The sequence below is a fragment of the Photobacterium rosenbergii genome (genome assembly GCF_003026455.1).
Classification (GTDB): domain Bacteria; phylum Pseudomonadota; class Gammaproteobacteria; order Enterobacterales; family Vibrionaceae; genus Photobacterium; species Photobacterium rosenbergii.
This window is the reverse complement of sequence record NZ_PYMB01000010.1, coordinates 57,672-115,342: the sequence shown is the minus strand read 5'-3', so window position 1 is coordinate 115,342 and position 57,671 is coordinate 57,672. Positions and strand designations below refer to the sequence as shown.

The following is a 57,671-nucleotide window of genomic DNA, read 5'->3' as shown; positions in this document are numbered from 1 at the left end:
ATAGAGAAACAGCAAGCACCCTTATACGGTGCTTGCTGAGTAGTATTGCCTATCGGCAGGATTACTTCAGGTAACCTGCTTCTTTGTAGTATTTCACTGCACCTGGATGTAGTGGGATAGACAGACCGTCTTTGACCATGTCCTCAGGCTTGAGGTTGGCAAAGGCTGGGTGCAGGCGTTTGAATGTATCGAAGTTTTCAAATACGGATTTCACGACAGCGTAGACAACGTCATCAGAGACATCGGTAGAAGAGACCAGCGTCGCCGCCACACCGAAACTGTTTACGTCGCTGTCAGTTCCTTTGTACATGCCGCCTGGCACGGTACTCTTGGCGTAGTAAGGGTTGTCAGCGACGATTTGGTCAATCTTAGGACCTGTTGCCGGGATCAGTTTGGCATCACAAGAGGTCGTTGCTTCTTTGATCGATCCGTTTGGATGGCCAACCACGTATACAAAGGCATCAATCTTGTTGTCACAAAGGGCTTGCGAACGCTCTGAGCCTTTTAGCTCGGAAGCCAGTTTGAAATCTTTGTTGGTCCAACCCATAGCGTCCATTACCACGCCCATTGTCGCGCGGTCACCCGAGCCAGGGTTACCGATGTTCACTCGTTTACCTTTTAGATCTTCAACACCGTTGATGCCGGCATCGGTGCGGGCAATGATGTTGAACGGTTCAGTGTGTAGCGAGAAAACAGCACGTAACTTCTTGTATGGACCTTGCTCTTCGAATTTGCTGGTACCGTTATAGCCATGGTACTGCCAGTCAGACTGCACGATACCGAAGTCCAACTCACCTGCACGCATGGTATTAACGTTGTAGATAGAACCGCCGGTAGATTCTACCGAGCAGCGAACATTGTGTTCTTTGCGATCTTTGTTGACGAGCTTACAAATAGCACCACCTGTCGGGTAGTAAACACCGGTTACAGAACCGGTACCGATGGTGATAAAGTTCTGGGCATTGGCCATGCCAGTTGTCATAACTGCGGCAGCAAGTGCACTGACCTTGACGATTTGCTTAAATGCCATGTTTGTCCCTTCCTAGTTGTTGTTATTTCCAGAGAAAAGCCTTTTCCATCTGTGGTAAGGCGTACCTACCTGAGGGCAATTCATTGCTGAATCTGCCCAATGATATCAAAACAAATCAATAACTTTAAAACTATGTTAATGAAAATAAGGCAATTACAGGGTGGAAATAGTTACTGACACTAATGGTGGGAAGAATAATTATTTAAAGCAATCAATGGCTTGCAGGAGGCGTGATAGATTGGTGAAAGTTTGTCTTATTGTGATCTAACTCTCACAATACCAGGCAGTAAGAGGGATGATTTGCTGCCTGGTATCGAGATGGTAATAAGCAATTACTTGCTGTAGTCAAACAGCTCGCAAACAGAGTCGAAGAGCTCTTCTGTAGAAATTGAGTTGGTTGGTGTGATGAAGATAGTATCGTCACCTGCGACCACACCTAAGATCCCTTCAGCCTTGCCAAGGGAGTCTAGCAAGCGGGCAATAACTTGTGCTGCACCAGGGCCTGTGTGGATAACGACCAAAGCACTGTTATAACCGATTTCCATCACTAACTCTTTGAGTGGGCTGCTGGTTGTCGGTACGCCAAGTTCTACAGGCAGGCAGTAGACCATTTCCATTTTCGCGTTGCGGGTACGTACCGCACCGAATTTGGTCAGCATGCGAGAGACTTTGGATTGGTTGATATTGTCGAACCCCTGAGCCTTCAATGCGTCGACGATTTCACCTTGAGAGCTGAATTTCTCTTCTTTTAGAATTGCCTTGAACGCTTTGACTAGGCGTTCTTGTTTATCTGAATTTCGCATAAGTAAATTTCATGTGCAGGGACGAGGTGCTGTATTCTGGCACAACATTTCGACTCCTAGCAAACAGTGTTCAAGTAAACTGGTGCATGTATCACCATTATAGAGGTAAAAAGTGAATATATATTAAGGTGTATGCAAGCTTTACGCGTTAATGTCGTCAAGCTCTGACCGGGAAATGTTATAGGGATGTAGCACATTTTATTCTGGCTTATGCGCGATATCGCAAAGCTGGTGGCATCTGATTGTATTTCTTGGTTGGTTACTATAACGTCAGTTCTGTCTTTGATATGAAATCAGTGTTTTAAATCAACTGTGATTTCATATGATTAGGTCTGAAAATTATATACTTCTATCGTAAAGGAGAACGAACATGAAAGTTGCTGTAATTGGTGCGGCCGGTGGTATCGGCCAGGCTCTTGCCCTGTTGCTTAAGAATCGTCTGCCAGCAGGTTCGGATCTGGCGCTGTATGATATTGCCCCTGTAACACCAGGTGTTGCGGCTGATCTGAGCCATATCCCAACGCCTGTCTCTATTAAGGGATACGCGGGTGAAGATCCTACTCCGGCACTGGAAGGTGCTGATGTTGTTCTTATTTCAGCAGGTGTTGCCCGTAAACCAGGGATGGATCGTGCCGATCTATTTAATGTGAATGCTGGCATTGTTAAGTCACTGGCTGAAAAAATTGCGGTTGTTTGTCCGAAAGCTTGTGTGGGTATTATCACTAACCCAGTTAACACAACAGTGGCGATTGCTGCTGATGTATTGAAAAAAGCAGGTGTTTACGACAAGCGTAAGCTATTTGGTGTAACTACTCTGGATGTTATCCGTTCTGAGACGTTTGTAGCAGAGCTGAAGAATGTTGACCCAGGTGAAGTGCGTGTGCCTGTGATCGGTGGCCACTCTGGTGTCACTATCCTACCGCTTCTATCTCAGGTTGAAGGTGTTGAGTTCACTGAAGAAGAAATCAAAGCCCTGACACCACGTATCCAGAACGCGGGTACGGAAGTAGTAGAAGCGAAAGCGGGTGGCGGTTCTGCAACCTTGTCTATGGGTCAGGCTGCTTGTCGTTTCGGTCTATCACTGGTTCGAGCACTACAGGGTGAAACTGGCCAGGTTGAGTGTGCTTATGTTGAAGGTGATGGTAAACATGCACGCTTCTTCGCACAGCCAATCCTATTAGGTAAAGAAGGTGTCGAAGAGGTGATGGATTACGGTGCGCTAAGTGCTTTCGAGCAAGAAGCACTGGAAGGCATGCTGGAGACGCTTCACGGCGATATCGCTAAAGGCGAAGAGTTCGCTGCCAAGTAATGCTACCAACCTATACTAAGGAAAGAAGCGGCCCACTGGCCGCTTCTTTTTTATGTATGGGATTGTCAAACGTGGTGGGTGGTCAATAGTAGTTATCACACCCGGTATGGAGCTGGGGTTGGTCAACAAGATCATTGCAGTTGATGTTGATCCGGCGGTGATCATTCATGTTCTCGATGATCACTGTGTTGTGCTCTTGATCCACATCGATAACTTCAGCGACACCTTGTTGGTATTCAACCCACATTCCAGGCTTGAGCTCTTTTGCTTGCATAATGGCCTCCTGTCATGATCTCGATGATCCAGCCTTTATTGATATAACTATAGATTATTGTGAAATCACTGAATGGTTACGGATATAGGGAGGGCGAGGATCAAAAAAGCCCGCCGAATGGCAGGCTTATTTCTAGGAAGCGGGTGAATTACTTGTTGCGGTGTACGGCTAGGTGAGCCAGTGCAACCAAAGCTTCTTTGTATTCACTGTCAGCTATCGGAGCCAGGCTGGCAATCGCCTTCTCGGCTTCTTCTTCTGCACGTTGTTGGGTGTACTCCAGTGAGCCCACTTGCTTCATACAGGCGAGGATTGGCTCAAGCTTATCGAGGCCATTGCCTTTCTCGATAGCTTCACGGATCATCGCTGCTTGCTCAGCATTACCATGCTGCATTGCGTGCAGCAGGGGTAGGGTTGGTTTGCCCTCGGCCAAGTCATCACCAACGTTCTTGCCCATCTCTGCGCCATCGGCGTTATAGTCCAAGACATCGTCGATTAGCTGGAATGCTGTGCCAAGATAGCGACCGTAGTCCTGCAGGGCCTGCTCAACCTCTTCCGGTGCGTCGACAAGAATCGCCGAAATTTGGGTGGCTGCTTCAAATAGACGGGCAGTCTTGGAGTAGATCACCTGCATGTAGCTTTGTTCGGTCGTGTCGGGATCGTTGCAGTTCATCAATTGCTGCACTTCACCTTCGGCGATCACATTGGTCGCTTCGCTCATGACATCAAGGATCCGCAAGGATCGTAGGCTCGTCATCATCTGGAACGAACGGGTATAAATGTAATCACCGACCAGGACGCTGGCGGCGTTGCCGAACATCGCATTGGCGGTTTCTTTACCGCGACGCATATCCGACTCATCGACCACATCGTCGTGTAGTAGGGTGGCAGTATGAATAAACTCCACGAATGCCGCTGCGGTCGTGTGTTGTTCACCTTGGTAGCCAAGGGCGCGGGCTGCCAGTACAGCAAGCATTGGGCGTATGCGCTTGCCGCCGCCGCTGACAATGTAAAAACCTAGTTGATTAATGAGGGCTACATCTGAGTTCAGTTGAGCCAGTATCTTCGCGTCGACCTGTGCCATATCATCGGCAGTAAGCGCTTGGATAGCTTTGAAATCCATTGTACATCCAGCAAAATAATGTGCCGCACCCGGCGGATTGTTATGCGTGTCGGTTGCTAAGCTTAACTGAACTGACCCAAGCACGAAAAGCTCTCCCCCAGAGATGGGAAGTGGCTCACAGCAGGGCTCTACAAGCTTGCATAGTTAAGATTTGTTAATCAACCGAGATAAATTAATTATCGAATATTACACTAAAAGACAGCAATCTTCATAACCTCGATTGCGTTTAAATCGATGACTTTTATTACTGAGCAGCTTTTCGCCAATTTTCTTTGCACAATCGCTTGCCAGTAGCCCTAATTTCGCGTAACATTCGCGCCCTATTGATGACAAGATTAAGCGCATACCCATTGCCCAAAATATACGTGGCAAATGGCCTATGCGGACAAGCGGAGTAAGACATGTACGCTGTTTTCCAAAGTGGTGGTAAACAACACCGTGTAAGCGAAGGCCAGACCCTACGCTTAGAAAAACTAGACGCTGAAACTGGCGCTAGCATTGAATTTGACTCAGTACTTCTAGTAGCTAACGGCGAAGAAGTAACTGTAGGCGCACCTTTCGTAGCTGGCGGTAAAGTAACTGCTGAAGTAGTTACTCACGGTCGTGGCGATAAAGTAAAAATCGTTAAGTTCCGTCGTCGTAAGCACTCTCGTAAGCAAGCGGGCCACCGTCAGTGGTTCACTGAAGTCAAAATTACTGGCATCAGCGCTTAATAACAGGAGAATTTAAAGATGGCACACAAAAAAGCTGGCGGTTCTACTCGTAACGGCCGTGATTCAGAAAGTAAACGTCTTGGTGTTAAGCGTTTCGGTGGCGAATCTGTACTAGCAGGTAACATCATCGTACGTCAGCGTGGTACTAAGTTCCACGCAGGTAACAACGTAGGCCTAGGTAAAGACCACACTCTATTCGCTCTATCTGACGGTAAAGTGAAGTTCGAAGTTAAAGGTCCTAAGAACCGTAAATTCGTTTCTATCGAAGCTGAATAATTTCAGTCTCGACACGAATGATAAAGCCCTGCCTACTGGCGGGGCTTTTTGTTTATGGGGGGCTTTATGCCACAGCAAAATCCCATGATTGGGATGTCCCTGGCGTTATTGACCGCCGTGTTCTGGGGAGCGCTGCCCATTGCAATGAAGCAGGCTGTCGAAGTCATGGATCCTTTTACCATCGTTTGGTACCGGTTCATAACGGCTTCGATTGGCTTGGGCCTCTGGCTGGGCTACCGGCGGAAACTGCCTAGCCTCGGTGGACTCGGTGTGAAAGGAAGTAGCTTGATGCTACTGGCAAGCTTGGGGCTTGCAGGTAACTTCGTGCTGTTTAACAGCTCGCTGTCTTACCTCAATCCTGCGGTGGTCCAGGTGATCATGCAGTTGGCACCGATGATGCTGCTGCTGTCTAGTGTCTGGTTATTTAAAGAGACATTGGGTAAACACCAGGTTGTGGGTGTGATAGCGCTGCTGTCTGGCTTGCTGCTGTTCTTCAATGAACGTCTGGCTGAGCTGTTTACCAGTATGAGCGCATACACCACCGGGGTATTGCTGGCTGTCGCTGCTGCAATGGTATGGGTTGTTTACGCATTGGCGCAAAAGCGGATGCTGAGACAGTTTTCGTCCCCGCAGATCTTGCTAATGATCTATGTGATCTGTGCCTTGATCTTAATGCCGTTAGCGACACCAAGCCAGATCCAGTTGATGGATCAACGCCAACTGGGCATGTTGATTTTTTGCTGCCTCAACACATTGGTGGGCTACGGTGCCTTCGCCGAAGCGATGGCTCGCTGGCAGGCATCACAAGTCAGTGCGGTGATCACCCTGGCACCCCTGTTCACGATCTTGTTTGTTGATCTTGCCAGTTTGGTCTGGCCTGACTACGTCGCACCTGCTGCCTTGAACCAATGGGGTTATGTCGGTGCGTTGGTGGTCGTTGGTGGTGCGATGTTCAGTGCTATCGGTCACCGCCTGCTTAAAAGAAAATGATGAAGGGCGCTTGTATTGCCCGTGATAGTACACCACAAAAGGTCGGATAAGCACGACGTTTGGTTGTACAATAGGTTAATAGCAACTTGGACAGAGCGCTCCAGGTTGAAGAATTTTAACGCCACTGCGCGGAGAAAGAGATGAAGTTTGTAGATGAAGCGGTGATTCGAGCCGATGCTGGTGACGGTGGTAATGGTACCGTTAGTTTCCGTACTGAAAAGTATGTACCGAAAGGCGGCCCTGACGGTGGTGACGGTGGTGACGGCGGTGACGTTTACCTACTGGCTGATGAAAACCTCAATACACTGATCGACTACCGCTTTGTAAAATTCTATGCCGCTGAGCGTGGCGAAAATGGCCGTGGTGGTAACTGTACCGGTAAACGCGGTGCCGATAAGGTATTGAGCGTGCCTGTGGGTACACGTGCTGTCGATGAAGAGACCGGTGAGGTGATCGCCGATTTAACCCAGCATGGTATGAAGATCATGGTAGCTAAAGGCGGCTTTCATGGCTTGGGCAACACCCGTTTCAAATCTTCCGTAAACCGTGCACCACGACAGAAAACCATGGGTACCAAAGGTGAGGTACGTCACCTGCGATTAGAGCTTTTGCTGTTGGCTGACGTGGGTATGCTAGGTTTGCCGAATGCGGGTAAATCGACCTTTATCCGCTCTGTATCGGCAGCAAAGCCGAAAGTGGCGGATTATCCGTTTACGACACTTGTGCCAAGCCTTGGTGTGGTTCGTGTCGATAGTGATCGCAGTTTTGTTGTTGCCGATATTCCGGGTCTGATTGAAGGGGCTGCTGACGGTGCTGGCCTGGGTATTCGCTTCTTGAAGCACCTTGAGCGCTGCCGCGTGCTGTTGCACATGATTGACCTGCTACCGGCAGACGGTTCAGATCCGATCGATAATGCCTTTACCATCATCAATGAGCTTAACCAATACAGTGAAAAGCTAACTAACAAGCCACGTTGGTTGGTCTTTAACAAAGTTGATTTGATGCCTGAAGAAGAAGCACAAGAGAAGATTGAAGCGATCTTGGATGCTCTGGCATGGGATGAAGATTATTACTGTATCTCGGCCCTCAACCGTATGGGTACCAAAGAACTTACCTACGATCTAATGCGCCAGATCGAATCGATGCCTGCTGTCGACTTCGAAGACGATGAAGAAGAGTCTGAAGAGAAGAAAGTAGAGTTCAAGTGGGATGATTATCACGAACAGCAAATTAAAAACGCTGACAAGAGTGATGACGATGATGATGACTGGGATGATTGGAATGAAGATGATTACGACGTAGAAATCATCTACAAGCCATAACGGGTCATCTCCGCTACATTGAAAAAAACCGCCTGCAAGGGCGGTTTTTTTGTGCCTAATCAAGCTGATTTTTGTAAGTTTGTATGATAATTCATCATTCAGATCACAATTTCAGGCAGGGGAGAGAGATGGAGGAGCCTAACGGGGCGCTGGCCGAGCCAGTGCAGCGGGAGATTTCACGGCTAGCGGTATTGGCCGGGCAAAGGTTGTTGCAACACGGAGCGGAGAGTACCTTGGTGATGGATGTCGCCAGGCGGTTGGGATTAGCGCTGGGGGTAGACAGTGTCGAGGTGTCCCTTTCAGCCAGTTCCATGGTATTGACGACCTTGAGTGACGGCCGCTGTATTACGACCACCAGACGGTGTCAGGATCGTGGGATCAACATGCAGGTGGTGACCGAGATCCAGCGGGTATGCATCATGGCCGAGCGGGGCGTGTTGGATGTCGACGGGGTGCATCAGCGTCTTGAGCAGATCAAGCCGATGCGCTACAACCGTTATTTGGTCATCATGATGATAGGCCTGTCATGTGCCTCGTTCAGCCGACTGGCTGGTGGCGATTGGCCGGTATTTGCGCTGACTTTTTTTGCCTCGGCGGTGGGGATGTTCGTCCGTCAGGAGATCGCCCATTGCCACTTCAATCCACTGCTCAACTTCGGGGTGACCGCTTTTGTAACCACTTTGATTTCCGGGTTTGGGCAGGTGTACCAAATCGGTGAAGCGCCATTTTTGGCGATGGCATCCTCGGTTTTGATGTTGGTACCGGGCTTCCCGCTGATCAATGCTATCTCGGATATGGTCAAAGGGTATTCCAACATGGGGATAGCTCGTTGGACCATGGCTAGTTTGCTGACGCTCTCGACCAGTATGGGGATTGTTGCGGCCATGAATGTGTTAGGTGTATGGGGGTGGCTGTCATGATCTCGACCGATTTTTTACTTGCGCTACTCAATGATATGTTTTTTGCGTCTATCCCTGCGGTTGGCTTTGCCTTGGTGTTCAATGTGCCGCCGAAGGCGCTGAAGTACTGTGCGATTGGTGGGGCGCTAGGCCATGGCTGTCGTTTTGCTCTTATGCATTGGGGGTTGTCGATTGAGTGGGCTACACTGTGTGCCGCAACTTTGGTTGGTATGATTGGTGTTCATTGGTCCCACCGCTTTCTCGCCCACCCCAAGGTATTTACTGTTGCGGCGATGATCCCTATGGTCCCTGGTGTGTTTGCTTTTAAGGCGATGATTGCCCTGGTGGAAATCAACCACCGCGGTTTTACGCCTGAGTTGTGGGGTTTGTTGGTGGAAAACATGCTCAAGGCGGTCTTTATCGTCGCATCGCTAGCAATTGGCCTCGCAATGCCCGGCTTGCTGTTTTATCGTCGTCGTCCTGTGGTATAACTCTGCCAACAGGAATGAAGGAGACAGTATGAAGATCAGTATGGTTGCCGCAATGGCCAAGGCACGGATCATCGGCAAAGACAACGCTATGCCATGGCATTTACCGGCCGATTTTGCTTGGTTCAAGAAAGTGACAATGGGCAAACCGGTCGTGATGGGGCGCAAGACGTTTGAGTCCATCGGCCGTCCATTGCCAGGCCGGCACAATATAGTGATCAGCCGAAATGCCGCCTACCAAGCTGAGGGGATCACCGTCGTCAGCGATTTTGAGTCAGCCAAGCAAGCGGCTGGTAATGTCGAGGAGCTAATGGTGATTGGCGGCGGCAGTATCTACACAGCTTGCTTAGAGAATGCAGACCGCCTGTACCTGACCTTCATTGAGCTAGAGGTCGAAGGTGATACCCAGTTCCCGGACTGGGGCAAAGGTTGGCAGGAAGTGCATAGCGAATCCTATACCGCTGATGAGAAAAATGCCCACGACATGCGTTTTGTGATCCTTGAGCGCTAATGTTGGTGGTCGCCTAGATAAAGAAGAGGCTTGCCGTTTGGCAAGCCTCTTTTGTTATCAACGCCATCTATCAGGCATGGACCGGGCACGCTTGCTCGAAACGGGCACCGTCTTCCCAGCGAAGTAGTGTCATGCTATTGCCCCATACACAGCCTGTATCGAGTCCTATGGCGTGGTCATCCTCGTAACCCATTAGAGCTGCCCAGTGACCGAAAATCATTCTCTTGTTCATCTCAGGGCGTTTGAGGGTAAACCAAGGAACCAATTGGTTGTCGGATGTATTTTCAGGGGACAGTTTGCACGCCATGTCGAGCCTGCCGTCCGGATAACAGAAGCGCATTCGGGTAAAGGCATTGATGGTAAAGCGGTAGCGTTCGATACCTTGCAGGTCTGCCGACCAGGCATCGGGGCCGTTGCCATACATATTCTCTAACAGCCAAAGATAGTCCTCACCCTGGAGTACGTTCTCAACCTCCCTGGCTTGTTCCCTGGCTTGCTGTAGGTTCCAACAGGCGGGCACCCCTGCATGGGTCATGACAAACGGAAATTCGGGATGCTCGGCAAGCAGGGGCTGCTGGCGCAACCAGTTGAGGAGTTCGTCCCGGTCCGGTGCATCGAGGATCGGCTGCAGTTTGTCCTTGGGCTTATTTTTGGCTATGCCTTGGGCAACGGCGAGCAGGTGGAGGTCGTGGTTGCCCAGTACCGTTGTTGCTTGTTTGCCCAGACCTTTGATAAAGCGCAGGGTTTCGAGCGAGAGAGGCCCGCGGGCGACAAGGTCACCGGTAAGCCAAAGTTGATCATGCTGCGGGTCGAAACTAGCGGTATCAAGCAGTTGGCGCAAGTCATCGAGGCAGCCCTGGATATCGCCAACAAGGTAGGTCGACATAGTGATCCTTTAGTGCAGTATGTTGGGCACTGACAAGCGGAAGGGGGAGATCTCGGCGACAAACTCGTCACCGTTTTCATTGACCATGACGTAATGCCCCTGCATCACCCCTAGTGGTGTTTCAATGATAGTACCGCTGGTGTAAGTGTATTCTTCATTGGCCGGAATAGTCGGTTGCTCACCGACAACCCCCTCACCTTCAATGACCAACTTTTTGCCGTTGGCATCGGTGATCAGCCAGCGCCTGCTGAGTAACTGGGCTTGGCCTGCTCCCAAATTGGCGATGGTGATGGTGTAGGAAAAGACATAGCGCTGGTTATCAGGCTCGGATTGGTCTTCGATGTAGTGGGTGACGACCCGGCATTTGATGGTCGGCGTTACGGTCATTGTCATTGTTATGCTTCCTTTCCTTGGCAACCTACCGGCCCGGTGTACCGGGTCGGTAGTTTTATCAATGTCACTGGCGAACGCAAGCTTACTTGGTGTGGTTTGCATCCAGCCAGTTTGCCATGCCGACAAACTGTTCTAGCGTCAGGTTTTCCGGACGCATACTTGGGTTGATCCCAAGGGCTTCCAGTTGTTCGCCTGTCAGCAGTGCCTTGTAGCAGTTGCGGATGGTCTTGCGGCGCTGGTTGAAGCCTTCACGGCAAACACGATCCAACCATTTAAGGTTAGTACATGGATGTGGCAAGGTTTCATATGGCGTTAGGCGTACAACGGCTGAGTCAACCTTTGGTGCTGGCTTGAATGACTCTGGCGGCACTTCCAAAACAGGCATGACGCGGCAGTAGTATTGGGTCATCACGGTCAAACGGCCGTAAGCCTTACTACCTGGGCCCGCTGCTAGGCGGTTAACAACTTCCTTCTGTAGCATGAAGTGCATGTCTTCAACGTGCTCGTGGAATGACAGCAAGTGGAAGATCAGCGGTGTAGAGATGTTGTACGGTAGGTTACCGAAAATACGCAGCTTGTTGTTTTCTTTAAGTAGCTGCGTGAAGTCGAAACGCATCGCATCACCTTCGTGGATAGTCAGCTTTTCAGCAAGATCCGGGTGGTTACGAAGACGCTCGGCTAGGTCACGGTCAAGCTCGATAACCGTGAATTTGTCGACCATTTTGCCAACCGGCTCGGTGATTGCACCAAGGCCAGGGCCGATTTCAACCAGGTTTTGGCCAGGTCGAGGGTTGATGGCAGATACAATGCCATCAATGATGTATGGGTCATTCAAAAAGTTCTGGCCAAAGCGCTTACGGGCGCGGTGACCTAGGTGGACTTGATCGCTGCTCATGCTTGTTTTTCTACCAATTCGAGGGCGTGTGATAGCGCTGTCCAAAGGCTACCCGTGTCCGCCTGTCCAGTACCGGCGAGTTCCAGTGCGGTACCATGATCTACTGAAGTTCTGATGAAGGGCAGGCCTAACGTAATGTTGACGGATTTACCAAAGCCTTTGAATTTCAGCACAGGTAGCCCTTGATCGTGATACATAGCCAGTACCGTGTCGGCATCGGCCAGATATTTTTCTTGGAAGATAGTATCTGCTGGCAGTGGGCCAATCAGATCCATGCCTTCCTGTTGGCGGAGTTGTTCCAGGGCCGGGCTGATCACATCGATCTCCTCGGTGCCCAGGCAACCATCTTCGCCAGCGTGTGGGTTCAAACCACAGACATAAATTTTAGGTTCAGCGATGCCGAACTTGCTGACAAGATCAGCATGCAGGATACGAATAACCTGCTGTAGCCGCTCTTCGGTGACGGCCTTTGACACATATGACAAAGGGATATGGGTTGTCACCAAAGCCACCCGCAACCCTTCGGTAGCCAGCATCATAACGACCTGGGCTGTATTGGATTGCTGGGCAAAAAACTCGGTATGCCCGCTGAATGATACCCCAGCTCGGTTGATAACCCCTTTATGGACCGGGCCGGTAACGACGGCTGCAAATTCACCGTTCATACACCCTTCAGCTGCCCGTTCCAGAGTATGGAGTACATAGTGGCCGTTTTGCTCGTTGAGCGTGCCGGCCTCCACTGTGGCTGCCAGAGGGAGATCGGCAATGACCAAGGTGCCAGCCTGGTGAGGCTCGGCAACCCGGCTAGGGTCATAGGCTTTGACAGCCAACGGCAACCCGAGTTGGGCTGCACGTTCTACCATAAGCTGGGCGTTAGCACAAATAACAAGTTGGTGCGGCCAGTCCTGTTGGGCAAGGGCAAGCACCAAATCCGGACCAATACCAGCAGGCTCGCCCGGGGTGATAGCAATACGTTTAACCTTGGTCATCGGCACGTTCCGGTTGTTCGATAAAGGCTTCAGCACGCAGTTCCTGCAACCAGGCCTGAGCTTCTTCGTTGAATTTACGGCTGAACAGGATGCGGTAGGCACGGTTCTTCACGGCGGCATCGGTACGGTCGACATCGCGGCGGTCGAGAACTTCAACAATATGCCAGCCATGTACCGTCTTGAATGGTTCGCTGATCATACCTTCTGGCAGTGTCTCTACTTTTTCTTTGAACTCAGGAACATACAGGTCTGGTGTCTGCCAGCCCAGTTCACCGCCATTAGCTGCTGAACCCGGATCGGCACTTAGTGCCTGTGCGGCATCTGCAAAGCTGCGTTCGCCGGCCAAAATCGAACGGCGGGCCTGTTCTAGCTGCTCCCTAGCACCGTCATCGCTAAGGATAACGGAAGTTTTCACCAAAATATGACGGGCGTTAACTTCAGTAACCGATACCGTTTCTAGGCCATCAACCTGGTTGATTTTCAGGATGTGGTAGCCCACACCACTGCGGAAAGGCCCGACAATAGCACCGGTGCCCTGAGATTGGATTTGATCGGCAAAGATGGTTGGCATTTCTTCTTTGCGCATCCAGCCCCATTCACCACCTTGTAACGCTTTTGGTCCTTTCGAGTAGCTGTATGCCAGGTTGGCAAAGTCAGCACCATCTTTTAGCTCATTGACCAGTTGCTGGGCTTCCTTGGCGACTTCGTCACGCTCGACAGAGCTTGCTCCTTCTTCAACACGCAGTTGGATGTGGCTGATGTTGTAGCGAACGCCTTGCTGCTCTTGCTGGCTGAGTTGGTCTGCAAGAGTGTCCACTTCCTGCGGCAGGATGTTGATCCGGCGGCGTACCTGGATAGTACGGGCTTCGCTCGCTGTCATATCGCGGCGCATTTGTTCACGGAAAATCGAGTAGCTGATGCCATTGGCCGCCAGCATCTGCTGCAGCTGGCCGACAGTCATCTGTTGCTCGGCAGCCATCTGGTTGATCGCCTGATCAAGGCGGTTGTCGTCAATACGAATCCCGAACTGTGCAGCTTGCTGGAGTTGAAGGGTCTCCATGATCAGTTGGTCCATAATCTGGCTGATCAGCACATCATCCGGCGGTAGGGGCTGGTTTTGCCCAGCAGCATTCATGCGGACCGTTTTTAGCATGGCATCGACGTCGCTTTGTAGGATAACGCTGTCGTTGACGATCGTAACAATACGATTGAGCTCTTGGGGGGCGGCAACGGTGCCGGCAGAAAGGCCCAGTAGTGCAATACCGAGCAAGCTAGACTTCCAATTTTTCATAATTTGTTTCCATCTGGCGCAAAGCGCGTTAAATCTTGGCTGGAAGGGATGCCCCTTCCATCTATTAATTATTGAGGTAGAAAGGACGACCGTAGCTAATGGCATTACCATCACTGGTTGAGCCAATAGCCGGAACACCCGCTAAGCCGAGCAAGCTAAATGAGATACTGAAGTTTTGTTCATATTCAGCAGGGCTAGTTGTTACATCCGCCCTTGTTTTCAGGTACTCGTTGTAGCCTAGGCTGATCATCCAGCAAGCCGTACGGAAGTTAAGGCTGATTTGCCCTTCCATCATCTGGTTTTCGGTTAGGTCGTGGTAATAGTCACCACGCAGTGTCACCCCATCGTAAATAGGGAAGCCCGTTGAAAAACCGAGCTGGGAAATACCGTCTTCGGTGTAGCTGTTAAGGCTGCCTGGGTCCTGAATATTTTCCAATAGGTACTCTTTGGAAATATAGCGGTAGTTAAGTTGGCTATAGGTACCGCCTTCACGGTATTCAATCGCCCCATTGGCAAACTGGAGATCTTTCTTGCTAGCGTCATATTGCAAACCGCCGTGGAAGAACAGCCAGTCATCATAATTGAAGTCTGACTCCAAGGCTGTGGCTGAGTAGTTAGGGCTGGCTTCGTTATTTGTATCTAGGTTGCGTCCTGAATCATTGATATAGAAAATCTGGCCGACAGACAAATTGAAGCGCTCAACAAAGTTGCTGTCAAAGTAACGGGTCGAGGCTCCGACAGTAAACTGGTTAGCTGCGGCAATACGGTCAACACTGGAATAGCGTTTGTCACGAAACAAGCCGTAGTAATCAGTTTGCATCAAAGTGGTATCGTAAGACGCGAAGATATCGTCTTGTTCAACGTCTTTGACATACAGGTACTGAATCTGAGGCTCTAAACTCTGAGTATAGCTATCGCCCCACAGCAAGGTATCTCGCTCGAGGTATAGGCCACTGTGGATACGGATACTTGGTACTGTGCGAGAGGCCGTTTCTGATAGCTCAGGGTTTGTGCCTGGGTCAAAGTCCTGATTGTAATAGGTATACATCAGCTTGGCTTCACTGGTCACAGACCACCATGGGGTAGCATATGGCAAAGTCAGGGTCGGCTCAAAGTGTACCCTATCTGCTTCAGGCTTTGAGGAATCATCATTTTCAAAGCGGCTGACATGGCTGTTAAGGTGGAAGTCTAGTCCGTAGGGTATGTCATCCCGGTAGTAGTTGACTTCGACCTGTGGCATCAAGCGATAGTTTGAGGACAGTCCGGTTGTCGTCAGTGGCTGGAAGTTCCTGACGCGCAGTGTTGAATCCCAATAGTTATCTCGGTAGGACACAGAACCGGTTTGCAGCAGGTTACTGTCTTCACGGTTACCGATACTGGAATCGATATCCTCAAAGTAAGTAGGGTCGCTGACCTTACTGTAGTCTACTTCGAACAACCAGTGCTGGTTATAGCGGCCGGTATGGGACCAGTTAAAGCCCCAGCGGGTGTCCCTATCACCGGCAGATGCTTCTTTGTCGTTGCCAAGATACTCCCCTTCCAATTGGCCCGTGCCGAGCTCGGTCAAATAGCGGAACTTGGAGTTGAGCTGCAAACCCCGGTTGCTCATGTACTTCGGCGTAATGGTCATGTCGTAGTTGGGCGCGATGTTCCAGTAGAAAGGGGTTTCAAGCTCAAAACCATCACGGGAACCGTAGCTGACAGAGGGGTATAGGAAACCTGTCAGGCGCTCATCACCAACGGGTACACGAAGGTACGGCATATAGAATACGGGCACATCGGCCACTTCGAAACGGGCATTGTAGAGGTCGGCAAAGGGGGAGTCTGCTTCACGCTCGATACTGGTCGCCGAGAATTGCCAGCTTTTGTCTCCTGGTGGACACGTCGTATAGGTACCGTTTTTCAAGCGGTAGTAAGAAATCCCGTTTTTGGTCACACGCTCTGCTTCACCACGACCAGCTTCACAGGTCATGTTATAGACCGCATTGTCCATCTGCGAATCTTCGGTATCCAAATTACTCTGGATACGATCGGAGTAAACCTCAATGGTACCGTCATGGAAGTAGACGTTACCTTCGGCCGTCACATCATTTGATGGCTGCTCAAGGGTCGCAACATCAGCGACAACGGTTCGGTTTCCCTGACGGACAATGACATCGCCTGTATAGGTAACACTCTGGTTATTCAGAGCTTCAGCTTGGTCGGCGGTGACTTTAATTGGTTCGTTATTCGGATCAGCCGGCATTTGCTCTGGAGCAATACACGTACCACGCACCATGGCCAGTTCGTCAGTTTCATCACTGACCGCAGAGTCGCCATTGGCTCTCTCTGGGGCGGCTTGGTTTGCGTAAGCCACCGTCGGGCCGAAAAGTGCCAGGCTGATCATGGTCGCCAGTAAGCTGCGGGAAGTAGATGACATCTAACTAAACGTTCCTGTAATAAAGTTTTTAGCGCATTTGTTATTGTTGACTGGGTTTTGACAAGCTTTCCCAGTAAATGCCAGCTATGATAATGCAAATTCTATCCGACGGCATCTTTTGGCTCATTTTTTGGCTTTTGCTATCGGGTGTAATGCATGGGAAATATTTCTAAATTTAGCAAATTACCAGAGAGTAGCGAATGCAGGTTTGGGGCAAAATACTTGGGGCATTTTTTGGCTTCCTCCTTGGCGGGCCGTTTGGTTTGTTGTTAGGTCTCTTTTTGGGCCATAAGTTCGATAAAGCACGTGCAAAAATTTATTACGGTGGAGGATTTGGCGGTTTTTCCGGTGGGCAGAGCTCAGCAGAGAACCAGGCCGCCTTTTTCTATGCTGCGTTTGCCGTGATGGGCCACGTAGCAAAAGCCAAGGGACGGGTCACAGAAGAAGAGATCCGTGTTGCCAGTGTGTATATGGATCGAATGGGCTTACAGGGCGAGTCTCGCCGTCAAGCCCAAGAAGCGTTCCGAGAAGGTAAGGAAGAGCATTTTCCGCTTGAAGAGACCCTAATGCGGGTTCGTCAGGGAAGTGCAGGTAGGGCAGACCTATTGCAGTTCTTCCTCGAATTGCAAATTCAGGCGGCGTTTGCAGATGGCTCGTTGCATCCGAGTGAGCGAAAATTACTGCACGTGATCGCGCGGATTCTGGGTTTTTCTGCCCAGCAACTGGAGCAGCGGTTGCATATGCAAGAAGCCGCGTTTCGTTTTCAGCAAGGTGGTTTCCACCAGCAGTACCAGCAGCAGGGTGGCGGTTTCCGACAAGCACCGACTAAAGACCAGTTGGCTGATGCGTTTGAGTTGATTGGGGTGCCGGAAACAGCTTCTGCACAAGAGCTCAAACGCGCTTACCGCAAGCAGATGAACGAGCACCACCCGGACAAACTGGCTGCCAAAGGTTTGCCGCCAGAAATGATGGAGTTGGCCAAACAGAAGACACAGGAGCTTCAGGCTGCTTATGATCTGATCCGCAAGGAGAAGGGGTTTAAGTAGGGACTTGGTCCTGGGAAAAGCAGGCCTTAGGCTCGAGGAAAAGCAAAACCCACACAGTTGACTGTGTGGGTTTTTTGTTACTCGGCTCCCAGAGCCCCTAAACTACATTTTTCGGCTCACCTGCCGTAAACGCATTGATATTGTCGATGAGTTGGTTGGCGAGGGTTTGGATAGCACTGTCCGAACCCCAGGCTACATGCGGGGTGAGTAGCAGGTTAGGCAAGTCGCTGTTGGCAATTAGCGGGTTGTCATCGCCGGCAGGCTCTTCAGTAAATACGTCGCACCCGGCGCCGGCGATGTCGCCGTTTCGCAGGGCATCAACCAGGGCCTGTTCGTCGACCAAGCCCCCGCGGCCGGTGTTTATCACTATTGCGCTATCTTTCATTTGTGTCAGTTCGCCACTGCCAATCAGGTTGTGTGTCTCGCTTGTCAGTGGGCAGTGCAGGCTTAGCACATCGGCCTGTGCCAGTACTTCATGGAATGGCAGGTAGCCCTCACGGCACGTCTCTGCACTCTTTCGCTCTGCAAATATGACTTTCATTCCCAGCGCGCGGCCGAGCGTTGCCATTGCTTGCCCCAAGCCACCGCTGCCAATAAGCCCTAGTGTTGCCCCGCGGATATCATTGATTGGGTGGGTGAAAAAACAAAACTGCTTCTTCTCTTGCCATACGCCTTGCTGGATATCCTGATGGTAGCCTAGCAGGTTGCGCCGCAGGGCGAACATCATCGCGACGGCATGCTCGGGTACCGAATCTACTGCATAACCACGGATATTGCTCACTGTGATGCCATGCTCACGGCAGTAGGTAAGATCGACATTGTTGGTACCGGTGGCGGCAACAGCAACCATCTTTAGCTTGGGTAATTTTGCCAATATGTCTGCATCGAGGACGACTTTATTGGTGATGGCAATCGTCGCATTTTCTAGCCGTTCGATAACTTGCTCGTGGCTGGAGGACGGATACTGTCTCCACTGGTGTTCAAAACTAGGGGAAGGAATGGTGATATGGGCCGGTATCGTGTCGCGGTCGAGAAAAACAATCTGTTCCATGGCTCGCTAATTTAGGTTCGAGGATAGTGGGGCAGTACACACTATCCACGATAGCCAACTCAAGCCCTATGGTTTGGAATAGTGATCCGGTAGGGTCTTTTGTGGTGCGCTGGTAAAGAACTCACACGGCGCAAACAGGTGCATCGGCTCATCACTGCGCGGATGGAAGAAACTCAGCTCTGCGGCATGGAGTTGCAGGCGCGGTGCCATCGCCTTGGCCTCTGGGTGGGCATAGAAGCCATCACCGAGAATTGGATGGCCCAGAGCGAGCAGGTGAACCCGCAACTGGTGTGAGCGGCCTGTGATGGGACGTAGGCGCACTAAGCTGGTGTTTTCACTTCTCTCAAGCACCTGATAATGGGTGACCGAAGGCTTGCCATCGTCGTAACAGACCTTTTGCTTTGGCCGGTTCGGCCAATCGCAGATCAGCGGTAGGTCGACAGTACCGTTATCCAAGGCTATTTCCCCAAATGCCCGGGCGTAATAAACCTTTTCGGTTCGGCGCTCCTGAAACTGGATTTTGAGGTTGCGCTCAGCCTGCTTGTTGAGGGCGAGGATAATGAGTCCAGAGGTTGCCATATCAAGGCGGTGGATCAGGTGCGAATCGGGATAATCGGCCCGGACTCGTGACCAGATGCTGTCATAAAAGGCTGGGTCACGGCCAGGGTTAGAGAGCATGCCCGATGGCTTGTTCACCGCAATAATGTCTTCGTCCTGATAAAGGATATCCAGCCAAGGATCCTTGGCTGGGTTATAGTCTATTTCTGGCAGTGTGCTCATAGCTTTGATCTGTGAAAAGGTCCGTGAAACGGGAAGGCGGCGATAATATCAACAATTGCCAATAAGGCAATATCCTTGATAGTAAATCTGTGGGTGTAAAAAAGCCGCCCGAAAAGGCGGCTTGGTTGGCAGTGACGGTAAGGTTAGTTTAGCCGTGGCTAACGACAATCAAACGCAGTGAGTCCAGTTGGATTTGCGCTTTGGCGATGTAGCCTGTCAGCTCTTCGATTTGGTTTTCGATTAGCTCTAGTTCGTCATCACGGATATTTGGGTTCACCGCTTTCAGTGCCTGTAGGCGATCAAGCTCAGCACGCAGTGTTGCTTCCATTTCGGCTTGGGCTGCATCACGGATAGTCACCAGCTCACTGGATACCACTTGCTCAGCGCTTTCGATCAAGGTGTGAATGTCTTTCTGCACCGAGTTAACCAGTTTGCTGCCAAGGTGGCGGTTGACCGGGCTCAATTGGCGGTTGAAGCCTTCGAATTCTACTTTGGCCGACAGGTTGTTGCCTTTGGCATCAAGTAGGATACGAATTGGTGTTTTTGGCAGGAAGCGGCCGATACCCGACTGCTTTGGTGCCTGCGCATCCACTACATAAACGAGTTCCAGCAGCAGGGTACCGGCTGGTAGCGCCTTGTTCTTCAGCAGTGATACCGCTGTGGTACCTACGCCTTCGGACAGTAGCAGGTCAATACCACCCTGGATCATCGGGTGTTCCCAACTGATGAAGTGCAGATCTTCACGTGACAGTGCGGTGTCACGGTCGAATGTGATGGTACAACCGTCGTAAGGTAGGCCAGGGTAGCTCGCGACCATCATGTGCTCCGATGGTGTCACCACGATGGCGTTTTCACCTTTGTCGTCCTGGTTAAGGCCAATAGTGTCAAACAGGCCAAGGGCAAAGGTTACCAGGTTGGTATCGCCATCTTTACCGCTGATCTCTTCAACCAACTGCTGCGCATCAGCGCCGCCGTTGGAATGGATTTCCAGCAGGCGGTCACGGCCTTGCTCCAACTTGCCCTTGAGCTCATTGTGCATCGCTGCACTTTGTTCGATGAGCTCATCGAGTTGCTCGCCATCAGGTTTGTCACTGGCCAGTAGTTCCAGCAAATTGCTGCTGAAGGCATCGTACACAGCACGGCCGGTCGGGCAGGTTTCTTCAAAGGCGTTAAGGCCTTCGTTGTACCAGCGAGCCAGCAGGGCTTGCGAGGTGCCCTGAAGGTGCGGGACATGAATTTCGATATCACGCTTCTGGCCGATACGGTCAAGGCGGCCAATACGTTGTTCCAGCAGATCCGGGTTGTTCGGCAGGTCGAACATCACCAACTGGTTGGCAAACTGGAAGTTGCGGCCTTCAGAGCCAATTTCTGAACACAGCAGTACCTGGGCACCGTCCTCTTCCTGGGCGAAGTAAGCTGCCGCCTTGTCACGCTCTATGATCGACATGCCTTCATGGAACACGGTGGCACGGATCCCCTCACGCTCGCGCAGGGCTTGTTCAAGGATAAGCGCGGTTTGGGCGCGAGAGCAGATCACCAACACTTTTTCCTGGCGGTTGGCTTTTAGCATATCCAGCAACCAGTTGACGCGTGGGTCGAACTGCCACCAAGTCGCAGAGTCGCCTTCGAACTCCTGGTAGATATCTTCCGGGTACAGCAGTTTGAAGGCTTTTTGCTCCACGCTCATCTTGCCGCCCATCATACCGGCAACACGCATTGCGGTTTGGTACTGAGTTGGCAGTGCCAGCGGGTACATGTTGAGGTGACGCTGCGGGAAGCCCTTGATCGCTGCACGGGTGTTACGGAACAGCACGCGGCCGGTACCGTGGCGGTCCATCAGGTTGTCGATTAGCTCGTGGCGAACGGTTTGCTGTTGCTCTGGGTCGATGTCACCGGCTTCGATAATACGTAGCATCGGCTCGATATCCTGCTCTGGCAGTAGCTCAACCAAGGTGTTCTTGGCATCGTCATCCAGTTTTTCGCCAGAGAGTAGGCGCGAGACCGCATCGGCAACCGGAGCGTATTGACGCTCTTCTTCGACAAAGGCTTCGTAATCGTAGAAGCGATCCGGGTCAAGCAGGCGCAGGCGGGCAAAGTGGCTTTCATGGCCCAATTGCTCTGGGGTTGCGGTAAGTAGCAATACGCCCGGCGCTTTTTCTGCTAGCTCTTCCACCACTTGGTACTGGCGGCTTGGTTTGTCTTCGCTCCACTCAAGATGGTGGGCTTCGTCGACAACCAACAGGTCCCAATCGGCATCCAGTGCCTGTTCGAAACGGCGGCGGCTCTTGCGCAGGAAGTCCAGTGAACACAATACGTATTGGGCGGTGTCGAACGGGTTGGCAGAATCTGCAAATGCTTCGACACAACGCTCTTCGTCGAAAATCGAGAAGTGTAGATTGAAACGGCGCATCATCTCGACCAGCCACTGGTGCTGCAGGGTCTCAGGTACCAAGATCAGGATACGCTCGGCACGGCCAGACAGTACCTGCTGGTGGATGATCATACCGGCTTCGATAGTCTTACCGAGGCCAACTTCATCGGCAAGCAAAACGCGCGGTGCGTAACGGCGACCAACTTCATGGGCGATATAAAGCTGGTGCGGGATCAAGCCGGCACGCATACCGCATAGACCACGGAGCGGACTCTTGTGCTGCTCGTACTGGTTTTTCAGGGCACGGTAGCGCAACGCAAAGCGGTCCATACGGTCAATCTGACCGGCAAACATCTTGTCTTGTGGCTTGTTGAAGCGGATTTGGTTGCTAAGGAAAATTTCGCGCAGTGCGACATGTTCCTCGCCGGTATCGGTACGGGTACCGATATAGGTAAAGACGCCGCCGGTTTCATCGACCTGCTCGACCTTGAGCGACCAGCCGTCATGGCTTTCAACCACATCACCGACATTGAACATTACACGGGTCACTGGAGCGTCGTTGCGAGCATAAAGGCGGTTCTCTTCACTGGCAGAGAACATTAGAGTCACGGTCCTGGCATCGACAGCCACGACCGTACCTAGACCCAGATCACTTTCAGTATCACTGATCCAACGTTGACCCAAAGCAAATGGCATAGTGGTTAAAACCTTCTAATTATTTGAAATCAAGGAAAATGCGAAGCCGATGCGCCTGCATTTTTGAACTACACTCAAAGTAATACCGTACTAGATGGTATCCATCACCTGCCGTTGGCAGCGCGTATTGGTATATAAGTGTAGCCAGTAATCGCACCGGTAAAAAAGGGGAGTAATGTTACTGCATGCCGTGAGCAAGGTCACGGTCAATATGACAAGAAAGTACCAAACTGTAACTGTCACATTTATTTAATTATCTCCGGTCTTTAATAGTAACTACCCCGTTAATTCGGGCACAGGAAATACTCAGGTGGGACAACCACCGTTTTGTTACCAAGGAGGTACCTATGGATGAAGTTGGTAGGAAAGTTTTCGTTCTCGACACCAATATACTACTTCATGAACCCCTCGCTGTTTATTCTTTCAAAGAGCATGATGTCGTCATCCCGATGACGGTGCTTGAAGAGCTCGATCGTATCAAGGACAGCAAACGTGATGTGTCACGTGATGCCCGTATTGCTATCCGAGCCTTGGAAGATATTTTCCGCGATGCCACCCCTGAGCAAATTGCCGAGGGGATCCCGCTAAGCCCACAAGGAGGTGAGTTAGGAAAGGTTTCTATTTTTGCTGATTATGAGGTGACTGAAACGGTCCACGCTTTTGCTGACAAGGCAGGAGACAACCGTATCCTCAATGGCGTGTTATTTCTCCAGTCCCATTATGCGCCGCGTGACGTGGTGCTGATCACTAAAGACATCAATATGCGGCTGCGCGCCAAAGGGGCCGGTGTTTATTATGTCGATGATTACCGTTCCGATCAGTTGATTGACGATGTCAAAATGCTGACCAAAGGGTTCTACCAATTCAGTGGAAACTTCTGGGAACGTGTCGGTGAGTGTTATTCGGAGAAAAAAGGTCGCTCGACTGTCCATACCCTGCCTTCAGAATTGTTTGAGGCACCGTTTATTAACCAGTACTTAATTGATGAGGACAGTGACTTTGCCGGTCGGGTCCAGTCTATTGATGGGGAAACCCTGACCTTGAAAGACATCGGCCATGAACGGTTGCTGAGCAAACAGGCATGGGGGATCCACCCGAAAAATATCTACCAGGGAATGGCTCTCGATGCTCTTATGGATCCGAAGATTGACTTGGTGATCCTAACCGGGCCTGCCGGGTGTGGTAAAACCATCCTAGCCATGGCGGCGGCATTGGAGCAAGTGATCGAAAAAGGCATGTATGACAAGATCATCGTGACCCGAAATACCCCAGAAATCGCAGAGTCTATTGGTTTCCTACCGGGTACCGAGGAAGAGAAGATGATGCCTTGGCTCGCTGCGGTGACCGATACTATGGAGGCATTACACAAAAACGATGTGTGTACCGATGGATCGATGAAGTACATCTTCGACAAGGCCAATATTCAATTTAAATCAATTAACTTTATGCGCGGGCGTTCTATCCAAAATGCATTTGTATTGCTGGATGAGTGCCAGAACCTCACCGCCTCCCAGATCAAAACCATCATCACCCGTTGTGGGGAGGGCACCAAGCTAGTTTGTTCGGGTAATCTGGCCCAGATTGACTCCAGTTACCTTTCTCCTGTGACGTCGGGCTTGACCTATATCGTCGAGCGTTTCAAGAATTTCGAAGGCAGTGCCAACATCTATCTCAATGGCGTTGTCCGCAGCCGTCTGGCTGAGTTTGCCGAGGAAAACCTATAGCCATATAGGTTCTGTATCTTTCCCTATTTGCAAAAGCGAGCCAGTTGGCTCGCTTTTTCCATTATTACTGGGGTATTACTCGCCAAGATAGCGCTTAAGGGCGGGATCGCTTGGTGAGGTTAATACGTCTTGGCAAGGCCCGAAGACCTTCACTGTGCCTTGATAAATAAAGGCACACTTATCGGCGATTTTCAGCGCATCTTCCGGGCTGTGGGTGACCATCAGTACTGTGGTGTTCTGCTCCCTGGCAAGCTTCCTGACCAGTTCTAGCATCTCTTTCCTTAATGCAGGATCAAGTGCAGAGAAGGGTTCGTCGAGCAGCAGCAATGGGCGCTGGCGGATCAGGCAGCGTGCTAAGGCTACCCGTTGGCGCTGGCCGCCGGATAGTTGCTCCGGCAACCGCTCCAGGTAGCTTTGTAATCCCACTTTTGCCGCTGCAACTACTACGTGCTCTTTTTCTTCGTTGTTCAGTTTCAACGCCGGGCTCAAACCGAGGGCAATGTTTTCATACACACTCAGGTGCGGGAACAAATTGTGCTCCTGGAACAAGATAGAGAGCGGGCGGTTGGCCGGGTGCAGTTGGCAGATTGGCTGACCATTAACTGTGAGCGTGCCACTCTCTGGGGTAAGGAAGCCGGCAACCATGGCAAGCAGGGTGCTTTTTCCGGCCCCGCTTGGGCCGACGAGGGCGACGATATCCCCGGCCTCAACGCTGAGGTCAAAGCAAAGCTGGGTCGATTGGCCGGGTTGCTTCGGATGGTGGAAGCAATGTTGTAATTGCTGCAGATTAAGCATTATGGATTCCGGATGATCAGTTTTTCAACCAAGGAGAATAAGCCTAGGCTAAGAGTGAGCAGGATCAGGGCTGCTACTGCAGCAGCGTCCATTTGGTAGCTGCCGAGCAGTTGGAACAGGTAGAGCGGCAGGGTTTGGAAGTCTTGGCTACCAAACAGTGCTATAGCCCCCAAATCGCCGAGTGACAGTACAAACCCGATAGCCAGAGACTGGGCAAAGGGCTTTTTCAAGGCCCGCCACTCTACCAGCATAAGCCGTGATAGCCCGGTCATGCCGAGGCTCTGGCACAAAGGCTCGTATTGTTGGGCAACGTGGAGCATTGGCTGGCTAAGTGTCTTGAGTACATATGGCAGGGCCATCAGGGCATTGACCGCAACCACCACCCAGAAAGCAGCGGCAAAGGCGTCGGTAAACTGGCGCAGTAATAAGAAGATACCGGTACTTAGGACTAACCCCGGGGTGACCAAGATAATAGTGCCAATCAGGTCCAGCCCATCGGCCTGCCAGCGGCGATGTTGGAGGCGCCATTGCCGGCTAGTGAGCAGTATCGCTACGCCGCCAACTAAGGCCAGCACACAAGCAATACTTGCGATTTGCAATGAATTAAACACGGCCTGCCAGAGGCCGGAGCTGCCCAGTGCTGCCAGAGTTTGGCTATTGAAGCCCGCAAGGCAGACCGCAAGCAGGGGGGGAAGCACCAATAACAGGGCAAGGCCTATCCATACCCAGTCCCAGCAACGGCTGGCGAATGAATCGAACTGGCTCTGGCGCAGGTTGGCGACAGATTGGCTCGAGGTGGCCAGTGGTTTGGCAAAACGTTGGATCAGCAAGACAAGGCTACAGCACAGGAGCATCTGCCACAGGGCAAGGATAGCGCCGCCTGCAAGGTCAAAGTCGTAGCGCAGCGCCTGATAGATAGCCAGTTCAATGGTCGTTGCTTTGGGTCCGCCACCCAGTGCCATGATGACGGCAAAACTGGTAAAGCACAGCATGAAGACGAGCCCTACGACATGGGGGAGCTGCTGGCGTATCCTCGGCCAGGCGACAAAACGAAAGGTGTGCCAGCTCGACATGCCAAGGTGGGTAGCCAGTTGGTGCTGCTCAAATGGGATCCCCTCTAGGCTTTGAACAAACAGCCGCGCTGCCAGTGGCAGGTTGAGGAAAACATGGGCCAACAAGATCCCCTGTAAGCCATAGAGCGAAAAACTACCCTGCCACCCTAGCTTCGCCAGAAAGCTGCTCAGTACACCGTTGTTACCGTAGATAGCCAATAGGCCGAATACCGCGACCAGAACCGGTAATACCAAGGTCATGGCAAAGATCCGCATCAGCAAGGCTTTCCCCGGAAACTGCCGTCGCGACAGTGCGTAGGCGACAGGAATGGCCGGTAAGGTACTCAGCAGGGTCGAGAGCAAGGCCTGGGTAAAGGAAAAACCAGTAATATGGCGCAGGTAGGGATCGTTCCACAGCGAAGCGATATCGAGCGTACTGGCTTCATTGACTAGTGCGGCAAGGGCGCTGATCACCAGGCACAGAATAAGCCCGGCGGTAATGAGGCCGGGCATCAGTTGGGTGTTGCGTGTGTTCAAAAGTGAGTGCCTACTACTTGGTCAATGCCTGTTGCCACTCACGTACCCAGTTACGGCGTTGCTTGGCAACATCCTCGGCCGAAAATTCAAGGGCTTTACCCGGCAGGGTCAGTAACTTGAACTCGGCTGGTTGGGCGACATCCGTTACTGGATACATCCAGTTACCTGTTGGGATCACTGACTGAAATTCGGGCGTTAGGATAAAGGCAAGGAACTTGTCAGCCAGTGCTTGGTTCGGGCTGTTTTTCAGCTTTGCCGCTACCTCGACCTGCATGTAGTGGCCTTCGCTGAAATCGGCGGCTTTGTATTTGTCATCCTGCTCGGCGATCAGGTGGTAGGCGGGTGAGGTGGTGTATGAAAGTACCATATCTGACTCGCCTTTGAGGAACATGCTGTAGGCCTCAGACCAACCTTTGGTGACGGTAACCGTCTTGCCAGCCAGTTGCTGCCAGGCTTGTGCTGCCTTGTCACCGTAAACTGACTTCATCCACAGCATCAAGCCTTGGCCCGGCGTAGAGGTGCGTGGGTCTTGATAGATGATAGAGAGATCATCACGGTTGACCAGTTCATCCAAGCTTTTCGGCGGGTTCTCAAGCTTGGTGCTGTCATAGACAAAGGCAAAATAGCCGTAGTCGTAAGGCACGAAAGTGGCATCGCTCCAGCCGTTTGGCAAGGTGAGTTCGCTGGTGTCTACTTGGTGCTCGGCTAGCAAGCCAGTTTTCTTAGCTTCGTCGAGCAAGTTGTTATCAAGCCCGAGTAACACATCGGCTTTGGTATTCTTGCCCTCAAGGCGGATGCGGTTGAGGATGGATACACCGTCATCCAACGCCACGAACTCTAAATTACACTCACACTGCGCCTCAAACGCTTTCTCGATGGCCGGCCCCGGCCCCCAGTCAGAGGCGAATGAGCTGTAGGTGTAAACCGTTAAGGTGTTGTCCGCAGCCAGTGTCGGCATGGCGGCCAAAGTAACAAGTGGGAGTAATTTTTTCACTATGCGCTCCTGATGCTCTTGCGTCCGGCAAGAGGAAAAATAATCGTACGAGCGGCACAGGGTTGAGCAGAAGGCAGGCGTCATGCCGGCTTTGCAAGATAAGAAGGCTTACCGTGGCGAACTCAATTCCTACGCCAGTACTAACTGGATCAGGTTCTGTGGGTCTTGCCGCAGCAATCTCAGCAGCTTGTAACAAGGCCTAATTTGGCCAAAGACAAGCGCTCCCCAATGAGAACGCTTGTTATTGTAATGTGGCGGGGAAAAGGTTGCCAGCAGGAAGGTACTATTATGCCAACCGCTCCGTTGATGAAGCCATATTTATAAACGGGCTACTTGGCTTCATTGAGCGACCAGTTGTAATCATAGCTGACATTGCCAAGTGTAATTGATGCTCCTTGGCGGTATTGGTTGATGTGTTTTTGCAGCTGTGACTGGTTGCCGAAGTCGCTGCCATACCATTCATAAATCGACGAGAGCTGGGTTTTGCTGCCTTGGGGGTTAACGCCCTTGCGGCTGTTGATAAATCGAGTGGCTGATTTTTCCAGCAAGCGTTCGGTGTTGCTGGCTGTGAAGGCCTCGGGCTGGAGGTCTGGGCAACCCAGGCTGGCACAGTTGACGACATAGTGAATGCGCGGATCGCGCCAAATAGGGCGCAAAATCCGGTGCTCGATATCATTGAGGGATAGTGGTTTACCGTTAACGGTAAGTACTTGCTCATCCCAGGGGCCAAAGCTGAAGATGCCACCGAGTTTGGTAATTGAAGATACCGGATATTCATCGAGGATCATTTTTACTGTTTGGGCATTGTAGAGGTTAACCCAATAAGCAAACTGTTCGTTGCGGCCTAGTTGATGCGGATTGATCTTGGTAAGGTCGCGCAGGTAACGGTCCAGCTCATACTTGTCGCTGTCCGATACCCGGCTATAGCGGAACAAGGTTTGTTGGGGCTGGACCACTAGGTATTTATCGAGCAGGCGTTGCCAACGGCTGTGATCAACCTTTTGTGAATTGGAGGTGGCATATTGCTGCCAGTAAGGCCACAGGTCTGCCTTGGGGGCAGCAAAAGTGCTGGCCGATAAAATGAGAAACAGCAGGCTGACAAAAAAGCGCATAGAACATCCTTAATCTTGGTCCCAAGAGATGACAGGGTTTAGCTTAGACGACCTGCTGGTAGCCCGGTTTATTGCAAAAAAGACAAAAAAATGCCCCAGCCATAGTGGGCTGGGGCGTTATTTTTACCGGACTCTAGCGAAAACGGTACTAACCGTTACGCCAAAAACGCCGGGATCTTACTTTCGTATTCGGCAATCTTGTCTTCGTGCTGCAAGGTCAGGCCGATGTTGTCCAAGCCGTTCAGTAGGCAGTGGCGGCGGAACTCGTCAATCTCGAAGCTGTACTGCTTGCCGTTGGCCGTTACCAGCATGGCTTCCAAATCAACGGTGACCTCAGCACCTTCGTTGGCTTCGACGTACTGGAAGATCTCATCGACTTCCTGCTCGGTCAGGCGAACCGGCACCATCTGGTTGTTGATCGAGTTGCCGTAGAAGATATCGGCAAAGCTCGGTGCAATCATCACCTGGATACCGTAATCGGCCAGGGCCCACGGGGCGTGTTCACGGGATGAGCCACAGCCGAAGTTTTCACGGGCCAGCAAGATGCTGGCACCCTGGTAGCGCGGCGCATTCATCACAAACTCTGGGTTTGGCTGCTCGCCGGCATCATCGAGGAAGCGCCAGTCATGGAATAGGTGCTTGCCAAAACCGGTGCGGGTCACTTTCTGCAGAAACTGCTTAGGGATAATAGCATCGGTATCGACGTTGGCGGCATCCAATGGAACGACCAAACCGGTGTGTTGTTTAAATCCTGTCATTGTCTCGTTCCTTCTCTTAAGCCGTCACAGCAACGTTGTCTAGTTCGCGGATATCAACAAAGTGGCCTGCACACGCAGCCGCAGCTGCCATCGCCGGGCTCACCAAGTGAGTACGACCGTCACGGCCCTGACGACCTTCGAAGTTACGGTTACTGGTTGATGCGCAGCGCTCACCTGGGCCTAGGCGGTCATTGTTCATGGCTAGGCACATGGAACAACCCGGTAGGCGCCATTCAAATCCGGCGTCGATGAAGATTTTGTCCAACCCTTCTTTCTCAGCCTGGGCTTTAACTTGCTCCGAACCCGGTACAACCAATGCTTGGACGTTGGCAGCAACCTTACGGCCTTTGGCAATGGCTGCTGCAGCACGCATGTCTTCGATGCGCGAGTTGGTGCAAGAGCCGATGAATACTTTGTCGATAGCAAAGTCAGACAGCTTCTTGCCAGCTTCCAAGCCCATGTAAGCCAATGCTTTCTCTGCAGACGCCTGCTCGACCGGATCGGCAAAGTCAGTTGGCGCAGGAATAGGTTGGTCCACGGCAATTACCTGGCCAGGGTTGGTGCCCCAGGTTACCTGCGGCTTGATGTCTTTGGCTTCTAGGGTAACTACGGTATCGAACTTGGCATCATCGTCAGTTTTCAGTGTCTTCCAGTATTCGATAGCCGCTTCTAGATCGCCGCCTGCTGGCGAAAATTTACGATCCTTGATGTAGTCGAAAGTGGTTTGGTCTGGGGCGATAAGGCCGGCTTTGGCACCCAACTCGATAGCCATGTTACAGACCGTCATGCGTCCTTCCATGGTCAGGTCGGTGATCGCTTCACCACAGAATTCCACCACGTGGCCGGTACCACCGGCTGCAGTAGTCTTGCCGATGATCGCCAGCACGATGTCTTTGGCGGTAATGCCTTCAGCGACCTTGCCTTTCACTTCAATCTTCATTGTTTTGGCACGGGCTTGCTTCAGGGTCTGGGTCGCCAATACATGCTCGACTTCCGAAGTACCGATACCGAAGGCCAGTGAGCCGAATGCACCGTGGGTTGCCGTGTGCGAGTCACCACAGACAATCGTCATGCCCGGTAGGGTAATGCCCAGCTCCGGGCCCATGACATGGACGATGCCTTGGTATTTGTGGTTCAGGTCGTAAAGGGTGACACCGAACTCTTCACAGTTCTTGGCAAGGGTTTCCATCTGGATACGGGCCATCTCGCCAGAGGCTTTGATGTCCTTGGTCTGGGTTGAGACGTTGTGATCCATGGTCGCGAATGTTTTGCCGACCTGGCGTACCTTGCGGCCTTTTTCACGTAGGCCATCAAAGGCCTGCGGTGACGTCACTTCGTGTACCAAGTGACGGTCGATGTATAGGATTGGGTTTTCGCCTTCGGCGGCAACCGCAACGTGGGCATCGTAGATTTTTTCGTATAGCGTCTGAGGCGCTTTAGTTGTAGACATTGCTCGTTTGCTCCTTGCTGCGATTAGGCTTGGCGAACGTATTGGGCAATCTTATCGCCCATTTCGCTGGTGCTTAGTGCCGGGCCGTTGCCCGCTAGGTCTGCGGTGAGTTCACCGGCTTCCAGTGCTTGCGATACCGCTTGCTCGATAGCGCGTGCCGCCTGCTCTTCGCCTAGGCTGTAACGTAGCATCAGGGCTGCAGATAGGATTTGTGCGACTGGATTGGCAATGTTCTTGCCCGCGATATCCGGTGCCGAGCCACCTGCTGGCTCGTACATGCCGAACTTGTCTTGGTTCAAGCTGGCAGAAGGTAGCATACCCATAGAGCCGGTGATCATCGCGCACTCGTCCGAGATGATGTCGCCGAAGATGTTCGAGCACAGCATCACGTCGAACTGTGATGGGTCTTTGATCAACTGCATGGTCGCGTTATCGATGTACATGTGGTTTAGCGTGACTTCCGGGTAGTCCTTTGCCACTTCCTCAACCACTTCACGCCACAGGATAGAGCTCTGCAGCACATTGGCCTTATCGATGGAGTATACGTTCTTGTTGCGCAGCATTGCCGATTCGAAAGCGATGCGGGCGATGCGCTCGATTTCGTAGCGGTGGTAAATTTCGGTGTCGTACGCTTTCTCTTCCGGGCCTTCACCTTCACGGCCTTTCGGCTGGCCGAAGTAGATACCGCCGGTTAGTTCGCGGACCACAACGATATCGAAACCGCGCTCGGAGATATCGGCACGCAGTGGCGAGAAGGCTTCCAGGCCACTGTGGATCTGTGCCGGGCGCAGGTTACAGAACAGCTGGAAGTGCTTGCGAAGCGGTAGCAGTGCACCACGCTCAGGCTGATCGTTCGGCGCAAGGTGTTCCCACTTCGGGCCACCTACTGAACCAAACAGGATCGCATCGGAGTCTTCACAACCTTTCAGCGTTGCTTCCGGTAGTGGACAACCATGGTTGTCGATGGCAATACCACCAACATCGTATTCGTTGCACGTTAGGGTGAAGCCAAATTTCTCTTGTACAGCATCCAACACTTTGTGGGCCTGCTGCATTACTTCTGGGCCAATACCGTCACCCGGTAGAACGGCAATCTTATATGTACCTGCCATGGTTATACTGTCTCCATTTGGGATTTCTGTTTAATTTCTGCAATCTGATCGGCGCGATGAATGCTGTTGATCACGTGAAGTAGTGCTTGTCCTGACGCCTCGACAATGTCGGTCGCCAAGCCGGTACCGTGGTACTTGCGGCCTTTGTAGTTGGCGATGATGTCAGCTTGGCCTAGGCCATCTTCCCCTTCGCCTTTAGCGGTAAGGTCGAATTTATCCAATACGATGTCGTAACCGGTCAGGCGGTAGATACACTGGTAAAGCGCATCAACCGGACCGTTACCGACAGCCGCTTCGCATTTCTCTTCGTCACCGCATTGTAGCTTGATGCTGGTGGTCGCCATGACGCTGCCCGACTGAACGCTTAGGTAGTTCAGCTTGAAGAAATCATCTTCTTCGCGCAGGTTGGCAAAGTGCATCAAGGCTTCCAGATCGTAGTCGAAGACCTGGCCCTTGCGGTCAGCCAGTTTCAGGAAGTCGGCGTATAGTTCGTCTAGGTTGTACTCGTTCTCGGTGTAGCCCAAGGTATCCATGTGGCTCTTCACCGCGGCGCGGCCAGAGCGGGATGTTAGGTTTAGGGCTTGGTTCTTAAGACCAATAGACTCTGGGGTCATGATCTCGTAGGTGTTCTTGTTCTTCAGCATGCCATCTTGGTGGATACCGGAAGAGTGGCTGAAGGCGTTGGCACCGACGATAGCCTTATTGGCCTGTACTGGCATGTTGCACAGCTGGCTGACCATCTTGCTGGTACGGTGGATTTCGTCGTGCTTGATATTGGTGTGGACACCTAGTAGTTCGGCGCGGGTCTTGATGATCATGGCGATCTCTTCCAGCGAACAGTTGCCTGCACGCTCGCCGATACCGTTGATTGTCCCCTCAACCTGACGGGCACCGGCCTGGACGGCAGCCATCGAGTTGGCAACTGACATGCCTAGGTCGTCGTGGCAGTGCACCGAGATAATAGCCTTGTCGATATTGGGTACGCGCTCGAACAGTTGGCCGACGATACCGCCAAACTCGCTTGGCAAGGTGTAGCCCACGGTGTCTGGGATATTGATGGTCGTGGCACCGGCATTGATTGCCGCTTCAACCATACGGCATAGGTTATCGATTGGGGTACGGCCAGCATCTTCACATGAGAACTCGACATCGTCGGTGTAGTTGCGGGCACGTTTGACGGCAGCAACACCCATCTCAATCACGTCATCATAACTGCGGCGCAGTTTGTCCTGCACGTGGACCGTCGAGGTGGAGATGAAGGTATGGATTCGGAATGCTTCGGCCACTTTCAACGACTCGGCAGCCACATCAATGTCTTTGGCAACAGCACGGGATAGGGCACAGACGCGGCTGTTCTTGATGTGTTTGGCAATGGTCTGGACCGACTCGAAATCGCCTGGTGACGATACTGGGAAGCCAGCCTCGATAACGTCAACCCCAAGGCGTTCAAGGGCATAAGCGATCTGCAGTTTTTCTTTTACCGTTAGGCTGGCGGATAGTGCCTGTTCACCGTCCCGTAACGTGGTATCGAAAATGATGACCTGATCTTTCATTGCTACTTCCTTTCATTGGCTGCCGTTATTGGCGTTGTCTGCATCCGCTTGCGCTGGCCTGTATAAGAAAAAACCCGCGCAGTCTGCGCGGGTTTTTTGAATTCTTAGTGGTGTTTCCCACCCATAAGCTACCCGCGCGATCTTGTCACGATAAGGAGGAGGCTTAGGAGAAGAGATGAGAAACGCATTTTCATAATTGAAATATATCCACAAACTTGGTTAACAAATGAATACCAAATAGACAGGCTGACCGTCAACCCCAAATTGCATGTTTATTTTCTTTTCTTGGTTATTCAGTTGATATTTCGTGGCTATTGTGACAAATCAGACCAGTTGTATTCATGGCTGCTATGGTGGGGGCGCTTGCTAAGGGCGAAATTAATGGCCCGCAAAGGCAAAGCTGAATGTTATTTCTTTGTTGGTATCACATCAAAGAGGGCAAATCTCTCATATATTAAAATTAATCAATTGATTAAATTGTAGGGAATTAATGCCCTGTTAGTCTGGCGGGCAAAGCTTAAAATTAATCAAGTGATTAATTGAGCGAAGTGAATGCAGAATGTGCGCAATAACAAAGGTTTTAGGGAGGCGTCATGGTAGGTAAGGCAGGGCGCCCTGTCGGCGATTCAGATGCCAGGCAGAGGTTGATTGTTGAAGCGAGGAAACTCTTTGTCAGTTTGCCTTACGGTAAAGTCTCGACACGGATGATCGCTAACCGTGCTGACGTCAATGTCGCGTTGATCCGCTATTACTTCGCCAATAAGTCTGGCCTGTATGAAGCCATGTTGAGGGAGACGATTACCCCGATCCAAGCCCAGCTAAAAGTGGCCTTGGACAAAGGGGATTTTGCATCTATCGGGGATTTGATGCGTACCTATTATCGTATCATGGCACCCAATCCAGATATGCCGAAATTGATTGCCCGGGCCATGATGATGGAGCCGGCTGATCTGCAGCGCCAGACCATGGAAAAGATCTTCAACGAGGTGGCTCGCCCTGCGATTGAAGTGATGTTCCAGCAATTGCAAAAGCAAGGCGAGCTTAGGGCTGATGTGTGTCCTGAAAAGGCGAGGATGAGTTTTATCAGTTTGATGGTATTCCCTTTTCTCATTCCGCCCTCGCTGCTGACGCTGCAAAATATTGAAATGGATGAAGCTTATCTGGCTGAGTTGGCCGAGCATAATGTCAATCTGTTGGTGCGTGGCCTGACAATGCCAAAGGAAGAGAATAAACCATGCTGAAGAATCGAAAATTGCTGTTGTTTCCCGCTGTACTGGTCGGTGTGGTGATCTTGGTACTGGCCATCAACTTGCGCCCGTCTCCTGAAGTAAAACCTGCCCTTGAGCGGGCCCGTGTGGTCGATGTGATTAATCTTGATCAGCAGTTACTTGCCCCGCAAGCAGCGGGCTTTGGCCGGGTTGCCCCCAAGGTAGAATGGCAGGCCATTGCTGAAGTATCCGGTAAGGTGGTTTATCGCCATCCTGATTTGAACAAGGGACGGGTACTCGATACCGGCACGGTGTTGCTGAAAATCGACCCTTTGGATTATGAGTTGCGCTTGGCGCAGGCCGAGGCCGACGTCAGTGCCAGTCAGGCCCAACTGGCGAAGCTAGAGCAGGAAGAGCAAAACCTTAAAACGACGCTGAAAATTGAAAAAAACCGCTTGGCGATCAGCAAGAAAGAACTCGCGCGTAAGCAGGAGCTACGAACCAAGGGGTTAACCTCGCAATCGACGGTCGACCTCGAGCAGCAAAATGCGTTGGCCAGTCAGAAAGTGGTGCAAGAAATCGAGAACCAACTGATTGTGCTGCCCAATGAGCGCAAGGTGACGCTGGCCCAGTTGGAGGTCAACCTATCGCAAGTGAGTGAAGCGAAGCGCTCGCTGGAAAAAACGGTGATCACCTTGCCGATTGATGCCCGGATCTCAACGGTCGATATCGAGCAGGATCAGGTGGTTAATACCCAGCAGGTGATGGTAGTGGCACACGGTATCGATACGGTGGAAATTGATGCCCAAATCGCCCTACATGACATGCAAGTACTGGCGGCCAGTTTGACTCAATATACCGCCCATGCAGACGGCAAGCCTCGTGCCGATCAACTAGATCTCAGTGCCAGTATCCAGCTATCGAGCGGCAACTTTATCCAGCAGTGGCCTGCTGAGGTGACCCGGATCAGCGATACGGTCAATGCCAACCAGGCAACCGTTGGGGTGATCCTTGAGGTCGGCCAGGACTATAGCCAGATGTCGCCAGAAACGGCCCCGCCATTGGTCAACGGTATGTTTGTTGAAGCAAGGCTCTCGGGCCAACCCAACCCGCATTGGGTGATCCCTGAGCGAGCCCTGCATGGGGATAAAGTCTATTTGGTCGATGGCGATAGCAACCTGAAAATTCAGCCGGTTACAGTGCTGTTCCGCCGTGATGGCCAAGTGGCGATCAGCGGTGATCTGGCATCTGGGACCCAACTGGTAGTCAATGACCTATTACCCGCAGTGGCGGGCATGGCACTCAAAGTGGTTACGGTAAATGGCAAGCCAGTTGATGAGGCTAAGGCTCAAGACCAAGATCAGGAGCCGGCATCATGATCCGTTATTTCTCCCGCCACCCAACCGCTGCCAACCTGATGATGCTGGCATTGATTATTCTGGGTTTGGTGTCGCTTCCGAAGATTAAACGTGAAACTTTCCCAGAATTTGCTCCACCTTACATCATTGCCTCGGTGGTTTATCCGGGCGCCTCGCCACAGGAAGTGGAAGAGAGCATCTGTATGCGGATGGAAGATGCGGTCGATGGGTTGGCCAACATAGTCGAGACTCGATGTGAAGCGGTGGAAGGATCGGCGTCGTTGATCCTCAAGCTGACCAACAGCGAGGTTGTCTCGCGGATGCTGGTGGATGTTCAAACCCAGATCAATGCGATCAATGACTTCCCGACTGAAATCGAGTCACCGATTGTCCGCGAGCTAGACTGGAACGAGCCGGTGGTTGATGTTGCAATTAAAGCCGACACCAGTTTGCCCCACCTCAAAGCTTATGCCGAGCAACTCAAACGCACGCTCAAATTGGATTACGGCGTCTCGTTGGTGGAGGTCAGTGGCTTTTCCGATCACCAACTCCGGGTGGAACTGGATGAGGTGGCGATACGTCAGCTTGGTTTGAGTGTCAGTGATATTGCCAGCAAACTGAGCCGGCAGAACATCAAACTGCCAAGCGGCAATATCGAGTTGGCGGACCGTAATTTATTGATCCGGTTTGATGAGCAGAAAATTACCCCCGAGACGATTGCACGGACGGTTGTCGGTGCCGATGCCCAAGGGGCAGTCCTACGGTTGGGGGATGTGGCAACCATTACTGACCGCTTTGCCCTTGATGAACAAAAGGTGCTGTTTGACGGTGTGCCATCGGCGATGCTGCGGATCAGCAAGAACAAGGCCGATGATGCACTGCGGATCAAAGAGCGAGTAGAAGCCTTTGTCGAGGCTGAAAACCAACTGGCACCAACCGGGGTAACACTGACACTGACCAATGATCTCTCATCCCTACTATGGGATCGCCTGACCATGATGGTCAAGAATGGCTGGCAAGGGGTGATTCTGGTCTTTGCTGTGATGTGGCTGTTTTTCTCGTTCCGCTATTCGTTCTGGATAGCCGCAGGGCTGCCGGTGGCGTTTTTGGGCAGTATGTATTTGATGGCGACATTTTCGCTATCTATCAACATCATGTCCCTGGTTGGTTTGTTGATGGCTATCGGGATCATGATGGATGATGCGATAGTGATCTCCGAGTCCATCGCCTCCCACCTCGATCGTGGGCAGAAGATCCAGGACGCGGTGTACAACGGGGTGAAAAAAGTCTTGCCGGGGGTCGTATCATCATACCTGACCACCATTTGTATTTTCGGTAGCTTGATTTTCCTCGAGGGGGAGATGGGGGCAGTACTGCGGGTCGTGCCGCAGGTATTGATCCTAGTGTTGACGATCAGTTTGATCGAGGCCTTCTTGATCCTACCTAGCCACCTCAGCCATTCCTTGCACCGCCAGAAACAGGAGAAGTTACCTCCTCGTTGGAAACAAGGCTTCTTGATCCGTTTCGAGCGATTTAGGAATGAACGCTTGGTGAAGATGGTGGCTTTGGTGGTGCAGTGGCGTTACCTATTTGTCGGTGGGGTTATTGGCTTGCTGTTTGCCTCTTTTGCCTTGTTGGCCGGTGGGGGGCTTAAGTTTGTCGGCTTCCCCGAGCTAGATGGGGATATTGCCGAGGCGCGGATCATCCTGCCGCCGGGTTCGACACTGGGTCAGACAGAAGCTGTGGTCGAGGAAATCGTTGCCTCTGCCAAGCGCCTTAACGAAGAATGGAGCGAACGCAATGAAGGCGGTGAGTCTTTGGTGAGGAATATCACCGAGCAATTCAACTTCAATGCCGATGCTGACGAGAGCGGGCCGCATGTTGCGACAGTAAGGCTTGATTTGCTCAGTGCTGAGATCCGTAATAGCTTGATAGATGAGTTTATTGATGCCTGGCGGGAAGATGTTGGCGAGTTAGCCGCCCCGGTGGCGTTGGTTTATAAACAACCTATGATGGGGCCGGGTGGACGTGCTATCGAAGTACGGATGCAGCATGACGATCTGGCGATGCTCAAGGCCGCCTCAGTCAAAACCCAACAGTTCTTCAATGAGTTTGCCGGGGTATCGGGCGTACTCGATGACATGCGGATGGGTAAACCGGAAGTGTTGATCCGGTTGCGTCCTGGTGCGGAGGCGTTTGGTGTTGATGGCCAGATGATTGCTTCTCAGCTCCGTTCGGCCTATTTCGGCCAGACTGCTGATGAAATCCAGATTGGTCCCGAGAACATTGAAATCGAAGTGATGTTCAATAAGGAGCGGGCAGCGGACTTACAAAACTTATCGAGCTTCCCGATCATCCTGTCTGATGGTAGCCAGATCCCACTAGCCTCGGTGGCGATCCTTGAGCACCAACGGAACTATGTCCGTATCCAGCGTATTAACGGCCTGCGCACGCTCAGCGTGTATGGTGACTTGCAAGAGAGTGTGATCAGCTCAGGTGAGGTGCTAAGCCAGTTTAGAACCAAGCTGATGCCTAAGTTGCAGCAGGACTACCCGGGGCTGCGGTTTGATTTTGAGGGGGCAGCTAAAGATACCGCTGAAACCGGCCAGTCGATGGCGACCGGCTTTATGTTGGGGATCTTCGGTGTGTTTGTGATCCTGAGTTTCCAGTTCCGCAGTTACCTCGAGCCATTCGTGGTACTGCTCGCGATACCGCTGGCATTGATTGGGGTGTTCTGGGGCCACCTCCTGCTAGGCCACCCGCTGAGTATGCCGAGTATGATGGGCTTTGTGTCGTTAGCTGGGGTAGTGGTCAACGATTCCATCTTGCTGGTGCAGTACATTCGCCATCATCTCGATGATGGCGATGACATTGAGCAAGCGGTAGTGCAGGCCAGCCGCGAACGCTTTAGGGCGGTTTTCCTGACCTCGTTGACTACCGCTGCCGGATTACTGCCATTGATGCTGGAAACCAGCTTGCAAGCCCAGGTGATCAAGCCGTTGGTGATCTCAATTGTGTTCGGTATTTTCACTTCAACCCTGCTGGTACTGTTTATGATCCCTGCAGCGTATGTGATTTTATCTGACTTCAAGTTGGTGCACCGCCACGAAAACTTAGTCTCTGCATAGCATTAGACTGACTTAGCTTAAGGTAATCCTTCCGTTGTTCTTTTCTAAAAAGGGCACGGAAGGATTGTCATTATCCCTCCTCCAAAGCGTCACTGCCCTGTCATATCCCTCTCCTAATCTGATGCTTAATTAATCAGAAAAGGATCGGGCAATGACCTTACTGACACCATTACAGCGAATGGATTACGCATTTTCGGCACTTTGCCTTTGCCATCGTTTCAATATCCAGGTTGCGCGTTTCAGCCGTGCGGTTTCCCACACCGGGGATGGCCACCTGTATGTGATGTTTGCGGCATTGGTATGGGTGGTAGATACATCACAGGGAGCAGAAGTAGTGAAAACAGGGTTGTTGGCCTTTTCTCTCGAACTTCCCGTCTACCTCATCTTGAAAAACAGTTTAAAGCGTGACCGCCCAGCGGCACTGCCAAGCTTTATCACTCCATCAGACAAATACAGCCTGCCATCAGGCCATACCGCAGCGGCTTTTGTGATGGCTTCGCTGATCACTACTTTCTACCCTGATACGGCATGGTTTATTTGGCCGTGGGCGATAGCGATAGGGTTTTCACGTGTACTACTTGGCGTGCATTACATTACTGATGTGATTGCTGGCGCCTTGCTGGGCATATTCTGTTTCCAGTTGGTGAGTTTTTGAGGAGTGGCTGATAAATGAAGATCCTTTATGGCGTCCAAGGAACGGGTAACGGTCATATTTCAAGGGCTAGGGAAATGGCGAGGGCGTTTGCCGCCTTGGGGGCCGATGTTGATTTCCTGTTTTCGGGACGGCCGGATAATCGCTATTTCGACATGGATTGCTTCGGGGATTTCCAAACCCGCCGCGGACTGACTTTCGTGACCGAAAACGGCGAAGTGAACCGCAGGAAAACATTGACCGGTAACCATTTAGCCCGCTTTGTACGGGATGTCCGCCATCTTGATGTATCCGGCTATGATGTTGTACTCAATGATTTTGAACCTGTGTCTGCTTGGGCTGCAAAGACGCAGAAAGTCCACAGTATTGGTATCAGCCACCAGAATGCTTTTCTGCATGATATCCCAACCCAAGGACAAACCTGGTTCGATAGTCTCGTGATACGTGGCTTCGCCCCGACAGTCCAGCAGTTAGGGGTACATTGGTTTCACTTCAACCAGATGATTTTGCCGCCGATCGTGCCAATCAAGGAAGCCCAGAGGGAAAATAATCAGTCGGTATTGGTTTACCTGCCGTTTGAGAGCTTGCCAGCGGTGCTGGATTTGCTGACCCGGTTTAACCAAGTTCATTTTTATTGCTATCACCCCGATGTAGAGAAGGATAGTGAGTACGATAATGTCAGCATTCGTCAGCTTAACCGTGAAAGCTTCCACCATCGCTTGCATTATTGTCGGGGCGTGATTGCCAATGGTGGTTTCGAGCTGCCCTCCGAGGCAATGAGCCTCGGTAAGAAGTTGTTGCTCAAACCGCTCCATGGCCAGTATGAACAACTCAGCAATGTGATGACTCTTGAAATGATGGGGCTAGCAAATTCGATGAGCTACCTTGATCCTGCTGCGGTAAGAAATTGGCTCGATAGCAATTCTGTTGGCCGGGTCAAAATGCCGGATGTTGCCATGGCAATTGCTGGCTGGGTGCTGTCGGGGAACTGGCATAACTGTGATGAATTATGGCAACAGTTATGGGATAAGGTTGAGTACCCGGAGATCGTCGAAGAAGCCATGATTGAGTGGTACACAAATAATGAGCCAAGCCGCTACAAATCCTCCATAACGACGGTATAACATCACCGTTGCCCCCAACCATGAAAAGGCCGCTTTAGGCCTTTTTTTGTCTCTTCCAACTCTTTAATTTTGCTTATAATTGAAGCTTTATTTTAATTATAGATATTTTAGATCTTTTTATAGTCGGCCTAAGGTTATGAAATATAAGTATTTGTATTCTGAATTCAGTTTTTTATATATCACTGCATCAATTTGCTGATACTCGCCTATTTATTTCGTCAATCTATTTGAAACATACTGGCAGCACCCCGAGAGAGGGAGTCAGTTTTCAGAGGCATTGGAATGCCCAGTTATTCACCGGCGGCATAATGGATTTTGCCCCATAACGGTAATCTATAGAGGCAAATAATGGCACGCAGAAATTCATCTATTCACCCTGCTGATGGGTACAAAATGGAATCAAACTTACGTAGCGTTGATCTAAACCTGTTGACTGTATTTGATGCAGTTATGCAGGAGCAGAACATTACCCGTGCAGCACACAATCTGGGTATGTCCCAGCCGGCAGTGAGTAATGCTGTTGCCCGTCTGAAGGTGATGTTCAATGATGAGCTGTTTATCCGCCATGGCCGTGGTATTCAGCCTACCCAGCGTGCCAAGCAGTTGTTCGGCCCTCTACGCCAGGCGTTGCAGCTGGTGAAAAATGAGCTGCCGTCTTCTATTTTCTCGCCAGAAACCTCAACACGCACCTTTAAACTGGCCGTTTGCAGCCCATCTGACATGCGTTTTGCCCCACGTATCCTGAGCAATGTTGCTGAGCAAGCACCTTATGTACGAGTGCAGGTCGAGGCCGAACTGGACGCTGAACTCACCCAGAAAATGCGTTACCAGGACATCGATTTCGTTATTGATTATGTTCGCTTCGACGAGCCAGGCTTCTGCAGCACAGAGCTGTTTACCGATGAGTTGGTGGTCGTGGCTGCGGGTAACCACCCGCGCATTGGTGAGGTGATCACCGAGGCCGAATTTACCCAGGAGCAACATGCGGTCATGAAGTCGATCCCGGGGGTGAAGATGTTCGCTGACCACATCTACCACGCCCATACCAGCTACCAAGAGGCCTACCAAGGGGCGAGCCTGAGCAACATCATGTATGTGGTTAGCCAATCCGAATTGATTGCTGTGGTACCGCGCTGGCTTGCTAATGTGGCGGCAGCTAGCCAACAGCTGAAGATCCTGCCGTTACCGGTTGAGTCGGCCAAGATTGCAGGCTACCTGAGCTGGCATGAGTCATCACAGAAAGACAAAGGTCACATCTGGATGCGCGACCAGCTATTAGCGGTATGTGGTGATAGCTCCCTCTAAATCGGAGCAATGCCCTTTTTGTTATGAAGCCAGCAATCGCTGGCTTTTCTTTTTCTAAGCGAATCTGTGCGTGCCGTTATACTGTCAGTAGGCGGAAAGTTAGACGTATTTCCTTACACTTTGTAGCCATGCTATTAGGGAAACGTAGAGCCTTTGTAATATCTGGCTTTTTAATTCTGGTCGTACCAGAGAAATGGGTATTTTGTGAAGTCACGGAGTTGCCTTTTTCCCTGCGTCGCGGGTAGACTCCCTGCGGAATAGGCTTACAGGTGTAAGCCCGAATGGCAGAGTAGTTATGGCTAAACGTGAATTTCATATCGTCAACCGCATTCGTTCTCAAGTTGAGCGTTTAGGTGACCAGGTTGCATTGCGCCACCAAGTGGCGGGTCAATGGCAAGATATCCGCTGGACTGAGTTTGGCGATCAGATCCAACAGCTAGCGCTGGCAATGATTGGACATGGCCTCAATGTCCAAGACAAGGTCGGTATTTTCTCCAACAATATGCCGCGATGGACAGTGGCTGACTTCGCAACCTTGTACAACCGAGCTGTAACTGTCCCTATTTACCCAACCAATACCCCTCAGCAAGCTGCATACATCATTAACGATGCAGGCCTCCGTATCTTGTTCGTAGGCGAGCAGGCCCAACTGGATGCTGCTGTTTCAATTGCGGCAGATTGCCCGGCACTGGAGCATATCGTGGTGATGGGTGAGGTTGAAAACCTGACCGAGCACCCACTGGTGATCCGTTTTGACGATTTCGTTGCTGCTGCCGAGTCTGCGCCTGCAGAGGTGTTGACTCAGCGCTTAGATGAAGCTTCAATGGATGACCTGCTGACGCTGATTTACACCTCGGGTACGACCGGTACGCCAAAAGGTGTCATGTTGGATTACAACAATATTGGTTCTCAGATTGAAGGCCACGACCAGAAGTTGGCACTGGAGCAAGGTGATGTTTCACTGTGCTTCCTGCCATTGTCCCACGTTTTCGAACGTGCATGGACCTTCTATGTCCTACACCGTGGTGGCGTAAACTGCTACCTGTCAGATACCAACCTGCTCAAAGAAGCCCTTGCCGAGGTGAAGCCAAATGTCATGGCGGCAGTGCCTAGGGTTTACGAGAAGATTTATTCAACCGTCCACGACAAAGTGGCCCGTGCCCCGTTCCAGCGCAAGGTGATCTTCACCTGGGCGGTCAATATGGGTGCCCGTATGGCACTGGCCCGTCAGGAATGCCGCGAGCCGTCGTGGATGCTGAAGAAGAGCCATGCGTTGGCTGATAAGCTAGTGCTTTCAAAGTTGCGAGCTATCCTTGGTGGCAACATTAAGTTCATGCCGTGTGGTGGTGCCAAGCTGGACGAGAGCATCGGCCGCTTCTTCCATGCCATCGGTATCAACGTCAAGCTAGGCTATGGTATGACCGAAACCACCGCGACAGTATCGTGTTGGGATGATAGCTGCTTTAATCCTGATTCCATCGGTATGCCGATGCCGGGTGCAGAAGTGAAAATTGGCGAAAACAACGAGATCTTGGTTCGCGGCCCGATGGTTATGCGTGGCTACTACAATATGCCGGAAGAAACGGCCAAGAACTTTACCGCAGACGGCTTCCTGAAAACCGGTGATGCCGGCCATATTGATGAGGAAGGTAATGTGTTTATTACCGACCGAATCAAGGAGCTGATGAAAACCTCGGGCGGTAAGTACATTGCGCCGCAGGTGATTGAAGGTGCCATTGGTAAAGACCACTTTATCGAGCAGATCGCCGTGATTGCCGATACCCGTAAGTTTGTCTCGGCCCTGATTGTGCCTTGTTTCGAAACCCTGGAAGAGCATGCTCGCGAGCTTAACATCAAGTACAAGGATCGCATGGAGCTGGTCAAGCACAGCCAGATCATCGAGCTGATCGAAAAGCGTGTTGTTGAGCTGCAAAAAGATCTGGCGCGGTTTGAGCAGGTGAAGAAGTTTACCCTGCTGCCAAGTGCCTTCTCGATGGACAAAGGCGAACTGACACCGACTCAGAAACTGCGTCGTAAAGTGATCCAAGACCGATACCATCAGCAAATTGAGCGTATGTACGAAGAAAGCCATAAAGCGGCCAGCAAGTAATATCGCTAACGTGTTGGAAAGGGGAGCCTCGGCTCTCCTTTTTTATGCCTGGTATTTGCCTGCTGGGGCTTAGTTTTCCGTTTCGGTGCTGCCGGTGTTGCTGTCTCAGTGGTAATAGCTCTGGTTTGATCAGTTGAAGATTCTGAAATAACCACGTAGACAGAGAAAAATATCCTGCAATTTGTAGCACGCTCAACGATGATCTTGATGGATATTTGCTCATTTCAGAGGATACGTGTTAACTGCCTTCGACCAATAGACTTAGTTGCTAAAAAAACGTTACAGTTGTTGCGGTTTACTGCTCGGGTTATGACTCAGAGCAGGTGACATAGCATGAAAGCACGATTTCATTTTTTAGGCTAAAAATAAGCCCTAACTATGTTATACCAGCCTGTATAGCTAATTGAGGCACCAGGTATTCTGGTTGCTGTATTTCCTCAATCAGGCTAGCGCAACCCGTGCTGATACCCAGACTGTTTGCTCCTCCAATCAAGCAGATGGGATCAGGCCGCTAGCAAGAGGTATGGAATGAATTAGCTATGCAGGGTGGTATACGCGACCTGGAGGCAGAAATATGGAAATGTTGTCCGGCGCCGATATGATCGTTCGTTCGATGATCGATCAAGGCGTGAAACATATCTTCGGATACCCTGGTGGTTCAGTTCTTGATATCTATGATGCGCTGCATGAGAAAAGCGATATCGAGCACGTACTGGTCCGCCACGAACAAGCGGCTGTGCACATGGCAGATGGTTATGCCCGTGCCACTGGTGAGGTTGGTGTGGTGCTGGTAACGTCCGGCCCAGGAGCGACCAACGCGATCACTGGTATCGCAACCGCTTATATGGACTCCATTCCTATGGTCGTGCTTTCCGGACAGGTCATGAGTAACCTCATCGGTAACGATGCCTTCCAGGAGTGTGACATGGTGGGGATCTCCCGTCCTGTCGTCAAACACAGCTTCTTGGTGAAAAAGCCGGAAGATATCCCTGAGATCATCAAAAAAGCCTTCTATATCGCTTCTAGTGGCCGCCCAGGCCCAGTTGTTATCGATATCCCCAAAGATATGCTCAACCCGGCTGAGAGCTTCCCGTACAAGTACCCTGAGTCGATTGCCATGCGTTCTTACAACCCGACAACGCAAGGCCACAAGGGCCAGATCAAGCGGGGCCTCAAAGCCCTGTTAGCGGCCAAAAAGCCGGTACTATACGTTGGCGGTGGTGCAATCATGGCTGATTGTAGCCCGCAATTGATCAAACTGGCTGAGAGTTTGAATATCCCGGTGGTCAATACCTTGATGGGCCTTGGTGCTTTCCCAGGTTCGCACAAGAACAATCTGGGTATGCTGGGGATGCACGGTACTTATGAAGCCAATATGGCAATGCATAACTCGGATTTGATTTTCGGTGTCGGGGTGCGTTTTGACGACCGTACCACCAACAATGTCGAGAAATACTGCCCGAATGCCACCATTATGCATATCGATGTCGACCCGTCGTCCATTTCCAAAACCATTGCGGTAGATATCCCGATTGTAGGGTCGGCGGATACGGTGCTCAACTGCATGCTAAAAATGCTTGATGAGCAAAGTGGCCAAAACGATGATGCCGCCATTGATACTTGGTGGAGTGAAATCGAGTCCTGGCGTGGACGCCAGTGCCTGAGCTACAAGAAGGATAATGAGCGCATCAAGCCGCAGGAAGTAATTGAAGTGCTTCATAGGCTGACTGATGGCGATGCTTATGTTGCCTCGGATGTTGGCCAGCACCAGATGTTCGCTGCCTTGTATTATCCGTTTGACAAACCCCGCCGCTGGATCAACTCCGGTGGCCTTGGCACGATGGGCTTTGGCCTTCCTGCCGCAATGGGGGTTAAGTTCGCCCTGCCAGATGCCGAAGTCGTCTGTGTAACCGGTGATGGTAGTATCCAGATGAATATCCAGGAGCTTTCCACTGCTCTTCAGTACGATATTCCGGTTAAGATCATCAACCTCAACAACCGTTTCCTCGGTATGGTAAAACAGTGGCAGGATATGATTTACCAAGGCCGCCACTCCCATTCTTATATGGACTCGGTGCCTGATTTTGCTGCCATTGCTGAAGCGTATGGCCACGTTGGGGTGCGGATTTCCGACCCGAACAAACTAGAAGAAGAGCTGGAAAAGGCGTTGGCGCTAAAAGATCGCCTAGTCTTTATCGACATCAGTGTTGATGAGACAGAGCACGTCTACCCAATGTTGATCCGTGGTGGGTCAATGAGCGAAATGTGGCTGAGTAAAACGGAGAGAACGTAATATGCGCAGGATTGTATCAGTACTTCTTGAAAATGAACCGGGCGCATTGTCACGGGTAGTCGGGCTGTTTTCCCAACGGGGCTACAACATTGAGTCTTTGACGGTAGCCCCGACGGATGATCCTACCTTGTCCCGTTTGAATATCACGACCAATGTTGAAGATGAGGCGGCGCTGGAGCAGATTGAGAAACAACTGCACAAGCTCATCGATATCCTCAAGGTTAGCAATGTTACCGAGAGTGAGCATGTTGAGCGCGAATTGATGTTGGTTAAGGTCAAGGCGAGCGGTTTTTCCCGTGCGGAAGTGAAGCGCACTGCGGATATTTTCCGGGGCCAGATAGTCGATGTGACAAGCCAGATCTACACCGTCCAGCTAGCGGGGACTAGCGATAAGCTGGATGCCTTTATTTCAGCGGTCAGCGAAGCGACAGAGATCATCGAAGTCGCCCGCAGTGGTGTCGTTGGTATTGCTCGTGGAGAGCGGGCGCTGAAGGCCTAAATCCTACTAAGAGCTTGTCTCAGGTCTAATACACCCGGTGCTTGTCACCGGGTTTTGTCATTTTGTCTCCCTGAAAATCAAACCTTATTAGACTAAAGTCTAATAAGGTCAGGTGCCAATCAGGTGGTATGGCGCAGGGGGGAAATGATGAACCGTAAATTTTTGGCAAGGCTTACAGTGCTCAGCCTATTTCTGCTTGGCTTCAATGTCAGTGCGCTGTATTTCCTGTTAGCGGTATTACTGCTTAATACCCACCACAAGGAAATTTTTTGGTAGTGCCAGCTATCAGTCTTGGACCAAGTCGCCTTTTATCATTTCCAGTGCGCGCTCTGAATGAGTTGCCATGATTGCTAGTGCCTGCTCGGTATTGCGGTCTAATACTGCCTTCATCATTGCTTCATGCTCACCGTTGTCATGGTATCGCTCTTCATATCGGCGGTGCCTGCTCACCCAAATATGGCGATAGCGTTCGATTTGCTCATACACTTGGCGGTACAGTGCTAGCATTGTCGGTGATTGACTACCTGCAAGGAGGGCGTGGTGGAAGTCACTGTGCCTTTGTTCCCATTCTGCGAAGTCGGTATTCGCTTCTGCTGGGTTCAGCCTGCTGAGCTTGTGGTAGCTGGTGAGGATGTTGATTTCCCATGCTTCATCGCCTTGCTCAATCGCTCGCTGTAGTAGGATTTTTGAGAGTTCTTGATTGGTATCGAACAAGTCTTCCAATTCGGCAGCAGAAACATTGGCAACCCAGCAGCCTTTTTGTGGCGCAAAATGGACGTATTTACGCCAAGCCAGTTGAACAAGGGCTTCGCGGATCGGAGAGGCGCCCACGTTATATCGAAGCTTGAGATCTGCGACGACCAGCTTTTGGCCGGGGGATAGCTCACCCGTCAAGATATCTTGGCGGATCATTTCCATGACTTTGTCGGCAAGGGTAGGGCTGGACACGTTCTTCCTCATTGTGTGGTTTCAGCTCAGAATAGGCAGTGCCACCCGCAAGGTTAAGCGTATAAGGATATGCTCAAGGGGAATACTGCAGGGTGAAGTATATCGAGGAAAAAAATCGAGTGCGACGCTAAGTTTCATAATTGTGAGAGGTCATCACAGATTAGCGAGGCAGTTGGTTATGAAAACAGCGGTATAGCGAGCAATAAAAAACGGGAGCCGAAGCTCCCGTTTTAACAATCAGCGAAATGACACTTATAGTACGTGTACAGAAGCTGTGTTAGTTGTACCAGAAGGAACTAGCGCGCCAGATACCATAACAACGATATCGCCTTTAGCGCCTAGGCCAGTTTCTAGTGCAAGCTCTTTACCGCGGCCGTAGAACGCATCAGTGTTGTCGATAGAATCAACAACTACTGGAGTAACACCTTTGGTCAGTGCTAGCTGAGCAGCAGTCTTAGTGTTAGTAGTAACAGCTAGGATGTTTGCAGTTGGGAAGTACTTACGTACAGAACGTGCAGACTTACCAGCTTCAGTTGCTACAACGATAAGAGGAGCGTTTAGCTTCTCAGACGTGTCTACAGCACCTTTACAAACTGCTTCAGTGATACGTAGGCGAGCGCTGTCTAGACGAGAGCCTAGCTCTGCTTTAAGAGCTGCGTCAGTACGCTCACAGATCTGAGCCATGATAGTTACTGCTTCGATTGGGTACTTACCTTTCGCAGACTCACCAGAAAGCATTACTGCATCAGTACCGTCCATGATTGCGTTCGCAACGTCACCCGCTTCTGCGCGAGTTGGACGTGGGTTCTTGATCATAGAGTCAAGCATCTGAGTTGCAGTGATAACCACTTTACGTGCACGGTTACACTTCTCGATCATCATCTTCTGAGCGAAGATAACTTCTTCAACTGGGATCTCAACACCTAGGTCACCACGAGCAACCATGATGCCGTCAGAGGCTTCTAGGATTTCGTCGAAGTTGTCAACGCCTTCCTGGTTTTCGATCTTAGAGATGATCTGGATGTTTTCGCCGCCGTTAGCAACTAGTAGTTCACGGATTTCTTTAACATCAGATGCTTTACGGATGAAAGAAGCCGCAACGAAGTCAACGCCTTGCTCACAACCGAATACTAGGTCAGCTTTGTCTTTTTCAGACAGTGCAGGAAGCTGTACAGAAACGCCAGGTAGGTTAACACCTTTGTTCTCGCCTAGGTCACCGTTGTTAAGTACTTTACACTTAACTTCAGTCTCAGAAGTTTCTAGAACTTCCATTTCGATCAGGCCGTCGTCAACAAGGATAGTGTTGCCTTTAGCCAGGTCTTTAGCAAAACCAGGGTAAGTTACCGCCACGCGGTCTTGGTTACCGATTACAGAAGTGTCAGTTGTGAACGTGAACTCCTGACCAGCAACAAGAGAAAAGTCTTGACCGCCTTCAAGCTTGATAGTACGAATTTCTGGACCTTTAGTGTCTAGAAGAATCGCAAGCTGCTTACCAGTCTCGCCCATAACGTCACGTAGGTTCTGGATACGCTGGCCGTGCTCAGCGAAGTCACCGTGTGAGAAGTTTAGACGCATTACGTTCATGCCAGCGTTAGCTAGCTTAGTAAGCATTTCTACAGATTCAGTTTTAGGTCCAATCGTACATACGATCTTGGTCTTTTTCATTGAGAATGGTCTCCGGACGAACTTTTACCCAAGGGAAATTTGATTCACAGTGTTATACCCGAAAACGCAGTGCCATTGATGTTGAAATACGCCTACAAAGTGTGGCGAACTTCAAAAAAATGTAACTTTCGTCCGGTTATCACCAGTGACAATACAAATTTTTTCAAAAATATTGCCTTACAAAAGCAGTGGTATTGCTTTTGTAAGGCATCTCTTGTGAGCCAAAGCTGCCGTTAACCGGGTAGGTTATTGGCAAGATGTCATGACTATACTGTAGCCGTATGACGCTTGTATGTCTGCCTTACATAAATCGGCAGGCCAAACAAGGGGCATATACTAACATAGTCAATCTCTTTAATCACCTTGTGATAGTGCGCAAATTTTTAACGCCCGCTCCAAGAGAGGTTGAGATTATCTACATATTTCACAGATTTTTTTTGTTTCTTATCAATTGATGATTTATTTAGGAGGGAAAAATAAATAACAAAGTTATTACTAGGTTAAGGTTGCAGCAAGTTAAGCACAAGAGTGCTGGTGGATGGCTACTAGAAAACAAAAAAGACCTGATAGGTTGCCCTATCAGGTCTCTGAAATCTTTACCACAAGAGAAGTGGTGGCCCCTCCCAGACTTGAACTGGGGACCAAGCGATTATGAGTCGCCTGCTCTAACCACTGAGCTAAGGGGCCGAATGGGTGAAATTATATGGGAAGGCTGTCGGCTTGTCTAGCGAATAAAGTGGTTGTTTTGCTTGCTTTTTAGGCAGTTAAAGGAACATGCCAGCCCAAAGGTGAGAACAGAAGTAAGTGTTTGATGGCAAGAAAGAAGAAATAAAAAAAACGGGCCGAAAGGCCCGTTTTTAGTCATGCTATTTGAATGCGTGCTTATTCATCCAGGAAGCTGCGCAGAACGTCTGAGCGGCTTGGGTGGCGTAGCTTACGCAGTGCCTTCGCTTCGATCTGACGGATACGCTCACGGGTAACGTCGAACTGCTTGCCCACTTCCTCAAGGGTGTGGTCAGTGTTCATATCGATACCGAAACGCATACGCAGTACTTTCGCTTCACGCGGCGTCAGACCCGCTAGTACATCGTTGGTCGCCATACGCAGGTTGGTTGCTGTAGCAGCATCCATTGGAAGCTGAAGCGTGGTATCTTCAATGAAATCACCTAGGTGCGAATCTTCATCATCACCGATAGGGGTTTCCATTGAGATTGGCTCTTTGGCAATCTTCAGTACCTTGCGGATCTTGTCTTCAGGCATCTGCATACGCTCTGCCAATTCTTCCGGCAATGGTTCGCGGCCCATTTCCTGAAGCATCTGGCGAGAGATACGGTTCAGCTTGTTGATCGTCTCGATCATGTGAACAGGGATACGGATAGTACGTGCCTGGTCAGCAATTGAGCGCGTGATTGCCTGACGGATCCACCATGTTGCATAAGTCGAGAACTTGTAACCGCGACGGTATTCGAACTTATCTACCGCTTTCATTAGGCCGATGTTACCTTCCTGGATCAGATCCAAGAACTGTAGGCCACGGTTGGTGTATTTCTTGGCAATCGAGATAACAAGACGCAAGTTTGCTTCAACCATCTCTTTCTTCGCTCGGCGAGCCTTGGCTTCACCGATAGACATACGACGGCTGATGTCTTTGATACGTTCGATAGACAAGCCAGTTTCCTGTTCTAGGATACTTAGCTTGGTCGTTGCACGACGAAGGTCTTCTTCGTACGTTTTCAGGCGTTCAGCATAAGGCTTGCCTGAGTTCAGTGCCTCGTCAATCCACTCAGAAGAAGCTTCGTTGCCGGCAAATAGGCTTACAAAAGTTTTCTTCGGCATCTTGCTGTTGTCGACACACATACGCATGATCAGACGCTCGTTGGTGCGCACTTTGTCCATAGACTCACGCAGAGAGCTGATCAGCTTGTCGAACTGCTTAGGGATCAGACGGAACTGTTTGAAGACTTCAGATAGCTCTTCAACAGCAACCGCTGTTTTTGGATCCTGGCGGCCATGAGTATCAATAGCTAGCGCCATGTTGTCGTAGGCAACACGCAAGTCATTGAATTTCTCACGAGCAAGCTCAGGGTCAATGCCTGTATCTTCTTCTTCTTCATCGGCATCTTCGTCTTCTTCCAGATCTTTGTCTTCATCTTCAAGATCTGCTTCGCTTAGCTCAGAGCCGATGTGTGTTGCTGTCGGTGCGGCAGTTTCTTCTTCATTCGGGTCGACAAAACCAGAGATGATATCAGTCAGGCGAAGTTCTTCTGCTTCTACCTTGTCAAACTGCTCAAGCAAATATGCGATGGCGCTTGGGTACTCGGCAACAGAGCACTGAACCTGGTTAATACCATCTTCAATGCGCTTTGCGATATCAATCTCGCCTTCGCGGGTAAGGAGTTCTACTGTACCCATTTCACGCATGTACATACGTACTGGGTCAGTGGTGCGGCCAATTTCGCTTTCTACACTTGATAGGGCCTGGGCCGCGGCTTCAATCGCGTCTTCGTCCGCATTGTCTTCTGTCATCATCAGATCATCGGCATCAGGGGCAGTTTCAACTACCTTGATACCCATGTCATTGATCATCTGAATGATGTCTTCCACCTGATCAGAATCGACGATGTCCTCTGGTAGGTGGTCATTTACTTCGGCGTAGGTCAGATAGCCTTGTTCCTTGCCTTTAGCAACAAGTAACTTTAGCTGTGACTGCGGATTTTGCTCCATAGACGATATCCAACTTAGGGTCTGATTGAGAATAGTAGTATGCAGAGATGCAAACCATTAATTATAACAAATTTCTTAATTGATGACTACTTACTAGCCGGGACGGTTGAGTATCAGCAACTGCAATTCCCGCTTCTCTTCGACTGATAAGCCGACGGTTCTCGATTTAGCCTGCAACTTTTCGATTTGTTGTTTAACGCACTGGTCAATGACTTTGTCCATTGCGTCAAGAAAAACATCTAGAGTGTTGTCCTCTTCTTTGGCAAGAGGCAGTTCCCAGGCTGCTAGGCGTGCTAGCATCCCTTCACTTTTGCTTCCGCGCCAACCCTCTAGCAGTTGTCCAGTTTTAATATTGGGGTTGGCCCGACACTTTTCAACTATTGTTATCAATAAATTTAGCCCAGCGACATCAATCCCTTCAAATGCAGCCATATCAAATTCTAGGCTATTTACAAAATCTGGGTTCTGGATCAGCAAGGCGATAACTTCGCGCATCGGGGTGCGTTTGATTTCCGGCTGGCCGGCTTTCTTCGGTGCGTCGGCCCCTTGCTTTGAGATTAGCTGCTGCAATTGCTCTTCGTTGGGCAAGCCCAACTTTCTGCCAAGCATCTCACGCAAATAGAGGCGTAGGGTGCCGCCGGGTACCTTATCAATTAGCGGGACGGCAAGGGTGCTCAGCTTGGCCTTACCTTCGTTGCTGCTGGTATCGACCTGCTGCAATAGGGTGCTGAACATAAAGTCTGACAGGGTCATGGCCTGTTCGACTTGTTGCTCAAACCCTTCCTGGCCGTACTGGCGGATATAGGTATCCGGGTCCTCGCCGTCTGGCAGGAACATAAACTTGAGCTGGCGGCCGTCGTTGAGGTACGGCAAAGCTTGCTCCATCGCACGCCACGCTGCGTCACGGCCAGCCCGGTCACCATCGTAGCAACACACCACGGTACCGGTTTGGCGGAACATCATTTGGATATGGTCACCGGTAGTCGATGTACCCAGCGAGGCGACGGCGTAGTCGACCCCAAACTGGGCTAGGGCAACAACATCCATATAGCCTTCAACAACGAGCAGCTTTTCCGGTTCACGGTAGGCTTGCAGCACTTCGTACAAGCCGTAGAGCTCACGCCCTTTGTGGAAGATCGGCGTTTCCGGAGAGTTGAGGTATTTAGGGGTGCCATCACCCAGCACCCGGCCACCAAAGCCTATTACCCGGCCACGGCGATCGTGAATCGGGAACATAACCCGGCCACGGAAGCGGTCGTAGCGCCTGCCGTTGTCATTTTCAATCAGCATACCGGCACTGACGAGTGCCTGCTGGGCCTGCATATCGCGGCCAAAACGGTTACGGACCTGATCCCATTGGTCAGGCACAAAGCCGATACCAAACTTTTTGACCACTTCCCCAGACAGCCCGCGCCCTTTGAGGTAGTCAATGGCGGTCTGTCCCTCTTGGGTTCTCAGCTGGCCTTGGTAGAACTGGGAAATCTGTCCCATCATTTCGTACAGACCGAGTTTTTCTTTGCTACGGGCCCCGGATTGGCCACCGCCAGTGCCTTGCTCGCGCGGGATCTCAAGGCCAAGTTGTGACGCAAGCTCTTCAATCGCCTCGACAAATTCCAGGCGGTCAAATTCCATCACGAAATCAAGGACGTTACCGTGGGCACCACAGCCGAAACAGTGGTAGAACTGTTTTTCTTGGCTGACAGAGAAAGACGGGGTCTTTTCGTTGTGGAACGGGCAGCAGGCACCAAAGTTTTTGCCCTGTTTCTTGAGCTTTACCCTGGCATCCACAATATCCACGATGTCATGTCGAGAGATGAGATCATCGATAAATGTACGTGGGATTTTTCCAGCCATAGAGTGGTGTTACCTGCTTGCGTTGGGATGGAGTGTCAAATCAAAGTGTTATAGCTATGCGATAATAGCACTTTGATTTGGCGTCGGAGAAATAAAATCGACAGGGTGCTGAATACGAACAAGCCGCGCAGTCCTGTTACGGATAGCACGGCTTGTTGCAGAAATAGGGTAGGGATTAACCTAGCTTGGCTTTCACCAGTTGGCTAACTTTACCCATATCGGCACGACCCTGAACCTGTGGTTTCAGTACGCCCATCAGTTTGCCCATGTCCTGCATGCTGGCAGCACCGGTAGCAGCAATAGCCTCATCCAGCAGAGCGGCGACTTCGTCGTCGGTCAGCGGTTGTGGCATGAACTCTTCCAGAACTGTGATTTCAGCAAGCTCTGCATCAGCAAGATCTTGGCGACCTGCTGCTTCATATTGAGCAACAGAATCACGGCGCTGTTTTACCATTTTGGTCAATACTGCCAGAATGTCGTCTTCGGAAAGAGTGATCTTTTCGTCAACTTCACGCTGTTTGATGGCAGCCATTACCAAGCGAATTGTGCCAAGACGAGGTTTGTCTTTGGCTTTCATCGCTGCTTTTTGTTCGTCTTTAAGACGCTCAATCAGGGTCATAACACGTTCCTTCTGTTAATCAGCAGATTAGTACAGACGAACGCGACGCGCGTTTTCGCGAGCCAATTTCTTCAGGTGACGCTTAACTGCCGCTGCTTTCGCACGCTTACGTACAGTAGTAGGCTTTTCGAAGTGCTCACGACGACGTACTTCAGAAAGGATACCTGCTTTTTCGCAAGAGCGCTTGAAACGACGTAGTGCTACGTCAAACGGTTCGTTTTCACGTACTTTGATTACTGGCATGTAATACTCACCTCAGAGTGATTCGGTTAATGCTGACGTTCAATAAAGTGTCAGCTGATTAAAAATGGTGCGAAATTCTAATCTGATCTGGGGGCATTTGTAAAGCATTCTGCAACCCCGAACTGGTTAATTTCTGTCAAGGGCGGTAGTATGGCCCCCAATTACCATAAGTATAGAGGTTGTTATGCGTATACTGGGCATCGAAACCTCCTGTGACGAAACAGGTGTGGCTATTTTCGATGATGAAAAAGGCCTATTGGCACACGAACTTTACAGCCAGGTAAAACTGCATGCCGACTACGGTGGTGTCGTGCCTGAACTGGCCTCGCGTGACCATGTAAAGAAGACGATTCCGCTCATCAAGGAAGCGCTTAACAATGCCGGCTTGACGCCTGAGGATTTGGACGGTGTGGCATACACCGCAGGACCTGGCCTAGTCGGCGCACTGTTAGTGGGAGCGACCATTGGCCGCAGCCTGGCCTACGCCTGGGATTTACCGGCTGTTGCGGTACACCACATGGAAGGCCATTTGCTGGCACCGATGCTGGAAGATAACCCGCCTGAGTTTCCGTTTGTGGCACTGCTGGTCTCTGGCGGCCACACCATGATGGTAGAAGTGAAGGGCATTGGCGAATACCAAATATTGGGTGAATCGATTGACGATGCAGCCGGTGAAGCGTTTGATAAAACCGCCAAGCTAATGGGGCTGGATTATCCGGGGGGCCCATTGCTGTCGCGTTTGGCTGACAAAGGGACCGCAGGACGCTTTACCTTCCCGCGCCCGATGACTGACCGCCCTGGTCTGGACTTTAGCTTTTCTGGCCTCAAGACGTTTGCGGCCAATACCATCCGTGCTAACGATGATGACGAGCAGACCCGTGCCGATATTGCCTATGCGTTCCAGGAAGCGGTTGTTGATACCCTGGCCATCAAATGTAAGCGCGCCCTCAAGCAGACAGGCTTCAAACGCCTGGTGATTGCCGGTGGTGTGAGTGCCAACAAGCACTTGCGTGAGCAGTTGGAGACCATGATGGCGAAGATGGGCGGCGAAGTGTTCTACCCACGTACCGAGTTCTGTACCGATAACGGTGCGATGATTGCTTTTGCCGGCATGCAACGCCTGAAAAACCAAGAAACGATGGACTTGGGCGTAAAAGCGTACCCGCGTTGGCCTATCGATCAGCTAAAGCCGATCAAAGACGCGTAAGCCTTTATGCCTTGGTAACTTTATGCCTTGGTAAAAGGTTTTGAGGTGAGATGATAAAGCAACCCCGTGACAGGCTGGAAATCAGTCTTGTGGCGGGGTTGTTTTGTTTCTGCGCTGGAATTTATTCCAGATCTTGCTCTCCTCGCCCTCGAGCAGGCGGCGGACATTGTCGTGATGGCGAAAGACGATCAGGCACGAGAGCATAGCAACCGGCATGGTGTATTCCGGTTTAACCCACCAAGTAAATAGCGGTGCAGCCAGAGCGGTGACCATCGAGCCCAGTGAGGAATAGCCGGTAACCAAAACCGTTAGTAGCCATGTGCTGATCAACAAGCCACTGAGATCCCAGCCGATAGGAGCCAGAGCTCCCAGTGCGGTTGCGACGCCTTTGCCGCCACGAAAATGGAAGAATATCGGGTAGATATGGCCAAGGCAGGCGGCGATGCCGATGAACCCCAGCATGAAGGGGTTGATGCCGATAAAATAGCTCAGCCAGACCGGCAGCATACCTTTGAGGATATCGCAGACCAAGACGCTGGCTGCAGCACCACGACCACCGAGGCGTAAAACATTGGTGGCACCGGGGTTGCCCGAGCCGTTTTCACGAGGATCAGGCAGGCCGTACAAGCGGCAGATCAAGACCGCACTGGATATAGAACCCAGTAGGTAGGCACCGATGATGATCATGAGTACAAGTGGTGTCATGCAAGATCCTGTAGCTAGTGGCTATGCGCCGCTGATTTTATCTATCGTCAGCCATGCTGCATGGGCTGGCATATGGTATAGTGCTCACCCGAAGCCATATAGGCAATACGATGATCATATAAATCAAGATCATAGTATATAGACGATTACGACCTGATAATACGCGTTTTTGCTCAAATTAGGTATCCGACCTCTAACATTATTAGCGATTGAACATGGATTCAGTATTTATCGAACATCTTGAAGTCATCGCCACTATTGGTGTGTATGACTGGGAACAGGAAATCAAGCAAAAATTGGTGCTTGATTTGGAAATGGCGCACGATAATCGTCCTGCCGCACAAAGCGATGATGTCGCTTATGCTCTGGACTATGCCGCGGTAAGTGATG

The 57,671-nt window shown here is 51.0% G+C and carries 50 protein-coding genes, 1 tRNA gene and 1 riboswitch (1 of these 52 only partly in view); of the genes, 22 read left to right on the top strand and 29 right to left on the bottom strand.

Annotated elements, in window-relative coordinates; genetic code table 11:
- Nucleotides 1-61 precede the first annotated feature (61 nt).
- Together C9J01_RS18580 and argR are read right to left on the bottom strand one after the other, a co-directional pair.
- Nucleotides 62-1,030 (bottom strand): TAXI family TRAP transporter solute-binding subunit, encoded by a 969-nt coding sequence (locus tag C9J01_RS18580; RefSeq protein WP_107299634.1) that lies wholly within the window; start codon nt 1,028-1,030, stop codon nt 62-64.
- A gap of 332 nt (nt 1,031-1,362) precedes the next feature.
- The gene (gene argR / locus C9J01_RS18575; RefSeq protein WP_107299633.1) at nt 1,363-1,833 is read right to left on the bottom strand and encodes a transcriptional regulator ArgR; all 471 of its coding nucleotides are present in this window, start codon (nt 1,831-1,833) and stop codon (nt 1,363-1,365) included.
- A 370-nt stretch (nt 1,834-2,203) separates the two neighbouring features.
- Between argR and mdh the strand changes: the two genes are divergently transcribed.
- Nucleotides 2,204-3,142 carry a malate dehydrogenase gene (mdh, locus tag C9J01_RS18570; protein ID WP_107299632.1) on the top strand — a complete coding sequence of 313 codons (939 nt, stop codon included), beginning with the start codon at nt 2,204-2,206 and terminating at the stop codon, nt 3,140-3,142.
- An 82-nt stretch (nt 3,143-3,224) separates the two neighbouring features.
- Here the strand turns inward: mdh and C9J01_RS18565 are convergent, their stop codons facing one another.
- Entirely contained in the window at nt 3,225-3,416 is a 192-nt protein-coding gene (locus C9J01_RS18565; RefSeq protein ID WP_107299631.1) for a hypothetical protein, read from the bottom strand.
- Nucleotides 3,417-3,564: 148 nt separating this feature from the next.
- Nucleotides 3,565-4,536, bottom strand: coding sequence for an octaprenyl diphosphate synthase (ispB, locus tag C9J01_RS18560; RefSeq protein WP_107299630.1), 972 nt, complete (start codon nt 4,534-4,536; stop codon nt 3,565-3,567).
- Between the two features lie 401 nt (nt 4,537-4,937).
- Between ispB and rplU the strand changes: the two genes are divergently transcribed.
- The 7 genes from rplU (at nt 4,938) to folA (ending at nt 9,735) form a co-directional block, all read left to right on the top strand.
- The gene (gene rplU / locus C9J01_RS18555) at nt 4,938-5,249 is read left to right on the top strand and encodes a 50S ribosomal protein L21 (RefSeq protein ID WP_039456406.1); all 312 of its coding nucleotides are present in this window, start codon (nt 4,938-4,940) and stop codon (nt 5,247-5,249) included.
- Between the two features lie 18 nt (nt 5,250-5,267).
- A complete protein-coding gene (gene rpmA / locus C9J01_RS18550) occupies nt 5,268-5,525 on the top strand; it encodes a 50S ribosomal protein L27 (RefSeq protein WP_007467532.1) in 258 nt (85 codons plus the stop codon).
- A 66-nt stretch (nt 5,526-5,591) separates the two neighbouring features.
- The gene (locus tag C9J01_RS18545) at nt 5,592-6,515 is read left to right on the top strand and encodes a DMT family transporter (RefSeq protein ID WP_107299629.1); all 924 of its coding nucleotides are present in this window, start codon (nt 5,592-5,594) and stop codon (nt 6,513-6,515) included.
- A gap of 140 nt (nt 6,516-6,655) precedes the next feature.
- The gene (gene cgtA, locus C9J01_RS18540) at nt 6,656-7,837 is read left to right on the top strand and encodes an Obg family GTPase CgtA (protein ID WP_107299628.1); all 1,182 of its coding nucleotides are present in this window, start codon (nt 6,656-6,658) and stop codon (nt 7,835-7,837) included.
- A 128-nt stretch (nt 7,838-7,965) separates the two neighbouring features.
- Nucleotides 7,966-8,757: a threonine/serine exporter family protein gene (locus C9J01_RS18535; protein WP_107299627.1), complete on the top strand. Its 792-nt coding sequence runs from the start codon at nt 7,966-7,968 to the stop codon at nt 8,755-8,757.
- The gene (locus C9J01_RS18530) at nt 8,754-9,227 is read left to right on the top strand and encodes a threonine/serine exporter family protein (protein WP_107299626.1); all 474 of its coding nucleotides are present in this window, start codon (nt 8,754-8,756) and stop codon (nt 9,225-9,227) included. The genes C9J01_RS18535 and C9J01_RS18530 overlap by 4 nt, the downstream gene beginning before the upstream one ends.
- A 28-nt stretch (nt 9,228-9,255) precedes the next feature.
- Nucleotides 9,256-9,735 carry a type 3 dihydrofolate reductase gene (folA, locus tag C9J01_RS18525; RefSeq protein WP_107299625.1) on the top strand — a complete coding sequence of 160 codons (480 nt, stop codon included), beginning with the start codon at nt 9,256-9,258 and terminating at the stop codon, nt 9,733-9,735.
- Nucleotides 9,736-9,805: 70 nt separating this feature from the next.
- Here folA and C9J01_RS18520 read toward each other — a convergent pair whose 3' ends face one another.
- From C9J01_RS18520 to lptD, 6 genes are all read right to left on the bottom strand, one after another.
- On the bottom strand, nt 9,806-10,621 hold the full coding sequence (locus C9J01_RS18520; RefSeq protein ID WP_107299624.1) for a symmetrical bis(5'-nucleosyl)-tetraphosphatase: 816 nt from the start codon (nt 10,619-10,621) through the stop codon (nt 9,806-9,808).
- A 9-nt stretch (nt 10,622-10,630) separates the two neighbouring features.
- Nucleotides 10,631-11,014 carry a Co2+/Mg2+ efflux protein ApaG gene (gene apaG, locus C9J01_RS18515; protein ID WP_107299623.1) on the bottom strand — a complete coding sequence of 128 codons (384 nt, stop codon included), beginning with the start codon at nt 11,012-11,014 and terminating at the stop codon, nt 10,631-10,633.
- Between the two features lie 82 nt (nt 11,015-11,096).
- On the bottom strand, nt 11,097-11,909 hold the full coding sequence (rsmA, locus tag C9J01_RS18510; protein WP_107299622.1) for a 16S rRNA (adenine(1518)-N(6)/adenine(1519)-N(6))-dimethyltransferase RsmA: 813 nt from the start codon (nt 11,907-11,909) through the stop codon (nt 11,097-11,099).
- Complete coding sequence (gene pdxA, locus C9J01_RS18505; RefSeq protein ID WP_107299621.1) at nt 11,906-12,898, bottom strand: 4-hydroxythreonine-4-phosphate dehydrogenase PdxA; 993 nt, start codon at nt 12,896-12,898, stop codon at nt 11,906-11,908. Before pdxA ends, rsmA begins: the two co-directional genes overlap by 4 nt.
- Nucleotides 12,885-14,189 (bottom strand): peptidylprolyl isomerase SurA, encoded by a 1,305-nt coding sequence (gene surA / locus C9J01_RS18500; RefSeq protein ID WP_107299620.1) that lies wholly within the window; start codon nt 14,187-14,189, stop codon nt 12,885-12,887. Before surA ends, pdxA begins: the two co-directional genes overlap by 14 nt.
- A gap of 64 nt (nt 14,190-14,253) precedes the next feature.
- Nucleotides 14,254-16,608 carry an LPS assembly protein LptD gene (gene lptD / locus C9J01_RS18495; protein WP_107299619.1) on the bottom strand — a complete coding sequence of 785 codons (2,355 nt, stop codon included), beginning with the start codon at nt 16,606-16,608 and terminating at the stop codon, nt 14,254-14,256.
- 200 nt (nt 16,609-16,808) lie between these two features.
- Here lptD and djlA point away from each other — a divergent pair, with 200 nt between their 5' ends.
- A complete protein-coding gene (gene djlA, locus C9J01_RS18490; protein WP_107299618.1) occupies nt 16,809-17,654 on the top strand; it encodes a co-chaperone DjlA in 846 nt (281 codons plus the stop codon).
- 97 nt (nt 17,655-17,751) lie between these two features.
- Here djlA and C9J01_RS18485 read toward each other — a convergent pair whose 3' ends face one another.
- The 3 genes from C9J01_RS18485 to rapA all read right to left on the bottom strand — a co-directional run bounded on the left by C9J01_RS18485 (nt 17,752) and on the right by rapA (nt 22,552).
- The gene (locus C9J01_RS18485; protein WP_107299617.1) at nt 17,752-18,705 is read right to left on the bottom strand and encodes a D-2-hydroxyacid dehydrogenase; all 954 of its coding nucleotides are present in this window, start codon (nt 18,703-18,705) and stop codon (nt 17,752-17,754) included.
- A gap of 66 nt (nt 18,706-18,771) precedes the next feature.
- Complete coding sequence (gene rluA, locus C9J01_RS18480) at nt 18,772-19,485, bottom strand: bifunctional tRNA pseudouridine(32) synthase/23S rRNA pseudouridine(746) synthase RluA (RefSeq protein ID WP_107299616.1); 714 nt, start codon at nt 19,483-19,485, stop codon at nt 18,772-18,774.
- A 148-nt stretch (nt 19,486-19,633) separates the two neighbouring features.
- Nucleotides 19,634-22,552 carry an RNA polymerase-associated protein RapA gene (gene rapA, locus C9J01_RS18475; RefSeq protein ID WP_107299615.1) on the bottom strand — a complete coding sequence of 973 codons (2,919 nt, stop codon included), beginning with the start codon at nt 22,550-22,552 and terminating at the stop codon, nt 19,634-19,636.
- Between the two features lie 347 nt (nt 22,553-22,899).
- On the opposite strand from rapA, the gene C9J01_RS18470 reads away from it, so the two are divergent.
- Nucleotides 22,900-24,276, top strand: coding sequence for a PhoH family protein (locus C9J01_RS18470; protein WP_107299614.1), 1,377 nt, complete (start codon nt 22,900-22,902; stop codon nt 24,274-24,276).
- Between the two features lie 75 nt (nt 24,277-24,351).
- On the opposite strand, the gene thiQ is transcribed toward C9J01_RS18470, so the two are convergent.
- The 8 genes from thiQ to leuA all read right to left on the bottom strand — a co-directional run bounded on the left by thiQ (nt 24,352) and on the right by leuA (nt 33,639).
- Complete coding sequence (gene thiQ, locus C9J01_RS18465; RefSeq protein ID WP_107299613.1) at nt 24,352-25,071, bottom strand: thiamine ABC transporter ATP-binding protein; 720 nt, start codon at nt 25,069-25,071, stop codon at nt 24,352-24,354.
- Complete coding sequence (gene thiP / locus C9J01_RS18460; RefSeq protein WP_107299656.1) at nt 25,071-26,636, bottom strand: thiamine/thiamine pyrophosphate ABC transporter permease ThiP; 1,566 nt, start codon at nt 26,634-26,636, stop codon at nt 25,071-25,073. Before thiP ends, thiQ begins: the two co-directional genes overlap by 1 nt.
- 37 nt (nt 26,637-26,673) lie before the next feature.
- Nucleotides 26,674-27,654: a thiamine ABC transporter substrate binding subunit gene (thiB, locus tag C9J01_RS18455; protein ID WP_170114919.1), complete on the bottom strand. Its 981-nt coding sequence runs from the start codon at nt 27,652-27,654 to the stop codon at nt 26,674-26,676.
- 109 nt (nt 27,655-27,763) lie between these two features.
- A riboswitch (TPP riboswitch) is annotated at nt 27,764-27,892 on the bottom strand.
- Nucleotides 27,893-27,983: 91 nt separating this feature from the next.
- Entirely contained in the window at nt 27,984-28,766 is a 783-nt protein-coding gene (locus C9J01_RS18450) for a DUF547 domain-containing protein (RefSeq protein WP_107299611.1), read from the bottom strand.
- Nucleotides 28,767-28,921: 155 nt separating this feature from the next.
- Nucleotides 28,922-29,524: a 3-isopropylmalate dehydratase small subunit gene (leuD, locus tag C9J01_RS18445; protein ID WP_107299610.1), complete on the bottom strand. Its 603-nt coding sequence runs from the start codon at nt 29,522-29,524 to the stop codon at nt 28,922-28,924.
- Between the two features lie 16 nt (nt 29,525-29,540).
- Complete coding sequence (gene leuC / locus C9J01_RS18440; RefSeq protein ID WP_107299609.1) at nt 29,541-30,974, bottom strand: 3-isopropylmalate dehydratase large subunit; 1,434 nt, start codon at nt 30,972-30,974, stop codon at nt 29,541-29,543.
- Between the two features lie 23 nt (nt 30,975-30,997).
- Nucleotides 30,998-32,086 (bottom strand): 3-isopropylmalate dehydrogenase, encoded by a 1,089-nt coding sequence (leuB, locus tag C9J01_RS18435; RefSeq protein ID WP_107299608.1) that lies wholly within the window; start codon nt 32,084-32,086, stop codon nt 30,998-31,000.
- A 2-nt stretch (nt 32,087-32,088) separates the two neighbouring features.
- Nucleotides 32,089-33,639: a 2-isopropylmalate synthase gene (leuA, locus tag C9J01_RS18430; RefSeq protein ID WP_107299607.1), complete on the bottom strand. Its 1,551-nt coding sequence runs from the start codon at nt 33,637-33,639 to the stop codon at nt 32,089-32,091.
- 593 nt (nt 33,640-34,232) lie between these two features.
- On the opposite strand from leuA, the gene C9J01_RS18425 reads away from it, so the two are divergent.
- The 10 genes from C9J01_RS18425 to C9J01_RS30055 all read left to right on the top strand — a co-directional run bounded on the left by C9J01_RS18425 (nt 34,233) and on the right by C9J01_RS30055 (nt 47,592).
- On the top strand, nt 34,233-34,880 hold the full coding sequence (locus tag C9J01_RS18425; RefSeq protein ID WP_107299606.1) for a TetR/AcrR family transcriptional regulator: 648 nt from the start codon (nt 34,233-34,235) through the stop codon (nt 34,878-34,880).
- Complete coding sequence (locus tag C9J01_RS18420) at nt 34,874-36,226, top strand: efflux RND transporter periplasmic adaptor subunit (RefSeq protein ID WP_107299605.1); 1,353 nt, start codon at nt 34,874-34,876, stop codon at nt 36,224-36,226. Before C9J01_RS18425 ends, C9J01_RS18420 begins: the two co-directional genes overlap by 7 nt.
- Nucleotides 36,223-39,333 (top strand): efflux RND transporter permease subunit, encoded by a 3,111-nt coding sequence (locus C9J01_RS18415; RefSeq protein WP_107299604.1) that lies wholly within the window; start codon nt 36,223-36,225, stop codon nt 39,331-39,333. Before C9J01_RS18420 ends, C9J01_RS18415 begins: the two co-directional genes overlap by 4 nt.
- 151 nt (nt 39,334-39,484) lie before the next feature.
- Entirely contained in the window at nt 39,485-39,988 is a 504-nt protein-coding gene (locus C9J01_RS18410; protein WP_107299603.1) for a phosphatase PAP2 family protein, read from the top strand.
- A gap of 14 nt (nt 39,989-40,002) precedes the next feature.
- The gene (locus tag C9J01_RS18405; protein WP_107299602.1) at nt 40,003-41,109 is read left to right on the top strand and encodes an MJ1255/VC2487 family glycosyltransferase; all 1,107 of its coding nucleotides are present in this window, start codon (nt 40,003-40,005) and stop codon (nt 41,107-41,109) included.
- Nucleotides 41,110-41,457: 348 nt separating this feature from the next.
- Nucleotides 41,458-42,414, top strand: coding sequence for a transcriptional regulator LeuO (gene leuO / locus C9J01_RS18400; RefSeq protein WP_107299601.1), 957 nt, complete (start codon nt 41,458-41,460; stop codon nt 42,412-42,414).
- 295 nt (nt 42,415-42,709) lie between these two features.
- Nucleotides 42,710-44,524 (top strand): AMP-dependent synthetase/ligase, encoded by a 1,815-nt coding sequence (locus tag C9J01_RS18395; protein WP_107299600.1) that lies wholly within the window; start codon nt 42,710-42,712, stop codon nt 44,522-44,524.
- A 574-nt stretch (nt 44,525-45,098) separates the two neighbouring features.
- The gene (locus C9J01_RS18390; RefSeq protein ID WP_107299599.1) at nt 45,099-46,817 is read left to right on the top strand and encodes an acetolactate synthase 3 large subunit; all 1,719 of its coding nucleotides are present in this window, start codon (nt 45,099-45,101) and stop codon (nt 46,815-46,817) included.
- A 1-nt stretch (nt 46,818) separates the two neighbouring features.
- Nucleotides 46,819-47,316 (top strand): acetolactate synthase small subunit, encoded by a 498-nt coding sequence (gene ilvN, locus C9J01_RS18385; protein WP_107299598.1) that lies wholly within the window; start codon nt 46,819-46,821, stop codon nt 47,314-47,316.
- A 147-nt stretch (nt 47,317-47,463) separates the two neighbouring features.
- Entirely contained in the window at nt 47,464-47,592 is a 129-nt protein-coding gene (locus C9J01_RS30055; RefSeq protein WP_261396954.1) for a hypothetical protein, read from the top strand.
- 9 nt (nt 47,593-47,601) lie between these two features.
- On the opposite strand, the gene C9J01_RS18380 is transcribed toward C9J01_RS30055, so the two are convergent.
- The 7 genes from C9J01_RS18380 to rpsU form a co-directional block, all read right to left on the bottom strand.
- The gene (locus C9J01_RS18380) at nt 47,602-48,276 is read right to left on the bottom strand and encodes a GntR family transcriptional regulator (protein WP_201797837.1); all 675 of its coding nucleotides are present in this window, start codon (nt 48,274-48,276) and stop codon (nt 47,602-47,604) included.
- A gap of 240 nt (nt 48,277-48,516) precedes the next feature.
- The gene (gene pykF / locus C9J01_RS18375; RefSeq protein WP_107299597.1) at nt 48,517-49,929 is read right to left on the bottom strand and encodes a pyruvate kinase PykF; all 1,413 of its coding nucleotides are present in this window, start codon (nt 49,927-49,929) and stop codon (nt 48,517-48,519) included.
- 611 nt (nt 49,930-50,540) lie between these two features.
- Nucleotides 50,541-50,616: transfer RNA gene (locus tag C9J01_RS18370), tRNA-Ile, on the bottom strand.
- 195 nt (nt 50,617-50,811) lie between these two features.
- Nucleotides 50,812-52,653, bottom strand: a complete 1,842-nt coding sequence (rpoD, locus tag C9J01_RS18365; RefSeq protein ID WP_107299596.1) for an RNA polymerase sigma factor RpoD — start codon at nt 52,651-52,653, stop codon at nt 50,812-50,814.
- 93 nt (nt 52,654-52,746) lie between these two features.
- The gene (gene dnaG / locus C9J01_RS18360) at nt 52,747-54,507 is read right to left on the bottom strand and encodes a DNA primase (RefSeq protein ID WP_107299595.1); all 1,761 of its coding nucleotides are present in this window, start codon (nt 54,505-54,507) and stop codon (nt 52,747-52,749) included.
- Between the two features lie 175 nt (nt 54,508-54,682).
- On the bottom strand, nt 54,683-55,126 hold the full coding sequence (locus C9J01_RS18355) for a GatB/YqeY domain-containing protein (RefSeq protein ID WP_107299594.1): 444 nt from the start codon (nt 55,124-55,126) through the stop codon (nt 54,683-54,685).
- A gap of 27 nt (nt 55,127-55,153) precedes the next feature.
- Complete coding sequence (gene rpsU, locus C9J01_RS18350; RefSeq protein ID WP_005301411.1) at nt 55,154-55,369, bottom strand: 30S ribosomal protein S21; 216 nt, start codon at nt 55,367-55,369, stop codon at nt 55,154-55,156.
- 184 nt (nt 55,370-55,553) lie between these two features.
- Between rpsU and tsaD the strand changes: the two genes are divergently transcribed.
- Nucleotides 55,554-56,576 (top strand): tRNA (adenosine(37)-N6)-threonylcarbamoyltransferase complex transferase subunit TsaD, encoded by a 1,023-nt coding sequence (tsaD, locus tag C9J01_RS18345; RefSeq protein ID WP_107299593.1) that lies wholly within the window; start codon nt 55,554-55,556, stop codon nt 56,574-56,576.
- Nucleotides 56,577-56,657: 81 nt separating this feature from the next.
- On the opposite strand, the gene plsY is transcribed toward tsaD, so the two are convergent.
- Nucleotides 56,658-57,281 carry a glycerol-3-phosphate 1-O-acyltransferase PlsY gene (gene plsY, locus C9J01_RS18340; RefSeq protein ID WP_107299592.1) on the bottom strand — a complete coding sequence of 208 codons (624 nt, stop codon included), beginning with the start codon at nt 57,279-57,281 and terminating at the stop codon, nt 56,658-56,660.
- Nucleotides 57,282-57,496: 215 nt separating this feature from the next.
- Here plsY and folB point away from each other — a divergent pair, with 215 nt between their 5' ends.
- Nucleotides 57,497-57,671 carry the start of a dihydroneopterin aldolase gene (folB, locus tag C9J01_RS18335; RefSeq protein ID WP_107299591.1) on the top strand. The gene runs 179 nt beyond the window's last position, so the window shows 175 of its 354 coding nt (coding positions 1-175); its start codon is at nt 57,497-57,499; its stop codon lies off the right edge, out of view.

What these genes read in the sequence shown, in the direction of transcription:
- C9J01_RS18580 (WP_107299634.1), bottom strand. Translation starts at nt 1,030, where the DNA reads ATGGCATTTAAGCAAATCGTCAAGGTCAGTGCACTTGCTGCCGCAGTT.
- argR (WP_107299633.1), bottom strand. Translation starts at nt 1,833, where the DNA reads ATGCGAAATTCAGATAAACAAGAACGCCTAGTCAAAGCGTTCAAGGCA.
- mdh (WP_107299632.1), top strand. Translation starts at nt 2,204, where the DNA reads ATGAAAGTTGCTGTAATTGGTGCGGCCGGTGGTATCGGCCAGGCTCTT.
- C9J01_RS18565 (WP_107299631.1), bottom strand. Translation starts at nt 3,416, where the DNA reads ATGCAAGCAAAAGAGCTCAAGCCTGGAATGTGGGTTGAATACCAACAA.
- ispB (WP_107299630.1), bottom strand. Translation starts at nt 4,536, where the DNA reads ATGGATTTCAAAGCTATCCAAGCGCTTACTGCCGATGATATGGCACAG.
- rplU (WP_039456406.1), top strand. Translation starts at nt 4,938, where the DNA reads ATGTACGCTGTTTTCCAAAGTGGTGGTAAACAACACCGTGTAAGCGAA.
- rpmA (WP_007467532.1), top strand. Translation starts at nt 5,268, where the DNA reads ATGGCACACAAAAAAGCTGGCGGTTCTACTCGTAACGGCCGTGATTCA.
- C9J01_RS18545 (WP_107299629.1), top strand. Translation starts at nt 5,592, where the DNA reads ATGCCACAGCAAAATCCCATGATTGGGATGTCCCTGGCGTTATTGACC.
- cgtA (WP_107299628.1), top strand. Translation starts at nt 6,656, where the DNA reads ATGAAGTTTGTAGATGAAGCGGTGATTCGAGCCGATGCTGGTGACGGT.
- C9J01_RS18535 (WP_107299627.1), top strand. Translation starts at nt 7,966, where the DNA reads ATGGAGGAGCCTAACGGGGCGCTGGCCGAGCCAGTGCAGCGGGAGATT.
- C9J01_RS18530 (WP_107299626.1), top strand. Translation starts at nt 8,754, where the DNA reads ATGATCTCGACCGATTTTTTACTTGCGCTACTCAATGATATGTTTTTT.
- folA (WP_107299625.1), top strand. Translation starts at nt 9,256, where the DNA reads ATGAAGATCAGTATGGTTGCCGCAATGGCCAAGGCACGGATCATCGGC.
- C9J01_RS18520 (WP_107299624.1), bottom strand. Translation starts at nt 10,621, where the DNA reads ATGTCGACCTACCTTGTTGGCGATATCCAGGGCTGCCTCGATGACTTG.
- apaG (WP_107299623.1), bottom strand. Translation starts at nt 11,014, where the DNA reads ATGACAATGACCGTAACGCCGACCATCAAATGCCGGGTCGTCACCCAC.
- rsmA (WP_107299622.1), bottom strand. Translation starts at nt 11,909, where the DNA reads ATGAGCAGCGATCAAGTCCACCTAGGTCACCGCGCCCGTAAGCGCTTT.
- pdxA (WP_107299621.1), bottom strand. Translation starts at nt 12,898, where the DNA reads ATGACCAAGGTTAAACGTATTGCTATCACCCCGGGCGAGCCTGCTGGT.
- surA (WP_107299620.1), bottom strand. Translation starts at nt 14,189, where the DNA reads ATGAAAAATTGGAAGTCTAGCTTGCTCGGTATTGCACTACTGGGCCTT.
- lptD (WP_107299619.1), bottom strand. Translation starts at nt 16,608, where the DNA reads ATGTCATCTACTTCCCGCAGCTTACTGGCGACCATGATCAGCCTGGCA.
- djlA (WP_107299618.1), top strand. Translation starts at nt 16,809, where the DNA reads ATGCAGGTTTGGGGCAAAATACTTGGGGCATTTTTTGGCTTCCTCCTT.
- C9J01_RS18485 (WP_107299617.1), bottom strand. Translation starts at nt 18,705, where the DNA reads ATGGAACAGATTGTTTTTCTCGACCGCGACACGATACCGGCCCATATC.
- rluA (WP_107299616.1), bottom strand. Translation starts at nt 19,485, where the DNA reads ATGAGCACACTGCCAGAAATAGACTATAACCCAGCCAAGGATCCTTGG.
- rapA (WP_107299615.1), bottom strand. Translation starts at nt 22,552, where the DNA reads ATGCCATTTGCTTTGGGTCAACGTTGGATCAGTGATACTGAAAGTGAT.
- C9J01_RS18470 (WP_107299614.1), top strand. Translation starts at nt 22,900, where the DNA reads ATGGATGAAGTTGGTAGGAAAGTTTTCGTTCTCGACACCAATATACTA.
- thiQ (WP_107299613.1), bottom strand. Translation starts at nt 25,071, where the DNA reads ATGCTTAATCTGCAGCAATTACAACATTGCTTCCACCATCCGAAGCAA.
- thiP (WP_107299656.1), bottom strand. Translation starts at nt 26,636, where the DNA reads ATGCCCGGCCTCATTACCGCCGGGCTTATTCTGTGCCTGGTGATCAGC.
- C9J01_RS18450 (WP_107299611.1), bottom strand. Translation starts at nt 28,766, where the DNA reads ATGCGCTTTTTTGTCAGCCTGCTGTTTCTCATTTTATCGGCCAGCACT.
- leuD (WP_107299610.1), bottom strand. Translation starts at nt 29,524, where the DNA reads ATGACAGGATTTAAACAACACACCGGTTTGGTCGTTCCATTGGATGCC.
- leuC (WP_107299609.1), bottom strand. Translation starts at nt 30,974, where the DNA reads ATGTCTACAACTAAAGCGCCTCAGACGCTATACGAAAAAATCTACGAT.
- leuB (WP_107299608.1), bottom strand. Translation starts at nt 32,086, where the DNA reads ATGGCAGGTACATATAAGATTGCCGTTCTACCGGGTGACGGTATTGGC.
- leuA (WP_107299607.1), bottom strand. Translation starts at nt 33,639, where the DNA reads ATGAAAGATCAGGTCATCATTTTCGATACCACGTTACGGGACGGTGAA.
- C9J01_RS18425 (WP_107299606.1), top strand. Translation starts at nt 34,233, where the DNA reads ATGGTAGGTAAGGCAGGGCGCCCTGTCGGCGATTCAGATGCCAGGCAG.
- C9J01_RS18420 (WP_107299605.1), top strand. Translation starts at nt 34,874, where the DNA reads ATGCTGAAGAATCGAAAATTGCTGTTGTTTCCCGCTGTACTGGTCGGT.
- C9J01_RS18415 (WP_107299604.1), top strand. Translation starts at nt 36,223, where the DNA reads ATGATCCGTTATTTCTCCCGCCACCCAACCGCTGCCAACCTGATGATG.
- C9J01_RS18410 (WP_107299603.1), top strand. Translation starts at nt 39,485, where the DNA reads ATGACCTTACTGACACCATTACAGCGAATGGATTACGCATTTTCGGCA.
- C9J01_RS18405 (WP_107299602.1), top strand. Translation starts at nt 40,003, where the DNA reads ATGAAGATCCTTTATGGCGTCCAAGGAACGGGTAACGGTCATATTTCA.
- leuO (WP_107299601.1), top strand. Translation starts at nt 41,458, where the DNA reads ATGGCACGCAGAAATTCATCTATTCACCCTGCTGATGGGTACAAAATG.
- C9J01_RS18395 (WP_107299600.1), top strand. Translation starts at nt 42,710, where the DNA reads ATGGCTAAACGTGAATTTCATATCGTCAACCGCATTCGTTCTCAAGTT.
- C9J01_RS18390 (WP_107299599.1), top strand. Translation starts at nt 45,099, where the DNA reads ATGGAAATGTTGTCCGGCGCCGATATGATCGTTCGTTCGATGATCGAT.
- ilvN (WP_107299598.1), top strand. Translation starts at nt 46,819, where the DNA reads ATGCGCAGGATTGTATCAGTACTTCTTGAAAATGAACCGGGCGCATTG.
- C9J01_RS30055 (WP_261396954.1), top strand. Translation starts at nt 47,464, where the DNA reads ATGAACCGTAAATTTTTGGCAAGGCTTACAGTGCTCAGCCTATTTCTG.
- C9J01_RS18380 (WP_201797837.1), bottom strand. Translation starts at nt 48,276, where the DNA reads ATGAGGAAGAACGTGTCCAGCCCTACCCTTGCCGACAAAGTCATGGAA.
- pykF (WP_107299597.1), bottom strand. Translation starts at nt 49,929, where the DNA reads ATGAAAAAGACCAAGATCGTATGTACGATTGGACCTAAAACTGAATCT.
- rpoD (WP_107299596.1), bottom strand. Translation starts at nt 52,653, where the DNA reads ATGGAGCAAAATCCGCAGTCACAGCTAAAGTTACTTGTTGCTAAAGGC.
- dnaG (WP_107299595.1), bottom strand. Translation starts at nt 54,507, where the DNA reads ATGGCTGGAAAAATCCCACGTACATTTATCGATGATCTCATCTCTCGA.
- C9J01_RS18355 (WP_107299594.1), bottom strand. Translation starts at nt 55,126, where the DNA reads ATGACCCTGATTGAGCGTCTTAAAGACGAACAAAAAGCAGCGATGAAA.
- rpsU (WP_005301411.1), bottom strand. Translation starts at nt 55,369, where the DNA reads ATGCCAGTAATCAAAGTACGTGAAAACGAACCGTTTGACGTAGCACTA.
- tsaD (WP_107299593.1), top strand. Translation starts at nt 55,554, where the DNA reads ATGCGTATACTGGGCATCGAAACCTCCTGTGACGAAACAGGTGTGGCT.
- plsY (WP_107299592.1), bottom strand. Translation starts at nt 57,281, where the DNA reads ATGACACCACTTGTACTCATGATCATCATCGGTGCCTACCTACTGGGT.